43 protein-coding genes (2 of these 43 cut by a window edge) are annotated in these 57,671 nt (G+C 68.4%); 26 read left to right on the top strand and 17 right to left on the bottom strand.

Going from position 1 to position 57,671, the window contains the following annotated elements:
* The 8 genes from AC1DFU_RS02560 to AC1DFU_RS02525 form a co-directional block, all read left to right on the top strand.
* Nucleotides 1-1,041, top strand: partial view of an NAD-dependent succinate-semialdehyde dehydrogenase gene (locus AC1DFU_RS02560; protein WP_092296891.1) — the 3' portion only. The gene continues 408 nt to the left of window position 1, outside the view; the window shows 1,041 of its 1,449 coding nt (coding positions 409-1,449); its start codon lies off the left edge, out of view; it ends in the stop codon at nt 1,039-1,041.
* Between the two features lie 107 nt (nt 1,042-1,148).
* Complete coding sequence (locus tag AC1DFU_RS02555; RefSeq protein WP_477159845.1) at nt 1,149-2,360, top strand: iron-containing alcohol dehydrogenase; 1,212 nt, start codon at nt 1,149-1,151, stop codon at nt 2,358-2,360.
* Nucleotides 2,299-4,935, top strand: a complete 2,637-nt coding sequence (locus tag AC1DFU_RS02550; protein WP_477159844.1) for a type VI secretion system Vgr family protein — start codon at nt 2,299-2,301, stop codon at nt 4,933-4,935. Before AC1DFU_RS02555 ends, AC1DFU_RS02550 begins: the two co-directional genes overlap by 62 nt.
* Complete coding sequence (locus AC1DFU_RS02545; protein ID WP_441593830.1) at nt 4,932-6,893, top strand: phospholipase D-like domain-containing protein; 1,962 nt, start codon at nt 4,932-4,934, stop codon at nt 6,891-6,893. Before AC1DFU_RS02550 ends, AC1DFU_RS02545 begins: the two co-directional genes overlap by 4 nt.
* A 3-nt stretch (nt 6,894-6,896) precedes the next feature.
* Nucleotides 6,897-7,979, top strand: a complete 1,083-nt coding sequence (locus AC1DFU_RS02540; protein ID WP_477159843.1) for a tetratricopeptide repeat protein — start codon at nt 6,897-6,899, stop codon at nt 7,977-7,979.
* A 138-nt stretch (nt 7,980-8,117) separates the two neighbouring features.
* Nucleotides 8,118-8,471 carry a DUF6396 domain-containing protein gene (locus tag AC1DFU_RS02535; RefSeq protein WP_477159850.1) on the top strand — a complete coding sequence of 118 codons (354 nt, stop codon included), beginning with the start codon at nt 8,118-8,120 and terminating at the stop codon, nt 8,469-8,471.
* Entirely contained in the window at nt 8,438-8,596 is a 159-nt protein-coding gene (locus AC1DFU_RS02530) for a DUF3309 family protein (RefSeq protein ID WP_082016542.1), read from the top strand. The genes AC1DFU_RS02535 and AC1DFU_RS02530 overlap by 34 nt, the downstream gene beginning before the upstream one ends.
* A 12-nt stretch (nt 8,597-8,608) precedes the next feature.
* Nucleotides 8,609-8,797 (top strand): DUF3008 family protein, encoded by a 189-nt coding sequence (locus tag AC1DFU_RS02525; protein ID WP_092301347.1) that lies wholly within the window; start codon nt 8,609-8,611, stop codon nt 8,795-8,797.
* A gap of 87 nt (nt 8,798-8,884) precedes the next feature.
* Here the strand turns inward: AC1DFU_RS02525 and AC1DFU_RS02520 are convergent, their stop codons facing one another.
* From AC1DFU_RS02520 to AC1DFU_RS02510, 3 genes are read right to left on the bottom strand one after another with little or no spacing between them, the layout of a single operon-like run.
* On the bottom strand, nt 8,885-9,505 hold the full coding sequence (locus AC1DFU_RS02520; RefSeq protein WP_092301350.1) for a ParB-like protein: 621 nt from the start codon (nt 9,503-9,505) through the stop codon (nt 8,885-8,887).
* A 10-nt stretch (nt 9,506-9,515) separates the two neighbouring features.
* The gene (locus tag AC1DFU_RS02515) at nt 9,516-10,016 is read right to left on the bottom strand and encodes a hypothetical protein (RefSeq protein ID WP_441592567.1); all 501 of its coding nucleotides are present in this window, start codon (nt 10,014-10,016) and stop codon (nt 9,516-9,518) included.
* 50 nt (nt 10,017-10,066) lie between these two features.
* Nucleotides 10,067-10,924, bottom strand: coding sequence for an SDR family oxidoreductase (locus AC1DFU_RS02510; protein WP_092301356.1), 858 nt, complete (start codon nt 10,922-10,924; stop codon nt 10,067-10,069).
* Nucleotides 10,925-11,186: 262 nt separating this feature from the next.
* Between AC1DFU_RS02510 and AC1DFU_RS02505 the strand changes: the two genes are divergently transcribed.
* Nucleotides 11,187-11,801: a BON domain-containing protein gene (locus AC1DFU_RS02505; RefSeq protein WP_255370986.1), complete on the top strand. Its 615-nt coding sequence runs from the start codon at nt 11,187-11,189 to the stop codon at nt 11,799-11,801.
* Between the two features lie 10 nt (nt 11,802-11,811).
* Nucleotides 11,812-12,465 carry a ParB-like protein gene (locus AC1DFU_RS02500; protein WP_441592566.1) on the top strand — a complete coding sequence of 218 codons (654 nt, stop codon included), beginning with the start codon at nt 11,812-11,814 and terminating at the stop codon, nt 12,463-12,465.
* Here AC1DFU_RS02500 and AC1DFU_RS02495 read toward each other — a convergent pair whose 3' ends face one another.
* From AC1DFU_RS02495 to AC1DFU_RS02475, 5 genes are all read right to left on the bottom strand, one after another.
* Complete coding sequence (locus tag AC1DFU_RS02495; RefSeq protein ID WP_441592565.1) at nt 12,466-13,044, bottom strand: hypothetical protein; 579 nt, start codon at nt 13,042-13,044, stop codon at nt 12,466-12,468. It lies immediately after the preceding gene.
* An 88-nt stretch (nt 13,045-13,132) separates the two neighbouring features.
* A complete protein-coding gene (locus AC1DFU_RS02490) occupies nt 13,133-14,221 on the bottom strand; it encodes a DNA topoisomerase IB (protein WP_441592564.1) in 1,089 nt (362 codons plus the stop codon).
* A 138-nt stretch (nt 14,222-14,359) separates the two neighbouring features.
* Nucleotides 14,360-15,328, bottom strand: coding sequence for an alpha/beta hydrolase family protein (locus AC1DFU_RS02485; RefSeq protein WP_092301371.1), 969 nt, complete (start codon nt 15,326-15,328; stop codon nt 14,360-14,362).
* The gene (locus tag AC1DFU_RS02480) at nt 15,315-16,502 is read right to left on the bottom strand and encodes a DUF3182 family protein (protein WP_441592563.1); all 1,188 of its coding nucleotides are present in this window, start codon (nt 16,500-16,502) and stop codon (nt 15,315-15,317) included. The genes AC1DFU_RS02485 and AC1DFU_RS02480 overlap by 14 nt, the downstream gene beginning before the upstream one ends.
* A 76-nt stretch (nt 16,503-16,578) precedes the next feature.
* Nucleotides 16,579-17,079, bottom strand: a complete 501-nt coding sequence (locus AC1DFU_RS02475) for a low affinity iron permease family protein (RefSeq protein WP_255370988.1) — start codon at nt 17,077-17,079, stop codon at nt 16,579-16,581.
* A 215-nt stretch (nt 17,080-17,294) separates the two neighbouring features.
* Here AC1DFU_RS02475 and AC1DFU_RS02470 point away from each other — a divergent pair, with 215 nt between their 5' ends.
* Nucleotides 17,295-17,645 carry a BON domain-containing protein gene (locus AC1DFU_RS02470; RefSeq protein ID WP_092301376.1) on the top strand — a complete coding sequence of 117 codons (351 nt, stop codon included), beginning with the start codon at nt 17,295-17,297 and terminating at the stop codon, nt 17,643-17,645.
* 64 nt (nt 17,646-17,709) lie between these two features.
* On the opposite strand, the gene AC1DFU_RS02465 is transcribed toward AC1DFU_RS02470, so the two are convergent.
* From AC1DFU_RS02465 to AC1DFU_RS02445, 5 genes are all read right to left on the bottom strand, one after another.
* Complete coding sequence (locus AC1DFU_RS02465) at nt 17,710-18,189, bottom strand: PRC-barrel domain-containing protein (RefSeq protein WP_092301379.1); 480 nt, start codon at nt 18,187-18,189, stop codon at nt 17,710-17,712.
* A gap of 58 nt (nt 18,190-18,247) precedes the next feature.
* Complete coding sequence (locus AC1DFU_RS02460; RefSeq protein ID WP_441592562.1) at nt 18,248-18,874, bottom strand: hypothetical protein; 627 nt, start codon at nt 18,872-18,874, stop codon at nt 18,248-18,250.
* 99 nt (nt 18,875-18,973) lie between these two features.
* Nucleotides 18,974-19,378 carry a hypothetical protein gene (locus AC1DFU_RS02455; protein ID WP_255370989.1) on the bottom strand — a complete coding sequence of 135 codons (405 nt, stop codon included), beginning with the start codon at nt 19,376-19,378 and terminating at the stop codon, nt 18,974-18,976.
* A gap of 177 nt (nt 19,379-19,555) precedes the next feature.
* Complete coding sequence (locus tag AC1DFU_RS02450; RefSeq protein ID WP_255370990.1) at nt 19,556-20,365, bottom strand: sensor histidine kinase; 810 nt, start codon at nt 20,363-20,365, stop codon at nt 19,556-19,558.
* A gap of 133 nt (nt 20,366-20,498) precedes the next feature.
* Nucleotides 20,499-21,902 (bottom strand): sigma-54-dependent transcriptional regulator, encoded by a 1,404-nt coding sequence (locus tag AC1DFU_RS02445; RefSeq protein WP_092301385.1) that lies wholly within the window; start codon nt 21,900-21,902, stop codon nt 20,499-20,501.
* A 408-nt stretch (nt 21,903-22,310) separates the two neighbouring features.
* Between AC1DFU_RS02445 and AC1DFU_RS02440 the strand changes: the two genes are divergently transcribed.
* From AC1DFU_RS02440 to malQ, 6 genes are all read left to right on the top strand, one after another.
* Complete coding sequence (locus AC1DFU_RS02440) at nt 22,311-23,330, top strand: sigma-54 interaction domain-containing protein (RefSeq protein ID WP_092301388.1); 1,020 nt, start codon at nt 22,311-22,313, stop codon at nt 23,328-23,330.
* A gap of 335 nt (nt 23,331-23,665) precedes the next feature.
* On the top strand, nt 23,666-27,019 hold the full coding sequence (locus AC1DFU_RS02435; protein WP_441592561.1) for an alpha-1,4-glucan--maltose-1-phosphate maltosyltransferase: 3,354 nt from the start codon (nt 23,666-23,668) through the stop codon (nt 27,017-27,019).
* Entirely contained in the window at nt 27,016-30,411 is a 3,396-nt protein-coding gene (treS, locus tag AC1DFU_RS02430; protein ID WP_441592560.1) for a maltose alpha-D-glucosyltransferase, read from the top strand. Before AC1DFU_RS02435 ends, treS begins: the two co-directional genes overlap by 4 nt.
* Complete coding sequence (gene glgB / locus AC1DFU_RS02425; RefSeq protein WP_441592559.1) at nt 30,398-32,656, top strand: 1,4-alpha-glucan branching protein GlgB; 2,259 nt, start codon at nt 30,398-30,400, stop codon at nt 32,654-32,656. The genes treS and glgB overlap by 14 nt, the downstream gene beginning before the upstream one ends.
* 72 nt (nt 32,657-32,728) lie before the next feature.
* On the top strand, nt 32,729-34,900 hold the full coding sequence (glgX, locus tag AC1DFU_RS02420) for a glycogen debranching protein GlgX (RefSeq protein ID WP_092301400.1): 2,172 nt from the start codon (nt 32,729-32,731) through the stop codon (nt 34,898-34,900).
* The gene (gene malQ / locus AC1DFU_RS02415) at nt 34,897-37,071 is read left to right on the top strand and encodes a 4-alpha-glucanotransferase (RefSeq protein ID WP_441592558.1); all 2,175 of its coding nucleotides are present in this window, start codon (nt 34,897-34,899) and stop codon (nt 37,069-37,071) included. The genes glgX and malQ overlap by 4 nt, the downstream gene beginning before the upstream one ends.
* A 313-nt stretch (nt 37,072-37,384) precedes the next feature.
* Here the strand turns inward: malQ and AC1DFU_RS02410 are convergent, their stop codons facing one another.
* Together AC1DFU_RS02410 and AC1DFU_RS02405 are read right to left on the bottom strand one after the other, a co-directional pair.
* On the bottom strand, nt 37,385-39,328 hold the full coding sequence (locus AC1DFU_RS02410) for a hybrid sensor histidine kinase/response regulator (RefSeq protein WP_477159665.1): 1,944 nt from the start codon (nt 39,326-39,328) through the stop codon (nt 37,385-37,387).
* Nucleotides 39,329-39,584: 256 nt separating this feature from the next.
* Nucleotides 39,585-39,767, bottom strand: a complete 183-nt coding sequence (locus AC1DFU_RS02405) for a hypothetical protein (protein ID WP_092301406.1) — start codon at nt 39,765-39,767, stop codon at nt 39,585-39,587.
* Nucleotides 39,768-40,029: 262 nt separating this feature from the next.
* Here AC1DFU_RS02405 and AC1DFU_RS02400 point away from each other — a divergent pair, with 262 nt between their 5' ends.
* From AC1DFU_RS02400 to treY, 4 genes are all read left to right on the top strand, one after another.
* Nucleotides 40,030-42,555, top strand: a complete 2,526-nt coding sequence (locus AC1DFU_RS02400) for a glycogen/starch/alpha-glucan phosphorylase (RefSeq protein WP_092301409.1) — start codon at nt 40,030-40,032, stop codon at nt 42,553-42,555.
* Nucleotides 42,556-42,918: 363 nt separating this feature from the next.
* On the top strand, nt 42,919-44,523 hold the full coding sequence (gene glgA, locus AC1DFU_RS02395) for a glycogen synthase GlgA (RefSeq protein ID WP_255370993.1): 1,605 nt from the start codon (nt 42,919-42,921) through the stop codon (nt 44,521-44,523).
* A 15-nt stretch (nt 44,524-44,538) separates the two neighbouring features.
* Complete coding sequence (treZ, locus tag AC1DFU_RS02390; protein WP_441592575.1) at nt 44,539-46,482, top strand: malto-oligosyltrehalose trehalohydrolase; 1,944 nt, start codon at nt 44,539-44,541, stop codon at nt 46,480-46,482.
* Nucleotides 46,479-49,061 (top strand): malto-oligosyltrehalose synthase, encoded by a 2,583-nt coding sequence (gene treY / locus AC1DFU_RS02385; RefSeq protein ID WP_092301411.1) that lies wholly within the window; start codon nt 46,479-46,481, stop codon nt 49,059-49,061. The genes treZ and treY overlap by 4 nt, the downstream gene beginning before the upstream one ends.
* 28 nt (nt 49,062-49,089) lie before the next feature.
* Here the strand turns inward: treY and AC1DFU_RS02380 are convergent, their stop codons facing one another.
* The gene (locus AC1DFU_RS02380) at nt 49,090-50,091 is read right to left on the bottom strand and encodes an SDR family oxidoreductase (RefSeq protein ID WP_092301554.1); all 1,002 of its coding nucleotides are present in this window, start codon (nt 50,089-50,091) and stop codon (nt 49,090-49,092) included.
* A gap of 291 nt (nt 50,092-50,382) precedes the next feature.
* Here AC1DFU_RS02380 and ligD point away from each other — a divergent pair, with 291 nt between their 5' ends.
* The 5 genes from ligD (at nt 50,383) to ku (ending at nt 57,114) form a co-directional block, all read left to right on the top strand.
* Entirely contained in the window at nt 50,383-53,055 is a 2,673-nt protein-coding gene (gene ligD / locus AC1DFU_RS02375; protein WP_441592556.1) for a DNA ligase D, read from the top strand.
* A 151-nt stretch (nt 53,056-53,206) separates the two neighbouring features.
* Complete coding sequence (locus AC1DFU_RS02370) at nt 53,207-53,581, top strand: hypothetical protein (RefSeq protein ID WP_177220017.1); 375 nt, start codon at nt 53,207-53,209, stop codon at nt 53,579-53,581.
* Nucleotides 53,582-53,809: 228 nt separating this feature from the next.
* Nucleotides 53,810-55,891, top strand: a complete 2,082-nt coding sequence (locus tag AC1DFU_RS02365) for a hybrid sensor histidine kinase/response regulator (protein ID WP_441592555.1) — start codon at nt 53,810-53,812, stop codon at nt 55,889-55,891.
* Between the two features lie 14 nt (nt 55,892-55,905).
* Nucleotides 55,906-56,082 carry a hypothetical protein gene (locus tag AC1DFU_RS02360; RefSeq protein ID WP_441592554.1) on the top strand — a complete coding sequence of 59 codons (177 nt, stop codon included), beginning with the start codon at nt 55,906-55,908 and terminating at the stop codon, nt 56,080-56,082.
* 12 nt (nt 56,083-56,094) lie between these two features.
* Complete coding sequence (gene ku / locus AC1DFU_RS02355; RefSeq protein ID WP_441592553.1) at nt 56,095-57,114, top strand: non-homologous end joining protein Ku; 1,020 nt, start codon at nt 56,095-56,097, stop codon at nt 57,112-57,114.
* A 116-nt stretch (nt 57,115-57,230) separates the two neighbouring features.
* Here ku and AC1DFU_RS02350 read toward each other — a convergent pair whose 3' ends face one another.
* Nucleotides 57,231-57,671: the 3' portion of a BON domain-containing protein gene (locus AC1DFU_RS02350; RefSeq protein ID WP_092301422.1), read on the bottom strand. 54 nt of this gene lie beyond the right edge of the window; 441 of the gene's 495 nt are visible here — the last part of the coding sequence; the start codon falls outside the window, past its right edge; its stop codon occupies nt 57,231-57,233.

The following is a 57,671-nucleotide window of genomic DNA, read 5'->3' as shown; positions in this document are numbered from 1 at the left end:
GACAAGCGCCTGGTCACGCTGCGCCAGCCCGTGGGCGTCTGCGCCGCCATCACGCCGTGGAATTTCCCGGCAGCGATGATCACCCGCAAGGCAGGCCCTGCCCTGGCGGCCGGGTGCGCCATCGTCATCAAACCGGCCGAGCTGACCCCGCTGTCCGCCTTCGCGCTGGCCGAACTGGCGCACCGGGCCGGCATTCCCGCCGGCGTGCTTCAGGTGGTGACCGGCGATGCCAAGACCATCGGCGCCGTGCTGACGGGCAGCCCCATCGTGCGCAAGCTGTCGTTCACGGGGTCGACCGAGGTCGGTCGCATCCTGATGGCGCAGTCGGCGCCCACCGTGAAGCGCCTCTCGCTGGAGTTGGGCGGCAACGCGCCGTTCATCGTCTTTGACGATGCCGACGTGGACGCCGCCGTGGAAGGCGCCCTCGCCGCCAAGTACCGCAACGGCGGGCAGACCTGTGTCTGCGCCAACCGCTTCTACGTGCAGGACGGCATCTACGACGCCTTCGCCACGAAGCTGGCCGAGCGCACCGGCCAACTGCGCGTGGGCAACGGGCTGGAAGACGGCGTGACGATCGGCCCGCTGATCGAGGACGCCGCGCTGGACAAGGTGGCGTCCCTGGTGGACGACGCCCGCGCCAAGGGCGGCCACGTGCTGACCGGCGGCGCCGCGCACAAGCTGGGCGGCACGTTCTACACCCCCACCGTCATCGCCGACGCCACCGCCGACATGCGCATGGCCCGCGAGGAGATCTTCGGGCCGGTGGCGCCACTGTTCCGCTTCAAGTCCGACGCCGAGGCAGTAACTGCCGCCAACGCCACCGAATACGGGCTGGCCGCCTATTTGTATACGCGCGATATCGCGCGGGCCTGGCGCACCGCCGAAGCGCTCGAGTACGGCATGGTCGGCCTGAACACCGGCCTGATCTCGAACGAGGTGGCGCCGTTCGGCGGCATCAAGCAGTCTGGCGTGGGCCGCGAAGGGTCGCGCCACGGCATCGACGAATATCTCGAGATCAAGTACCTCTGCCTGCAGATGTGATGCAGGCGGGCGGGCCGGTGCATACTGTGCCGGTCCGCCTTATGGCACCCATTGCTGAGCAAGGGCGACCCCGATCGCCCCGCCTGCCCCGAACTCCCGGAGACAACATGAACCCGTTCCGCTTCCAGACCGTGCCGACGGTCATCGTCGAATTCGGCGCCGCGCGCCGGCTGGGCGCCCTGCTGCGCGAGTCGTTCCCGCAGGCCAGGCGCCTGTGCGTGGTGACCGACGGCTTCCTGGCCAAGAGCGGCCTGCTCGCGCCGGCGCTGGAAGACCTCGCCAAGCATGACTGGGAGGTGACCGTGATCGACGATGTCATTGCCGATCCGCCCGAGCACATCGTGCTGGACGCCACCGAGCGCGCGCGCCAGGCCGATGCCGAGGTGGTGCTGGGGCTGGGCGGCGGGTCGTCGATGGATGTGGCCAAGCTGATCGCCGTCCTCCTGCCCGCCACGCAGGCGCTCAAGGACATGTACGGCGTGAAGAAGGTCACCGGCGCCCGGCTGCCGCTGGTGCAGATGCCGACCACGGCCGGCACCGGTTCCGAAGTGACGGCGGTGTCGATCGTCACGACCGGCGAAACCACCAAGATGGGCGTGGTGGCGCCGCAGCTGTTCGCCGACCTCGCGATCCTCGACGCCGAACTGACGCTCGGCCTGCCCCGCGCGGCCACGGCCGCCACCGGCATCGACGCCATGGTGCATGCCATCGAGGCCTACACCAGCGCCCACCTCAAGAATCCGGTCTCGGACATGCTGGCCATCCGCGCGCTGGATCTGCTCTCGCGCAACCTGATGCTGGCCTGCGACAACGGCAACGATCGCAATGCCCGGGAGGCGATGCTGCTCGGCGCGATGTTCGCCGGCCAGGCCTTCGCCAACTCGCCGGTGGCCGCCGTGCACGCGCTGGCCTACCCAATCGGCGGCATTTTCCATGTGCCGCACGGCCTCTCGAACGCGCTCGTGCTGCCGCACGTGATGAAGTTCAATGCCGACGCCGCCAGCAAGCGCTACGCGGAACTGACCGACGTGGTGCTGCCCGGCACGACCGGCAGCTGCGAAACCAAGACCGCCGCGCTGATCGCCCATATCGAAGGACTGGTGCTGGCCACCGGCATCCCGCGCACGCTGCGCGAAGTCGGCGTGAAAGAAGGCGACCTGAACCGCCTGGCCAGCGACGCCATGCTGCAGACGCGCCTGCTGGTCAATAATCCGCGCGGCAGTGCCAGACACTGCGGCGGCTACGGAGCGATGACTGATGGCAGAGGGTTTCGACGCGCTCGGCGCAACGTTGAGCGGGCAGCAGCAGTACTTCCTTAAGGTTCCCGGCGCGGCCAGCGCCGGGGCATTGTCGGTGGTGTCGTTCGAGGCTGTGGAGCGGCTAGGCGAACCCTATGCCGTCACGGTTCAACTCACGCACCMTGCCGAACTGGATCGTGCCGATTATCTCGGCAAGGCGGCCAGCTTTATCATCGACCCTGGGGACGGGTCAGCGCCGCGGACCTTCGCCGGTTGCATCATGCGTTTCACCGAGACGCAGCAGACGCGGGACTTCCACGGCTACGAGTTCATCGTGGAACCGCTCGTCGCCCGGCTTCGGCTTACGCGSTCCACCCGCATCTACCAGCACCAGACCGCGCCRGAGATTATCGAGGCGATTCTGCGGCGRCATGAACTGGTCGGGCATCAGTTTTCCTTCAGGCTTCGACGCCAATATCCCCAGCACGCGTTCCGCTTCCAGTATCAGATGTCCGATTGGGAAACCATCCGTCTGCTGATGGAGCAGGAGGGGCTGTATTCCTATTTTCTTCCCGGCAAGTTCGGCGAGATGGTGGTGTTTGGCGATGACATYGACCATTACCTYTACAAGCCTGAATTGCGGGTGCCGTATCGCGAGACGGCGGGATTGGAGGCTGGTGTCGAAGCGGTCATCGGCCTTCGTACTATTGCGAAAACTGTCCCCGCATCGTTYCTYGTGGCGGACTACAACCCCGATCTGGCGTGGGAGCCSYTGAAGGGCGAAGCCAATGTTGCGMGSAARGACAAGACCACCTACGGCCAGCCGTATGTCTTCGGCACCCATCACCTGGATTTCGAAGGCGCCAAATGGGAAGCCCAGCTTCGGCATGAGGCGGCGATGGCTTCCCAGGTGGTCTATGAAGGCGAGAGCAATGTGCTGGAACTGCGTCCGGCGCGAATCCTGCGGATGGATCTTGCGCTGGCGGATGCGCCGAATGGGCAGGTCATCACCGAGGTTGTCCACACCGGCGCGCGCGATGCGGCGTATCGGAATACCTTCAAATCGATCCCRTCGGATCGGCGTTTCCGGCTGCCGCTGGACGAGGCCAACTGGCCGAAGATCCAGGGCACGCTGAGTGCGCGCATTACCTCGCCAAGCCGGTATCCATACGCTTATCTGACGCAGCAGGGCTATTACACGGTTCGCTTTGACTTCGATTTCGAGGACTGGCCCGGCGGCGGGGAATGCGTGCCGCTGCGATTGGCCAAGCCGTTTGCCGGGGCRYTRCARACAGGATTTCACTTTCCGCTGATCGACGGCACCGAAGCGGCTATCGCATTTCGGGACGGTAATCCCAATAAGCCGTATATCGCCCACGTCCACCATAACAGCCGTCAGACGGATCTGATTACCAATCAGGATCGATGGCTATCCCGCAACGTTATTCGCACGCAGAGCGACAACAAGCTCGAATTCGAGGATTGGGAGGGRCAGGAGCACGTCAAGCTGTCCACCGAGCAYTCCGGMAAATCCCAGCTGACGCTYGGCCATATGGTCGACGGGAAGTGGAAGCGGCGGGGGGAGGGGTTCGAACTCAGGACGTCTGGCTGGGGGGCCATCCGGGGCGGCAAGGGGTTGTTCATCACCGCCGATGACCAGCCAAAGGCCAGCGGACAGCAACTCGACATGGCCCCGGCTCAGCGCCTGCTCGAACAAGCGCTCCAGCAAAGCCAGGCACTGGCCGAGACCGCCAGGGCAGCACAAGCCCTCGCCGCCGACTGCGAGCGCCAGCAGGCCCTGCTCAATGACAGCCTCAAGCAACTCCGCGATGCCGGCCTGCTCGCCAGCGCGCCCGCTGGTATCGCCCTGGTGTCCGGGGCGGACCTGCAAACCAGCGCGGCAAACCATCTCATCGCCACAGCGGGCGGGAATGCGGACATCAGCGCGGTCAAGCGCTTCACCGTTGCCGCCGGCGACGCCGTGTCCCTGTTCGCGCAGAAACTCGGCATGAAACTGTTCGCGGCGGGCGGGAAGGTCGAGATTCAGGCGCAGGGCGATGAGTTGCAGTTGGCGGCGCTTAAGGACGTCACCATTAGCAGTACGGACGGGAAGCTGGTGCTGTCGGCCGCCAAGGAGGTGTGGATTGGGTCGGGCGGGTCTTACATTCGGATTACGCAGTGCGGGATCGAAAATGCAACGCCGGGAGACATCTTCGAAAAGTGCGCGGTGTGGGTTAAGCGCCCGCCCGCCTCGATGCAGATCCACGCCGAAATGGCAAACGTTCTGCCCGCACACCCGCTGACGCTGAACACCGGCGCCTCGCCGGCATCGAGAACCCGGCTGCCTGTCGGCATGCCGTACAAGCTGTTTGCCGAAGGCGTGCTGTTCCGGCAGGGCGTGATCGACGAAACAGGCGACATTCCGATCGACCATCAGATGGCCACCAAGCAGTACGAACTGCAATTGGCTGGCGGCGCGGTCCACGCCATTCCTACTACTGAGGAATATCGCGGCAACGCCGAAAACGGCGAACTTGCCGCGCGCGGCTTTCAATTCTTCGAGTCCGCACCCGGAACGCCCGAGGCGCCCGATCGCGCCGTCCATCGCCAGGTTTATGACCAACTGCTCGGCTCAACACCCGAGGATCAGGTATGAGACAACAACCCATTACCACGCCCATCGCTCTGTCGCGTACCAATCGGGCGCTCATCACGCTGCCGTGGTTCGTCCAGCGTGCCGAATATGCGCCTCAGCCGTGCACCTTTCATCCCCTCGTCAATGGCGAAGAGGCGTTCGGCGACCTCCACGACACCATTTCCGCCGCGCAGAAGACCGTCGACATTATCTGTTGGGGCTTCCAGCCATCGATGTTCTTCAAACGTGGCGCGGCGCGCGGCGCGCCCTGCATTGGCGACCTGCTCGAGGCAGCGGGAAAGCGCGGGGTAAAGGTCCGCCTGCTCAGCTGGGGCGGCGAAGCATTGGGCATTCCCGGCATGTCAGATATGGGCGACGAGCCGAACCTGCCTGACCGCATGCATCAGCATCCATGGTTCTCGCGTCCACCCAATCCCCGCGTCAATCCCAAGGAATTCAACCGGTACTGGCATTGGCGTGCAGCACGCACCTCCCCTACCGCCAAGATATTCAAAGGGCCTGTTCCATCGCAGGTCATGGAAAAGCTGCCGGGATTGCTGGGGCTGCCGAAGCTGGTCAACGTCGAATTTGTCGTGCGGGATTTTGGCCTGTCTAACCGGCTGGAAATCGCATTTCGCACGGCCTTGTGGGGGACCGACGACACGCGCTCTGCCGGCAATAAGGCCCAAGGCGGCGCCATCATGGGCGCGATCGTGCCGACGCACCACCAGAAAATGGTGCTGGTCGATTATGAATTGCCTGACCGGGCAGTTGGCTATGTCATGGGCCACAACATGCTCGACCCGTACTGGGACAAGGACGACCATAGCGCGGTGCGTCTCTCGGGCGATCAGGGCCGGAATGGCGCGACACCACGGCAGGACATTTCAAGCCGGGTCACCGGCCCGGTTCTCCGGTATCTGAACCAGAATTTCTGTGAGGCATGGGACCGCGCTACCGGCGAAGCACTGCAAACCACCCGAAAACCTGCCGCGACAGCACTCAAAATGCTGCACGACACCGGCGTCAAGGTCATGGCCCAGGTGCTGCGGACTCAGCCGGAACACGGCAAGTTCGATATCGAGAAAATGTATTTGCAGGTGGTCAACAACGCCTGCAGCTTTGTCTATATCGAGAATCAGTATTTCCGCTTTCCGCCATTGGCCGAGCAAATCAAGGCGGCCGCCGCAAAGCAGATAGCCTGGGGCCGCGACCCGGGCGAGCATGGCCCCATCCACCTGTTTGTCGTCACCAATGCGAGCGACGAGGGCATCGGCCCCGGCACGGTGAACACCTACCGGATGCTGGAGGCCCTGGGCCGCGCCGACACCATCCCCGGTGTGGCGAAACTCGAACGGCAGGACAAGCGGCGCGAGGCCTTGCAAAAGGAATATGACGAGGCGGTCCCGGCGGAGAAGCAGGCCCGTGGAGCCATGCAGGGCGCCGAGGAAATGCGCCGATACGTGGACAGCGAAGTCACCGCGAAGAAGCTGGCCGAGGCCATCGAGAACCTGAGGCGGGCACGAGAGCGACAGGCAGAACTGGTCGATCAGATGAAAGCCCCGCAGGAGGCCATCGTCCCGTCAGAAATCCCCGGCCTGAAAGTCCACATCTGCACGCTGGTCGCGCCGGATTCCCCACCCGGAAAATGGGAGCACGTGTATGTGCACTCGAAGCTGATGATTATTGACGATGTGTTCATGACGCTGGGCTCGGCGAATATCAATACCCGCAGCATGGCGGCGGATAGTGAATTGAATATCTGCCATGAGCATACGGGGGTGACGGGGCCGCTACGGAAGCGGTTGTGGGGGATACATACCGGTGGAAAAGGGGCGCAGGAAGATGTTAGGGAGGCGTTTATGAAATGGGACGGCATCGTCAGAATGAACGCCGAAAGGAGAAGAAACGGCGAGACCCCCAGTACCTCTCTGGTGGGTTTCCATCGCGATGATCCCACGCGAACCTATTTGGATTAGCGAATGCGAATACTCCTCAACTTAGTGTTGGCCACATTTGCCTTGACCGCATGTTCAAAGGAAAACCCGATGAGAACCGTTCCAGACCTTTCGCAGATCCGTGCCAACCTGGAGTTCTCTTGCGTGCATGAGGCCGCGCAGCTTCCGGCGTTGAATCCCGAGGCCGATACGCTGTTTCGATACGCAAGGTATCTGGAAAAGAAAAAAGGGCCGAAGGAATATGACGAGGTGGCGCGCTACTATCGGATCGCAGCTGCCCACGGTCACTACAAAGCCAATAACAACTTGCAGCAGTTGGTGTCACACGGATTGGCGTCTTCACCTCTCGCACAAAAGGAGAGTGTCGACCTGGCCGCGCAGTTGGTCGAAGCGGGCGTGCCGTCAGGGTACTACGACATCGGCTATTACTTGAACCTGGGCTACGGTCTCAAGCGGGACAAAGAAATGGCGCTGCGGTACTTTCGCAAAGCGGCCGACCTTGGTAATGCGAATGCTCAGACGTATGTGGCAGAGCTTCTCGCGCCGTTAGATAAAGCTCCAGATATCGCGCGGAAAATGCAGCGGTGCGCAGCCGAGCAGGGTCACGGTGAGGCGGCGGGAAGTCTGGGAATTCATCTGCAGAATAAGGGAGTCTACGCCGACGCAATTCAAACGTACCAGATGGGCGTTCGCGCGGGCAATGCGCTTTCAGCATCCTTTCTTGAGGAAGGATTTCGGGGGCCGCAGTGGCAGAAGGAACAGGAAGCCGCCGAACCACCGCCAAAGCCGTCGGATGAACTCATCCTCCGCCTGTGCAAGGCCAAGAACCTCGACCCCGCCACGGGCCTGGCCATTCCGCCCCCGCCCAAGGCGGCATTGGGCACGCAGGCGAACACCGGCACACCGTGCCCCGAATCCGGAACATGGCGCGCCACCCGGTTCAGCTTTCTACAGGACGCCACCGGGCATTTCCGTAAAGGCGAGACGATGCCCGCGCTCTACGTCCCCAACCGGCGCATCTTCGACTGGCTCGACGATTTTCTGGGCTTGCGCTATCAGGACGTGGCCGTCACCTGGAAACTGGTGGCCCACGACAAGGAAACCTGACCGACCGGCGCCCCTTGATGACCCAAAGCCGTATTGGCACAAACAACGGTAAAAGCATTTCAGAAGGGCCTAGCCGCCGGAAATTCGATAGCCGCCCTGGTGCTGGAGTACGGCTTCAAGCCGGTTCTCCCAGAGGATATGGACTATCAGTGGCAGAAGGAACAGGAAGCCGCCGAACCACCGCCAAAGCCGTCGGATGAACTCATCCTCCGCCTGTGCAAGGCCAAGAACCTCGACCCCGCCACGGGCCTGGCCATTCCGCCCCCGCCCAAGGCGGCATTGGGCACGCAGGCGAAACCACCCTATATAACCCAAAGTCGTCCAATTCCTACACCGATATCAGCCCTAGCCCGCCTTGGTTGTGCCGCCTGCTGTTCTACCCTGAATCTACAAGGCAACGCTGAGGCAAGGCTTGGGCTGCGCCTCCGGAACAACAATAGGGAAACAAGGAGCACGCCATGGGTATCGGCACCATTCTTCTCATTATTCTGATTCTGCTGCTCGTCGGCGCGCTTCCGGCGTGGCCGTATAGCACGGGCTGGGGTTATTGGCCCAGCGGCGGGCTGGGTCTTATCGTTCTCATCGTGGTCCTGCTGGTGGTATTGGGCCGAATATAAGGAGTGATTGTCATGCCAGCGAAATCGAAGGCACAGCAAATGGCCGCCGGTGCGGCGCTCTCCGCCAAGCGTGGAGACACCAAGGCTGGCGCGCTGAAAGGCGCGTCCAAGTCGATGTACAAGTCCATGAGCGAAAAGGAACTGGACAAGATGGCCAGCACCAAGCAAAAGGGCAAGCCGACGCACAAGGCCAAGAGCTGATCGCTGCCGCATCTCGCAGCTGCATCTCGCGGAACCTCGTGCCCCTGCCGGATCCTATCCGCAGGGGCACGAGGCATTTCAGGGGGGTTACTTCTTGCGCGGCACGCAGGGGCCAATCCATCCCGGGAGCCTGCGTGCCTTGCTGCTGCGCGCCAGCGGAATGGCGAGCGTCATCGCGCGGGCGAAGCCGGCGATGCTATGCATGTCTTCCTCCACATGGCGCCGGAAGAAGCCCGCCCAGCTGAAATCGCCGTAGGCATTGCCCGGTTTCTGGTAGGCGCCGGCGTTGCGCGTGAAGGCGGCCAGGCTGCGGTACGGGTCGTCGCGCATCCCCATCACCGTGGCGGGCAGCGCATCGACGTCCAGATGCTTGCCGTGCTCATCCACCGGATGCACATGCCCGAGCGCGCGCATCTTCTTCCAGAACGCGCTGGGCGACAGGTCGCTGAGATCGGCGTCGATGCAGACCGGTGCCGTGCGCCAGCCCAGTTCCAGCCACGCGCGCGCCCAATGGTGATGATCGGCGATATACAGCGCCCCACCCGGCCCGGCGATGGTCCGGATGCAGTGTTCGCGGAGGAACTTGCGCATCGCGGCCGGCTCGCGCGGCTGGGCGCTGACGTCCATCTTCTCGTGGACCTGATAGAAGCCCAGCGTCAGCTGCGTGGGGCGCAGGGTGTCCAGGTCCGCCGTGTCGGTCTTGGCCATGGCGGGCGCCTCAGCTATGGCTCGATACCTGCCGATCGACGTAATGCTCCAGTTCGCTGCCCGGATCTTCGTTGCCCGTGCTATCCACGGCGACGGCCTCCTCGGCCACCGGCCCGGCGTGCGCGGGCCGGGCCTCGCCATTGGACTGTCCGGACTGGCCGGACTGGCCGGACTGCCGGGAGGCGGCCGGCGCGGGCCAGCACTCGCCTTCCTGCGTGTCCACCAGCTTGGGCTGTCGCTTCGGATCGAAGTCGGCCCACTGGCCGCCTTCCCAGGTGCCGCTCGCCCGCTCGATGTCGCAGGCGCCGCCTTCGCGCAGCACATCGGCCACTTCCTCGCGGCGGTCGCCCTTGGCGCGGGTGGCCAGCAGCACGCCCGGCGGGCGGGCGCCGCCCGGGTTGACGGACATGATCGACACATCCCAGACCGAGAACCCGCGCGCGTACAGCTTCTGGGCGATCTCCTCGGCGTCCGGGATGGACGCGAACCGGCCGGCTACGATGGATGACATGATGGGCTCCCTTGCGATACGTCGCGATTTATCGATCGATGCGGGCGCGGTCAGCCGTTGACCACTTCCCCGCCATTGATATGCAGAATCTGGCCGGTGATGTAGCTCGCGGCGTCAGACGCCAGGAACACATAGCCGGCCGCCACCTCGAAAGGCTGGCCGGGCCGCCCCATTGGCGTCTTCTTGCCGAACTTGGCCACTTCTTCCTCAGTGAACGTGGACGGAATCAGCGGCGTCCAGATCGGCCCCGGCGCCACGCCGTTGACGCGGATGCCACGCTTGACGATCTGTAGCGCCAGCGAGCGCGTGAACGACACGATGGCCCCCTTCGTCGCCGAATAATCGAGCAGATGGCCGCTACCGCGATAGGCCGTCACCGAGGTCGTATTCAGGATCGACGCGCCCTTCTGCAGGTGCGGCAGCGCGGCGCGCGTGACGTGGAACATGGCGAAGACATTGGTGCGGAAGGTGGCTTCGAGCTGGCTCGTGTCGATGTCTTCGAGCGAATCCTGCGGATGCTGCTCGGCGGCGTTGTTGACCAGGATGTCGAGCCGGCCGAACTGCTTGATGGTCTGGGCCACCACGGCGTCGGCATGGCTGACCTCGGCCAGATCCCCGGCGATGACCAGCGCCCGGCGGCCAGCCTGCTCGATCAGGCTGGCGGTTTCCTTCGCGTCGCCGTGCTCGTCCAGATAGGCGATGGCCACGTCGGCGCCCTCGCGCGCGTAGGCCACGGCGATGGCGCGGCCGATGCCACTGTCGCCGCCGGTCACCAGCGCCACTTTGCCTTCCAGGCGCCCGCTGCCCACGTAGTCGTCGGCGCCGCTATCCGGGCGCGGTTCCATCTCGCTTTCCAGGCCCGGCTGATGTTCCTGGTGCTGGGGCGGTACCTGCTTGGGTGTAGCCATGGCAATACCTGTGAGAAGGGGATCGGAATTGGATATAGGCAAGGTCTGCGCAAATTCCATGCCGCGCGCCGTGGCCCGCCCGCAAGGGAAGATTAGGCGGCTGGCGCCCTCGCCGCGCGTAACGGTTACAACGTGTGGCAAGGATTGCACCCGGCGCCGCGCGCGGCTCGCATCGCGCACATCGCGCGGGTATGGCCCCGACCAGCCTCCGCGCGGCATGGAACTTGCGGCTTGGCGAACACCGAACCGCAAGGAGCGCGACATGTTCAATTTCCGAGGAGACCGCGGTGCCAGCCGCACGGGCCGCGCCAAGCCCGAGCCGGCCAGCCCGACGCATGAGGACTGGGGACAGGAATGGGGCGAAGACTGGCGCGGCGATACGACCTACGGCGGCGCTGGCTACTACGGCGACAGCCGCAGCGGCGGACAGTCGTTCAACAGTGCACAACGCGTGTATCCGGGCGATCCCGGCTATCGCGAACATCCCACGCGGCCGCAAACGCTCTCCGGCACCGGTGTCGGCAGCCGCCGCCCGGTGGGGCCAAAGAACTACGAACGGCCCGACGAGCGGGTGCTGGGCGATGTGTGCGACCGCCTCGCCCACCATCCCGACGTGGACGTCTCCGATGTGACCGTCGATGTCGACAAGGGGCTGGTCAAGCTCGGCGGCACGGTCGGAGACCGGCGCCAGAAATACATCGTCGAGGAGATCGCCGATGCCGTGTACGGCGTGAAGGACGTGGAAAACCAGATCCGCGTGCGCCGGCCGGGCGAGGGAGCCGACTCCGCCCAACGCGACAGCATCGGTAGCTGGGCATCCGGCTCGGAAACCGGCGAAGCCACCACCTCCCCCGAACGCACGCTGAACAAGAGCTGAGGCCACCCCCATGGCAAAACTGCTGCGCGCAGGCGCAAAGCTGATGGTGCCGATGGATCATCTGCGGCCCACGCAGATCACCATCGGCGGCTACCACGTCGCGCAGAAGATTCATGTCACGCGGCGCCTGTCGCACGCCGATCTGCCCGGCTTTCTCGACAAACACCGCGTTCACGTGGTGCTCGGCCCGGAGCACACGCTCTACGTGGTGGATCACCACCACTGGGTGCGTGCCTGGCATGAGATGGGCATGGAGATGGTGCCGGCGCACGTGCGGGAAGACCTGAGCCACCTGTCCCAGCGCAAGTTCTGGGCGTACATGGTCGAGAACCACATGGTCCACCCGTACGACGAGCAGGGCCGGCGCCAGCCCATCAAGGCGCTGCCGCCGGACATCCATGCCATGCGGGACGATCCGTATCGGAGCCTGGAGGCGTTCGTGCAGCTGGCCGGCGGCTATCGCAAGGTCAAGGCCGCCTATCCGGATTTCCGCTGGGCCGACTTCTTCCGCAAGCACATCGAAGGGCCGTTCGACACCCATCACGGCTTCGCCACCGCGCTGGCGCGCGCGGTGCAACTGGCGCTGAGCACCAAGGCGCGCGGGCTGCCCGGCTATATCGGGCCATGCCGCAAGCGCGCTGCGTCGAAGAAGAAAAAGACCTAGTCAGGCGCCGCGATCGAGCGGCGCATCAGGACGCGGCGTCTTGGCGGGCTGCGGGGCATCGCGGCGATCGTGGCCATCGCCCCGGCGTGCCATGTCGCGCGCCTGCGTCAGCACGCAGCACAGCAGGTAGTAGGCCCGCTTGAACTCGTTGGCCGCTTCGCGCGGGCAGCCGTTACCGGCCTGCCGGAAGCCCGCGTCGAGCCGGGCCTCGATGCCGCTTTCCCATTCCGCTTCCGTGAACAGATGGCGTGCACGGTTGCGCCAGAGCGCCATCGTCGACATCTGCCGACTAGCCAGCGTGGAGGGCTCCCAGCGCCCCTCGCCATTGCCGAGGTCCAGGCGCATCTCGCACAACGCCTGCATCAGCACGCGCGCCTGCCGGAGATCCCGCCCGCGTAGCGGCCGGACCGTGCCACCGCGCCCCTTGCAGGGAACCGTGGCCAGCCGTGGCATCGGCACTTCTTGATGGTTGTGGTTGTTGAGGGCTGCAACGATGGACTCCGTTTGCGGGAAGTCCTGATGCACCGTTTCCTGCTGGCTGCCGTCGATACTCAGGCAACTGAAGACTGCGTTTTCCACCTTGGCCTCTTGCTAGACTCGCTACGCTGTTGTTATTCATTGGTAGGCGTAGCGATGCAATTGCCGTGCCGGACAACGCGGGCTCACCTCATGCTGCTTTGCGAGGCGTCGCCACCGGCGCACAAGTGCTCTCCAGCAGCGCCAGCAGGCGCGCTTCGTCGGCACGCAGGCGCACGCCGGCACGCGGGGCCGGCAAGGCTTGCAAGGTGTCATCCATGAAGGCCGCGAGCACATCCGGGTGTACGTAGCATTTTCGACAGACGGCCATGGTGTTGCGCAGCCGCTGCGCCACTTCGCGGATGACCTCGGTCACGGCCTTCTTGCGCGCGGTCTCGCTGTCGGCCGTGGTCTTGCGCAGCAGCGCCAGCGCGTGGACGCTGCCGGCCCAGGTGCGGAAGTCCTTGGCCGTGAAATCGCCGCCAGTCACCTCCTGCAGATAAGCGTTGACATCGACCGAGCCGATCTCGCGGATCTCGCCCTCCGGGTCCCTGTACTTGAACAGCCGCTGCCCCGGCAGCTCCGTGCAGTTGCGGACGATGCGGGCCAGGCGGGCATCGTTGACGGACACGTCGTGGGTCACGCCGCTCTTGCCGGTGAACTGGAAGCGCAGGCGGCTTCCGCGCACGGCCACATGGCGCCGGTGCAGCGTAGTCAGCCCATAGGTGCGATTCTGGCGCGCGTAACGCGGGGTGCCGACGCGCACGAGGGTGGCATCCAGCAACGTCACCACGGCGGCAAGGATCTTCTCGCGCGGCATGCCGTTGCGCGCCAGATCACGGGCCAGCCGCCCGCGCAGGCGCGGCAGCGCATGCCCGAAGGCCATCAGGCGGGTGTACTTGTCGGTGTCGCGCAGCGCGGCCCAGTCCGGGTGATAGAGGTATTGCTTCCGGCCCCGCGCATCGCGGCCCGTGGCCTGGAGATGGCCGGTGGGGTCGGCGCAGATCCAGACCGACTCGTAGGCTGGCGGAATCGCCAGCGCCTGGATGCGCGCGAGCGTGGCCTTGTCCTCGATGCGCTTGCCCTTGGCATCGGCATAGTAGAAGCCCGTGCCCGCGCGGCGCCGGGCGATGCCGGCTTCGCCGTCGTCGGCGTGCCGCAGCCCCACGGCACGCAACGCGGCGTCGGCGGCTTGCTCGGCGGTCGCTGCGGGCGAAGGGGTGACGGACGCGGGGCTCATGTGGCTCCGCCAACGCACAAACAATGCCAGCCAGTGGCGACCGCACTTTATGCGGGTTTTGCAAGAATTTCCGGTGCGACTGGCAGAAACAACACGGCCTGCAATCGCTACAAAGCGACTCGCACGCGCTGCCCCGCGCTACTTGCGTGCCTTCGGCGCCGACGCCGCGATCACCTGCGGGTCGTTCTCGTCGTCGGCATCGCCAGCCGCCACGGCGGTCTCGTTGTCGTCCTCATCGGGCGCCAGGCCGGCATCGGCACGCGGCGGGGGCGGCTTTTGGCGCGACACCGTGTATTCGGGGGATTCGGTTGCCGTTGCCTTCTTCACGGTGGACGGTGTGCTTGGCCGGGGCGGCACCACCGCCGGGCCGGTACGCGCCTCGGTCACCATCTCGCGCAGCCATCCCACCAGCAACTTGCCATAGGCGCGCTGGCAGTCCTCTGTCGACAGACCGTGGTCGGCGCCCTTCAGTACCCGGTACGTGATCGACCAGGCCTCGCAGCAGGCGTCCACGTAGCTGAGCACCGCCGCGTGGGGCACGATGCTGTCATGCTGCGATTCCACGACCAGCACATCGCCCTTGAAATTGGTACAGGCGCGCAGGGCCCGGTTGGTATCGGGGGCTACCACCTTGCGCCGGTACGCCACGAGATCCTGGTCGTGGTGGAGCTGCCGTTTGGGCGACTCCCATCCGCTATCCATGTAGAGCGCCGGCGCGCGCAGGGCCAGCCAGCGCACCGGGCGCAGCTCGCACAGCACGGCGGCCAGGTAGCCGCCGTAACTGCTGCCCACCACGGCGATGGCGTTGCGGTCCACCTCGGGGTGCCGCACCAGCACGTCATAGGCAGCCAGGACATCGGCCAGGTTGCGCATGCGGCTGACGGTTTCGTATTGCGCGGCGGTACCGGCATGACCGGTCAGGTCGAAGGTCATGCAGACGCAGCCCAGGCCGGCCACCTCGCGCGCACGCGCCAGGTACTGCTGCTGGCTGCCGCCCCAGCCGTGCACGAACAGCACGCCGGGGAGCTTGGTGGCCGGCGTGATCAGCGTGCCGGCGATGGTACCGCCATCGGTATGGACCTGTAACGATTCCTCATGTGTGGCCATCAGAACTGGACTCCAGAATTGCGTACTTCGTCAACGGGCCGACGTTGCGGTCTTCTCCCTGGTAATAGACGTCCGCGCCGGGCGGCACGGGTACGTCGCTGCCATAGATCTCGCGCGTGCTGGCGGTGGCCCGCACGCATTGGGGATCGGCCTGGAAGGCCGCCAGCGCGGCCAGTTCGGCCCCGGTGGCGCCGCCCACGCGCCATGACTGTTCGAGCACGCCGAGCCGCTGCCGGCCGTTGTCGGTGCCCATCGCCACATCGTAGTTGCAGCGGGACACCATCGTGCCCGGAAAACACTCCACCGCCGCGGCGTGATAGGCCAGCGCGGCCTGCACGGCCTCGCGCAGGTGCGCCTCGATCGGATGCGCGCACAGGTCCTCCAGCGAGCCGCGCACCACGCGCAGCGTGGACCCGCCGTAGACCAGCTTGCCGGCGTGATTGCGGGTGAGGCCCTGGGTGCCGCAGTAGCTCGCGCGCAGGTTGCCCACCTCCAGCTGACCGACGCTGAACGTCGTCACGTCCTCGAGGTTGCGTTCGAGCACCAAGCCTTCGCACTCGATCCGCCGGGCGTCCAGCGCTTCCAGCGCGGCGTCCAGTTCGGCCGCGTTCGCCACCACCTGCTGGCCGAGTCCGCCGATGCCGCACGGCTCCTTCACACGGACCTTGCCCTCGCCCAGCATGGCCTGCCCGGCGCGCCGGGCATCCTCCACCGAGAACGCGGTGTAGCCGGGCAGGACGCAGGGCTCGATGCGCGCGCCGAAGTCATGGCTCCAGCCCTCCGGCGCCCTTGCATCGGGAGAAATCAGCCCGTGGGAGATCGCCTTGGTGCCGACGAAATCGTGCGGCACCACGCCGCCGAGCAGGTCATGCAGGCTGTCGATGCCGAGCTGGCGGGCGCTGTCGATGCCAGTCAGTGTGTCGGCCGGCACGAAGTAGAGACGGTCCGCCGCAGCGCCGTGGGTCACGGCGTCGTAGCTGCCCGCGTAGCGGAAACCCGCGAGGGCCGCCACGCGCTCGGCGATGTTCCGCAGCGTGACGCCCGGATGACTCGCCGGGTCGTCGCAATCGGCGCGCCCGTAGACAACCACGCGCACCTCGCGTGGCTGGGCCAGCGGCGCCGGCTCGTTGGATGCCGTCGTAACTGCGGGATTCGGAGTTGCCGGGGTGGCCAAAATGGTCTCCTCAGGGAACAGACGTGCCCGGAACGCACCGGGCATGCGCCGCCAAGCCGAGCCAGATCCATGCCAGCTAGGTGGCGGGCTCGGCATCGGCCGGGGCGGCATCCGCTTGACGCCGCGCGTGGCGCGCGCGCCGTTTCGCGGCATGGTTCTCGTTGGCATCGTCCAGGGAGTGGCTGCACTTCACCCCGCCCTCCTTGTCCGCCAGTTCCGCCAGATGGCGATAGAACAGCACAAGCTGGCGCAACTCGTCCTCGTCGAGTTCCTCGATCGAGATCAGATGGTTGCTCGCCGGCTTGCTCGATGCCAGCAGCTCATTCAGCTTCAGGTGCACGGCCATCGAGTCCTTGTTCTGACTCTGCTGGATCAGGAACACCATCAGGAAGGTGACGATGGTGGTGCCGGTGTTGATGATCAGCTGCCACGTCTCCGAGTAACCGAAGATCGGGCCGGTCATGGCCCAGACCACCACCACCAGCACGGCCAGCACGAAGGCTGCCGGGGAACCCGCGTGGCGCGTGGCAGCGCCGGCGAAGTGATCGAACAGATGCATCATCCGGCGCTGTTTCATGAAAGGCTCCTGCGGAACGCACGACTGTCTACATTGTAGAGAGCGGACCGCCGCCTGATCAGCCGGCGGTGTCCTACAAGGCTGTCGGCGCGTTGTGACGCGTCGTTTTTACAAGACGGCGCCGCCTTGGGCGGCGCCTGCGCTGTGGCGCCGCAGGCATGCCGATTGCGTCGCACGGTCATGCAGGACTCTTGTTACCAGCGAAAGGAAGCGCCATGCAGACGGAAACCCAGGACACCGCCCGGACCAGTCCAGACGAAGACGACGAATTGCTGCGCGAACGCGTGGGCACATGCATCGCCGAAGCGTGCGGCGGTGACATGCCCGATGGCGTGGCCGTGCACGTGGTGGACCGGCGCGTCACGCTGACGGGCCGCGTGGAGGACATCGACCTGTCGCAACGGCTGGAAAAGGCCGCCGCCACGCCGCCGGGGATTCTCGGTGTGTCGAACCAGCTCACCACGCGGGTGCCGCCGCCCCCGGAGCCGGCCGGCCAGCCGCAGGCCAGTGGCATGCGCGCGGACCCGTCAAGCAAACCCTCGGGGCAGGTGAACCACAAGGTCTGAACCCTTCCCTCCCTCACACGAAAAAACCGGCGCCCCAGGGCGCCGGTTTTCATCGGTACGGGCCTCAAGCCCACGGATCGTAGCGATCCTTCTCCCAGTACGGTGAAATGCCGTAGTACTCGTGGATCGTGGTAGCCCACTGCGAGTTCGCCATGGTCGGCCAGTGCTCCTTGTCGAAGCCCGGCGCGGCCTTGATGCGCTCGCGCTCCACACCCAGCACGAAACACTTGCGCCGCGTGTCCAGCGTCAGCGCAGACCACGGCAGCGCGTGCAGCTTCTCGCCGATGCCGAGGAAGCCGCCCATCGCCAGCACCGCATAGGCGATGCGGCCGCCGAGCACGTCGAGCATGATGTGGTCGATGGTGCCGATCTCCTCGCCCGAAGGGTCCACTACCTTGTTGCCTTCGAGGGTGTCGGACGCCATCACGAACGGTCCCGGCCCGGCGCTGTGCTGTTCCGCCCCGCCGATGATGGCCGCGCCCTTCGTTCCGGGGCCGCCGGGCGGGATGCCGGGCGGCTCTGGCGTGTTGTCGATGCGTTGCATGGCTGCTCCTTTTTGTGAAAGGGTGAAAGGCATGGTGATGGAAAAAACCGCGCGGCGCTTACTGCCGCTGCCGCGCGCGCGCTGAATCTTCCCCGGTCAACTGTCCTGCCGGCACGGGCGGTGCCAGCGGATCGAAATCTTCCCAGCGGCCATCGCGCCACTGGCCTTCGGCGCGCTCGACGTCTTCCGCGCCGCCCTGCCGCAACTCGTTGGCCACCAGCGCGGTGTTGTCGGGCGACACATGCGCGGCCAGCAGCACGCCGGCATGCCGCATGCGGACCTCGCCGGTGCGCGGATCGCGCTGGCCGTTGCGGGTCATCGACAACGCGCCCATCAACGACCCGCCATAGGCGCCCACGCCCGTGGCGATCGCCAGGATCAACACGAACACCCACGGCTCCGGCGGCGTGGCGAACCACGCGCGCACGGCGGCGGCCAGGCAGATCCCCACGGCCGCACCCAGCGCCGCGCCAATCATCAGGCCCCGCCCGGCGCCCTTGCCGGTCTGCCGGGCGGCCGGATCCACCGCCTGGTCGCCCCCGATCGGGAACGTGGCGTGCTGGCCGGCCGGGTTCACATAGAACAGGCTGAGATCCTGCTCGCTCAGCCCCTTGGCCCGCAAACGGGCCGCGGCGGTCTCTGCGTGGTCAAACGTATCGAATCGTCCTGCGATGATCGTAGACATAGGGATGCTCCGTTCAAAGCGTTGATGCGGTACAGGCGTGCCGGGGCGCACGAAGAATCACAAGCGGCCATCCAAAGGGAGGGCCGCCTGGCGTCCGAATCACTTCTTGCCCGACTTGGCCGTGCTCTTGTCCTTGTGGGCGGATTTGCCAGACTTGCCCGCCTTATCGGCCGCCTTGTCGCTGGCTCCCTTCCTTTCGGCAGCGGCCTTGCCGCTGGCGGCCTGATGCTCGCTGCCCTTCTTCAGGGTCCAATCCACATCGTCGCGCTTGGTGGTGGTCTTCTTCTCGGCATGCATTGCCGCGCTCGGAGAAATCGGGTCGCTGGCCGGGAAGGTCATGTCGAGCGAGTCGTCCACGGCGGCCTGATAGGTCTTCTTTTTCGGCTTGTCCTTCTCGTGCTTGCCATCCGCCTTCTCGGCGCCAGTGATTGCAGGCGCGGCGGGATGATTGGCAGAGGTCGGGAAGGGGCTTTGCGATCCCTTGGAAGCGTGGGCTTTGTGCATGGCATCTCTCCTGTTGGGTATCGAGTTCGGGTCCCCTCATGGCGGGGCTCCACGGATAACCATGCAAACGGTGGGCCAGCGGCCCATGGGCCATCCACGCCGCTTTGACGGGCGGCGGACGGTGCAGATTGTGCTGGATGCGGTAAAAAATGCCGGAAGGCGGGGCGGGCGCGGAGATCAGGCGGCCGGTTGGCGGGGGATGCGCACGGCGATGCAGACGCTGACATTGTCGGCGTCGCAGTTGTCATTCTCGGCGGTCAGCTGGGCGCCCTGCAGTTCCACCATGCGCCGCGTGAGCAGCAGCGCGGTGCTCTGCCGGGGCGAGTGGGCGCCGGCCTCGGCCACGCTGCGCCCGAAGAAGTCGGTCAGCACGGCCAGCCGGGAGGCCCCGCGCGAGCGGTCCAGCGGCGGGCTTTCGGAGATGCGGAATTTCACGTACTCGGCCTCGGCCACCAGGTGCACGCGCACCGATCCGCCGGTCGGCGCGCGCCAGATGCAATGGATCAGCAGATGGCGCAGCAGCGGCGCCAGCCGCAGCGCATCGCCCTGCACGCAGAAGTCCTGTCCGCCGGGGCTCTGGCATTCGATCGAGCCCAGCGTCACGCCGCGCGCTTCGGCCGCCGCCCGCTTGTCGCCCATGGCTTCCTCGGCGGCGTCGCGCAGGTCGGTGGTTTCCCACTCCGGCTTGCGCTCGTCGGCCAGCAGGCGCACGGCCTCCTCCATTTCCTCGATCAGTGCCAGCTGTTGCTGCATGCCGGAGCGGATGCCGTCGAGCGCGCGCTGCGCCGGGGGGGCGGGGGTATCGATCGAACGGTCCAGCACGTAGCCCCAGCTCTGGATCGCGTTGAGTGACGAGCGCAGGTCATGGGACGCCTGCTCGATCAGCGCGGCCACCTCGCCAATGCTGCGCACGGCCGGGAACGCGAGGTCCCCGGCGGCGGCGCCGTCGTGCGCGGGTTTTGGGGTGGGGCTGGGTGCGTCGGCCATGGCCATTTTCAGGTCTGCTCAGTCAGCGTGTGAATCGAAAGGAAGCCGCCAATCACGGTCCTCATGCAAGAACCATGCGCCGACAAGTCCGGCGCCGTGGATTCCCTGTCACGCAGCCTGCACTCGCCCGCCCTCACGAGGCGGCGGGCGGGCTGGAGTCGCCATTGCGCGACGCGCGCAGCCATTCGGGCAGCTCGCCCTTGGCCGCATAGTCTTCCAGCCGGTTGTATAAAGTCTTCAAACTGATGCCCAGAATCTCCGCCGCGTGCTTCTTCACGCCCGAGCACTGCTCCAGCGTGGCGAAGATCAGTTGGCGGTCCGCCTCGGCCAGGGACATGCCCACCGGCACCGAGACAACGGCCGTACCCGTCGAGGGCGCCGCCGCCACTTGGAGCGGAATCTGTACCTCGGTAATCACATCCTGGTCGGCCATGATGTAGGCGCGCTGCACGAAGTTGCGCAGCTCGCGCACGTTGCCAGGCCAGGCGTGCATGCGCAGGCTCTCCAGCACGCTGGCGGCAAAGCGCCGTTGCGTGCCCTGCTCGCCGTTCAGCTGTTCCAACATGGTGTTGGCGATCTGCACCACGTCGTCGCCGCGCGCGCGCAGCGGCGGCAGTTCGATCGGGAACACGTTCAGCCGGTGGTACAGGTCGGCGCGCAGCTTGCCCTCCGCCACGGCTTCCTCGGGGTTGCGGTTGGTGGCGGCCAGCACGCGCACATCGGCATGCTGTTCGCGGTTGGTGCCCACGCGCATGAAGGTGCCGGTCTCGAGCACGCGCAGCAGCTTGACCTGCAGCTCCAGCGGCATCTCGGTGATTTCGTCGAGGAACAGCGTGCCGCCGTCGGCGCGTTCGAAATAGCCCTTGTGCTGGCGGTCGGCGCCGGTGAAGCTGCCGCGCTCGTGGCCGAACATCTCGGTTTCGATCAGCGTGGGCGAGATCGCCCCGCAGTTCACGGCCAGGAAGGGCTGGCGCCGGCGCGGGGATAGTTCGTGCACGGTCTGCGCGGCCAGCTCCTTGCCGGTGCCGCTCTCGCCAATCAGCAGCACGGTGGCCTCGGTCGGGCCGACCTTGCTGAGCTGGTCATAGACCGCCTGCATGGCTTCGGAACTGCCCAGCAGCCGGCCGAAGCGGCCATAGCGGCGCAACTCGCCGCGCAGCGAATGGATCTCCGCTTTCAGCTCGCCGGTGGTGGCAATACGCTTGAGGACGGTCTGGAGCCGCGTGACGTTGATCGGCTTGACGAGGTAGTCGGTGGCGCCCAGGCGCAGCGCCTCCACGGCGCTCTCCACGCTGGCGTAGCCGGTGGTCAGGATGACTTCCACGCCGGACGAGCCGACTTCCTCGAACAGCTCCATGCCGCTGCCATCGGGCAGGCGCAGGTCGGCCAGCACCGCGTCGGGCATGCGCCAGCCTATCTGGAGGCGCGCCTCGCGCAGGTTGCCGGCGGTGGCGGAGGAAAACCCCTCGATCGCGACAATTTCTGCCAGCGCCGCGCAGGCGTTTTCGTCGTCGTCTACGATCAGGATGTGTGGCATAGGCTGCGCTGGCGTCCGTTGGCGCGGGATTCCTGTCGGAAATCGGTCCGGAGTCTGATTCTCATGAGCCCGTTGGCCTTTCGGTTCGGTGGATGCAGGGTGCTGCGGCGCTTCAGATACTACTGAGATTACGCGGCGGCAAACCGCCTGGCAAAAGTCTCGCCGTGCAACGGGCGGCACAGGGGCAACACAGGCGGCAAGATACGCTGAAGTCTAGCTACAGGCGCTTGGCCGATATGCCAGTGTCCGTCTGACACAGGTGTCGGACCTTTCCGCGACGGCGGCATGGGATGTAGCCACCCGCAGCGCGACCGGATAGCATTAAAACATCATTGACCAATCCGACGCCGTCGGCACCCTTCCCCCACTTTCCTGGGATGGCGGGCGCAGGCGGCCACACTGCCACCCGTGTCCACCACCGCGACGCTTCCATCCGCACGTTCCTCGGCGCCCCCGCCGCGCGCGCCGGGCCGCCGTGCCGCGCCCGGGCAGGTCTCCCTGCTCTGGGAGAGTACCGCGCCAGCCATGCAGCGGCTGATCGCCCAGCTCAACCGGGTGGCGGGGACGGACGTGACGATGCTGGCGGTGGGCGAGAGCGGCAGCGGCAAGGAAGTGGTGGCGCGCGCCGTGCACGAGCGCAGCAGCCGCGCCGGCGGCCCGTTCGTGGCGGTCAACTGCGGCGCCATCGCCCCCACGCTGATTGAATCCGAGCTGTTCGGCCACGAGAAAGGCGGCTTCACGGGCGCGCTGGAGCAGAAGGCCGGCTACTTCGAGCAGGCCCAGGGCGGCACGCTGTTCCTGGACGAAGTCACCGAAATGCCGGTGGAGATGCAGATCAAGCTGCTGCGCGTGCTGGAAAGCCGTAACTTCCACCGCGTGGGCGGCGACACCCTGCTGGTGAGCGACGTCCGCATCCTGGCCGCCACCAACCGCGACCCCATGGAGGCCGTCCGGGACGGCCAGTTGCGCGAAGACCTGCTGTACCGGCTGGCCGTCTTCCCGCTCCATATTCCGCCGCTGCGCGAACGCACCGAGGACATCGTCCCGCTGGCGCGCCATTTCCTGGCCGAATTCAACGCCATGGAGCAGACCGAGAAAGCATTTTCGGCCAGCACGCTCGAACGGCTAGTGCGCTATGACTGGCCCGGCAATGTGCGCGAACTGAAGAATTCCGTATATCGCGCCTATATTCTGGCCGATAAACTCGTGGAAATCGGCAATCCCAATCTCGCCAGCCAGCCGATGCGGCCGACGACCGTCGATGGCGTGGTCAGCGTACGGGTGGGGACGACACTGGCCGATACCCAGCGGGAGATTATCCTGGCCACGCTGTCGCGCTTCGACGGCGACAAGCGGCAGGCCGCCAAGGCGCTTGGCATCAGCCTGAAGACGCTCTACAACCGGCTGGATGTCTATCGCGCCGGATAATGGCGCGCCGCCTCCGCTGAAAATCGTCCCCGCCCCTTGGCGGGGATTTTTTTGCCGATTTATTCCGCACCGGCGTGCCGATTATCGCCCCCATTTATCGATAGCCTTCCGCCTCGTCGGATTTCACGAAAGCCGTATTCCTTACTTTACATCCGCCGGGCACCGTGTATTTCTTACATATGCGACCCGGACGCGCGGCCGGACCGCATCGGCCCCTGCCCTTGCTGCACCGCAGTTCCCGGCCCGCGCGCTCCCGGACCCCGCCGCGTTGGCACAGCCTTCGCGTGCCCGGTCAGAATCGGCGCGCAGCGGCGCCACGGCCAAGGACCTGTGACGTGCGAATCTGCCAACTGAACCTGACCGATTCCCGAGCGGTGGACCCGGAAGCGCTCGCGCGCACCGCCACACTCGGTTTCGACCATGTATTGCTGGCCGGCTGGGCCATTCCCCATATCCGCCCCAACATCCTGGCAGCGACCTTTGCGGCGTGCCGGTCACATGGGCTGCTTCCCCTGCTCGATCTCGCCCTCGACCGCTTTCCGGCCGAGGCGGCAGGCATGCACGATGGCTGGGTCGACCATGCCCGCCCCGGCGGCAGCCCGGATGCCACGGACAGCCACCTGCCCGGCGTGCGGCTGCGCTGGTACGACGAGGGGCTCGCCCCCGCGCTGGTGGCCTGGTGGAGCGCCCAGATCCGCGAAGCGATCGATGCCGGCGCCGCCGGCTTCTGTTGCCGCGCCCCGTCGCGCGTGCCGGGCCGGCACTGGGCGGAGATCATCGAGACCGCCGGGCGGAGCAGTACTGACAGTACTGAGAACGGCGGCGAAGATCCCGTGTTCCTGGCCTTCACCCCCGGTACCAACCCGCAACAACTGGCCGACCTTGCCACCGCGCCGTTCGACGGCGCGTTCTGCTCGCTCCCGTGGTGGGACTACCGCAGCGCGTGGCTGACCGAGGAGATGGCGCGCCTGCGCGACTTCGGCCGCGTGCTGGCCGCGCCCTCGCTGGCGCCCGACGGCACCGACGTGCTGGCCGCCCGCCGCGCGCTGTGGACCGCCGCCGCCATCGGCGACGGGCTGATGGTGCCGGCCGGCTTCGAGACCGGCGCCCATGGCAGCGCGCCCCTTGATACCGCCCCCGAGGCGCAGTCCGATGGCCATCCCGATGACATCGTCGATGCCCCCTACGACCTCACCCACGAGCTGATCCAGTGCAACGCCTGGCTGGCCGCGCGTGACCCGGCGCCGGCCGTCGCGGTCCGGCAGGTGAGCGGCCCGGACGCGCCGCTCACCGTGCTGGCCCGCCTGCCGCGCCACCTCGCCAATGGTTCGAACGGCGCCACCGGCCCCGCTGCGCTGATCGTGGTGCTGAACCCCTGCCCGATCGAGCCCGCCTCGTTCGGCGCGGACCGCGTGCTGAGCGCGCTGCCGCAGGCCGCCGCCACGTTGCAATCGGCCGATGGCGGCCCCGGCGGCACGCTGGACGCCGCCCACCAGCTCGATCCCAGCGCGACGATCACGCTGGCACCGGCCGATATCCGCCTGTATGAAGCGCTGCCGGTCAGCGCGCAGCCCCGCGCGCGCCGCAATGGCAGCGGCAATGGCAATGGCAATCACCGCAAAGCCATCGACCGCGATCTGGCCACCGCCATGCAGGCGCCGCGCGTGGCCATCGAGAACCTGGCGCCCTCCGCCGACCACGGCCGCTTCGCCGTGCGCCGCACGGTGGGCGAGCGCGTGGAGGTCACCGCCGATATCTGGATGGACGGCCACGACAAGCTCGCCGCCGCCGTGCTGTGGCGCGCGCCGGGCGAGCAGGTCTGGCGTGCCTCGCCGATGACCCCCGTCATCAACGACCGCTGGCGCGGCAGCTTCCCGATCGTGGCGCTGGGCCGCCACGAGTTCACGGTGGAAGCATGGCGCGATACCTTCGCGAGCTGGCTCGACGAGATCGGCAAGAAACGCAAGGCCGGCGTGGACGTGACGCTGGAGATCGAGGAAGGCGCCCGGCTGGTGGCCGCCACGCTGGACACCCCCGAGGGCAGCGCCATCCCCGATGCCGGCGCCCTGCTGGCCGAACTGAAGGCCGCCGCCGGGGACGACGCCCTGCGGCTCGAAATCCTGCTCTCCCCGCGCACCGAAACCGCCATGCACGCCGCCATGGACACCCCCGCCGGGCGCCCGTTCGTCAGCCGCTACCCCACGGCGATGCCGGTAGAGGCAGACCGCCTCGCCGCCCGCTTCGCGAGCTGGTACGAGTTGTTCCCGCGCTCGGAAAGCGGCGATGAAAATCGCCACGGCAACTTCGACGATGTGATCCGCCGGCTGCCGGCCATCCGTGCGATGGGCTTCGACGTGCTCTACTTTCCGCCGATCCACCCCATCGGCCAGGCGCACCGCAAGGGCCGCAACAACAGCCTCAAGGCCGAGCCGGGCGATGTGGGCAGCCCGTACGCCATCGGCAGTACCGAAGGCGGCCACGATGCCCTCCACCCGCAGCTCGGCACGTTCGAGGACTTCCAGCGCCTGCGCCGCGCCGCCGCCGACCACGGCCTGGAACTCGCGCTCGACTTCGCCATCCAGTGCTCGCCGGACCACCCGTGGCTGCGCGAGCACCCCGAGTGGTTCTCGCACCGTCCGGACGGCTCGCTGCGCTACGCCGAGAATCCGCCCAAGAAGTACGAGGACATCGTCAACGTCGATTTCTACGCGGCCCCGCCCGGCGGCGAGCATCTCTGGCAGGCGCTGCGCGACGTGGTGATGTTCTGGGCCGACCAGGGCGTGCGCATCTTCCGGGTGGATAACCCGCACACCAAGCCGCTGCCGTTCTGGGAGTGGATGATTGCCGACGTGCGCGCCAAGCACCCGGACACGCTGTTCCTGGCCGAAGCCTTCACGCGGCCCAAGATGATGGCGCGGCTGGCCAAGCTCGGGTTCTCGCAGTCGTACACCTACTTCACCTGGCGCAACACCAAGGCCGAGCTGACCGAGTACATGACCGAGCTGACGCAGAGCCCGCTGCGCGAGTTCTACCGTCCGCACTTCTTCGTCAATACGCCGGACATCAACCCGTTCTACCTGCACGACGGCGGACGCCCGGCGTTCCTGATCCGCGCGGCGCTGGCGGCGCTGCTCTCCGGGCTCTGGGGCATGTACAACGGCTTCGAGGTCTGCGAGGGCGCGCCGCTGGTGCTGAACGGCGTGGAACGCGAGGAATACCTCGACTCCGAGAAATACCAGATCCGCGTGCGCGACTGGAACCAGCCCGGCAACATCGTGGCCGAGATCTCGCGGCTGAACCAGATCCGCGCCAGCCATCCGGCCCTGCAGGATCATCTGGGCGTGCGCTTCTACCACGCCAGCGACGACGCGGTGCTGTACTTCGCCCGCTACGTCCCGGCCGAGCCCGGGGGCCCTGCAGGAGGAACCAGCAGCGGCCCCACCTTCGGCAGCGACGTGCTGCTGGCCGCCATCAGCCTGGACCCGCGCGCGCCGCGCGAATCCACGATCGAACTGCCGCTGTGGGAGTGGGGCCTGCCCGACCACGGCGCCCTGCAGGCCGAAGAGCTGATGTCCGGTCGCCGCTTCACCTGGACCGGCAAGGCCCAGCGCATCCGCCTCAATCCGCATGAACTGCCGTTCGCCCTCTGGCACGTCCGGCCCCAACAACAAACCGGAGATACGGCATGAAGCGCGCATCCGACCGCGTCAGCGCCGCCCTGCTCAACGCCGACCCGCTCTGGTACAAGGACGCGGTCATCTATCAACTGCACATCAAGTCGTTCTATGACGCCAATGGCGATGGCGTCGGCGACTTCGCGGGCCTGCTGGCCAAGCTCGACTATCTGGTCAACCTCGGCGTGGACACCATCTGGCTGCTGCCGTTCTACCCCTCGCCGCGCCGTGACGATGGCTACGACATTGCCGACTACCGCAGCGTGCACCCCGACTACGGCACGCTGACCGAGGCCCGCCGTTTCGTGGCGGCAGCCCACGCGCGCGGGCTGCGCGTGATCACCGAACTGGTGATCAACCACACGTCCGACCAGCACCCGTGGTTCCAGCGCGCGCGCAAGGCCAAGCCCGGCTCGGCCGCCCGCAACTACTACGTGTGGTCCGATAACGACCAGTCCTACGCCGGCACGCGCATCATCTTCTGCGACACCGAGAAGTCGAACTGGAGCTGGGACGCCGAGGCCGGCGCCTACTTCTGGCACCGCTTCTACTCGCACCAGCCGGACCTGAACTTCGACAACCCGCAGGTGCTCAACGAGGTGCTGAGCGTGATGCGGTTCTGGCTCGACATCGGCATCGACGGCCTGCGGCTGGACGCCGTGCCCTATCTGGTGGAGCGCGAAGGCACGACCAACGAGAACCTGCCCGAGACGCACGAGGTCATCCGCAAGATCCGCAGCCACCTGGACGAGCGCTACGCCGGCCGCCTGCTGCTGGCCGAGGCCAATATGTGGCCGGAAGACGCCCAGCAGTACTTTGGCGGCGCCAGCGGCGGCGGCACGGCCGACACCACCGGCGCGGCCAGCCCGGACGGCGGCGTGGTCGGCGACGAATGCCACATGGCCTTCCACTTCCCGCTGATGCCGCGCATGTACATGGCCATCGCCCGGGAAGACCGCTTCCCGATCACCGACATCATGCGGCAGACCCCTGAGGTGCCGCCGAACTGCCAGTGGGCGATCTTCCTGCGCAACCACGACGAACTGACGCTGGAGATGGTCACCAGCAGCGAGCGGGACTACCTGTGGGAGGTCTACGCCTCCGACCGCCGCGCGCGCATCAACCTCGGCATCCGCCGCCGGCTGGCGCCGCTGATGGAGCGCGACCGCCGCCGCATCGAGCTGATGAACAGCCTGCTGTTCTCGATGCCCGGCACGCCGGTGATCTACTACGGCGACGAGATCGGCATGGGCGACAACATCCACCTCGGCGACCGCGATGGCGTGCGCACGCCGATGCAGTGGTCGCCGGACCGCAATGGCGGCTTCTCCCACGCCGACCCCGAGCGGCTGGTGCTGCCGCCGCTGCAGGGGCCGCTGTACGGCTACGAGGCCGTCAACGTCGAAGCCCAGAACCGCGACCCGCACTCGCTGCTGAACTGGATGCGCCGCATGCTGGCCCTGCGCCGGCAGCATCACGCCTTCGGGCGCGGCACGCTGCGCTTCCTGTTCCCCGGCAACCGCAAGGTGCTGGCCTATCTGCGCGAGTTCGATGGCGAGCACATCCTGTGCGTGGCCAACCTGTCCCGCGCGCCGCAGGCCGTGGAGCTGGACCTCTCGCAGTTCCAGGGCCGCGTGCCGGTGGAGATGCTTGGCGCCACGCCCTTCCCGGCCATCGGCCAGCTGACCTACCTGCTCACGCTGCCGCCGTATGGTTTCTACTGGTTTGTGTTGAGCGAGGACGCCCAGCCGCCTTCCTGGCACGTGGACGCCCCCGAGCAAATGGCCGATCAAATCACCCTGGTACTCCAGAACAACGCCGGACGCTCGGAACTGACCGAGTCCGCCCGCCGCGCGCTGACCACCGAAGTCCTGCCGATCTACCTCGCCCGCCGGCGCTGGTTCGCCTCCAAGGCGGACCGCATCGAGCGCGTGACCGTGACCTACGCATGGCCGATCGCCCGCGTCGGCAATAACGAGGAGGTCTTCCATTGCGAGGTCGAGGTGGCCCTGCCGGGCCGCACCGAGTGCTACCAGCTACCGGTGGCGCTGCTGTGGGACCGCGAGAACACCGAAGGCATGCCGCAACTGATGCACGGCCTGTCCATGGCGCGCGTGCGCCGGGGCAGCCGCGTGGGCGTGGCCACCGATGGCTTCGTGGTGGAGGCCTACGCCCGCGCCGTGGTCAAGGCCATGCGCGACGGCACCGAGGCACCGACCACGCACGGCGTGATCCGCTTCCTGCCCGAGCCAGGGCTGGCCGGGGTGACGCTGGAAGACCAGCCCGTGCAGTGGATGTCCGCCGAACAGTCCAACAGCTCGCTCGCTTACGGCAACAACGGCGTGCTCAAGCTGGTGCGCCGGGTGGCGGGCGGCATCCATCCGGAAGCCGAGATGACGCGCTACCTGACCAGCCAAGGCTACGCACACTCCGCGCCGCTGCTGGGCGAGGTGGTGCGCACCGGCGCCGATGGCACGCCGCACACGCTGATGCTGCTGCAGGGCTACATCCTCAATCAGGGCGATGGCTGGGACTGGACGCTCGACTACCTGAGCCGCCTGATCGACGACGCCATGCCGTCCGAAGACGCCGACGGCGAGTTCGTCGAAGCCATGGCCGGCTATTCGACCATGGTCGGCACGCTGGGCCGCCGTCTGGCCGAGTTGCACGCGGTGCTGGCCCGGCCCAGCGACGAGGCCGCCTTCTCGCCCGAACCCGCCACCGAGGCGCAGGCCGGCGAATGGGCCGAGGAAGCGCTGAAGTCCCTCAACGAGGCGCTCGATCTGCTTGAAGCCCGCCGCCAGAACGCCACCGGCGCCTTCGCCACCGATATCGAGACGCTGGTCGCCGCGCGCGGCAAGCTGCCCAAGCTGGTGGCACGCCTGGCGCAGGCCGCCCCGGGCAGCCTCCAGACCCGCATCCACGGCGATTTCCACTTCGGGCAGGTGCTGATCGCCCAGAGCGACACCTATATCGTCGATTTCGAAGGCGAACCGCGCCAGCCGCTGGCCTTCCGCCGGCGCAAGACCTCGCCGCTGCGCGATGTGGCGGGGCTGCTGCGCTCGCTCGACTATGCGGCGGCCACGGTCGGCACGGACCGGCAGGAGCGCACCCACGCCACGCTGCCGCCCGCGCTGGCGGAGCGCCGCGCCGCGCTGCTGGAGCGCTTCCGCAGCGCCGCCAGCCAGGCCTTCCTGAACTGCTACCAGCAGTCGATGCAGGCCGCGCCGCAGCAATGGGCCGAGCCGGGACAGATGGCGCAATTGCTCGACCTGTTCCTGCTTGAGCGCGCCGCCTATGAAGTGGGCTATGAGGCCGCCAACCGCGTGGCATGGATCGACCTGCCCACGAGCGGGCTGGCCCGGCTCGTCCGCAAGCTGCTGGGAGCCAACGATGGCACGAACTAATAGCGCCACGATGGAACGCACCCCAACGCTGCCCGATGCCGTGATCGACGCGCTGCTGCAGGGCCGGCTGGCCGACCCGTTCGGCGTGCTCGGCCCCCACCGGGACGACCACGGCGTGGTGGTGCGCGCCATCGCGCCGGGCGCCGAATCGGTCTCGCTGGCCGACCGGGCGGGCAAACCTATCGCGCCGATGACCGCGCTGCACCCCGGCGGCGTGTTCGCCGGCCGCCTGCCCGGCACGGAGGCGCCACAACCGGGCGACTACCGCCTGCTGATCCGCTGGCCGGACGGCAACGAGCAATGCAGCGCCGACCCCTACGCCTTCGGCCTGCTGCTGGGCGATCTGGATCTGCACCTGCTCAACGAAGGCCGCCACCTCGAACTCGGCCAGTGCCTCGGCGCGCAATGCCTGACCGTCGATGGCGAAGCCGGCGTGCGCTTCGCGGTGTGGGCGCCCAACGCCCAGCGCGTATCGGTCATCGCCGACTTCAACGGCTGGAACCCGGTGCGCCACCCCATGCGCCTGCGCCACGGCGCCGGCATCTGGGAAGTGTTCATCCCGGAGGCGCTCGGCGCCCACGGCGGCAGCCGCTACAAGTACGACATCATCGGCGCGCAGGGCCACGCCCTGCCGGACAAGGCCGACCCGGTGGCGCTGGCCACCGAGCCGCCGCCCGCCACGGCGTCCGTGGTGGCCTGCCGCGGCCACGGCGCCCCGCCATTCCAGTGGAACGACCAGGCGTGGATGGAGAAGCGCGCCAGCGCCGATCCGTATGCCACGCCGATGTCCGTCTACGAACTCCACGCGATGTCCTGGCAGCGCGCCGCCAACGACACCGCGCACGGCTGGGAAATCCTGGCCGACCGGCTGGTGCCCTATATCCGCGACCTTGGCTTCACGCATATCGAGCTGCTGCCGATCACCGAACACCCGTTCGGCGGCTCCTGGGGCTACCAGCCGCTGTCGCTGTTCGCGCCCACCTCGCGACTCGGCCCGCCGGACCAGTTCGCCGCCTTCGTCGATCGCTGCCATCAGGCCGACATCGGCGTGATCCTCGACTGGGTGCCCGCGCACTTCCCCACCGACCCGCACGGGCTGGCCGAGTTCGACGGCACGGCGCTCTATGAGCACCAGGACCCGCGCGAGGGCTTCCATCAGGACTGGAACACGCTGATCTACAACCTCGGCCGCAACGAGGTGCGCGGCTTCCTGCTGGCGGGGGCGGTGCACTGGCTCGAACAGTTCCATGCCGATGCGCTGCGCGTGGACGCCGTGGCGTCCATGCTCTACCGCGACTACAGCCGCGAGCCGGGCCAGTGGGTGCCCAACCGCTTCGGCGGGCGCGAGAACCTGGAGGCCGTGGCCTTCCTGCGCGACCTGAACACCATCGTCCACGAGCGCTGCCCCGGCGCGCTGACCATCGCCGAGGAATCCACGGCGTGGCCCGGCGTGACGGCCAGCGTGGCGTCCGGCGGGCTCGGCTTCGACTTCAAGTGGAATATGGGCTGGATGCACGACTCGCTGCGCTACCTGAGCCAGAACCCGATCCACCGCCCCTGGCATCACAACGAGCTGACCTTCGGGCTGGTCTACGCATGGTCGGAAGCCTTCGTGCTGCCGCTTTCGCACGATGAAGTGGTACACGGCAAGGGGTCGATGATCGGCAAGGCGCCCGGGGACGACTGGCAGCGCTTTGCCAACCTGCGCGCCTACTACGGCTTCATGTGGACGCATCCCGGCAAGAAGCTGCTGTTCATGGGCGGCGAATTCGCCCAATGGCGCGAGTGGAACCACGACGAGGAACTCGACTGGCCGCTGCTGGACCAGCCGCTACACCGTGGCGTGCACTCGCTGGTGCGCGACCTGAACCGGCTGTACCGCGAGCTGCCGGCCCTCCACGCCATGGATCACCGGCCCGAAGGCTTCCAGTGGATTGTCGGCGACGATCACCAGAACAGCGTCTTCGCCTACCTGCGCCGCGCCGCGCCAGACAGCCAGGAGGTGGCGCTGGTGGTCGTCAACATGACCCCGGTGCCGCGCGAGGGCTACCGCCTCGGCGTGCCGTTCGCGGGCGACTGGGAGGAATGCCTGAATACCGATGCCGGCTACTACGGCGGCAGCAACCTCGGTAATGGCGGCCGGGTGGAGGCGTCCCACGCGGCGTCCCACGGCCAGCCGGCCTCGGTCACGCTGACCCTGCCGCCGCTGGCTACGCTGGTCCTGCGCTACCGCCCGCCCCGTTGACACCCCGCTGACACCCTCTGAAAGCTGTCATCACGAGCCACCCAGAATAACCAGAAGAAAGGAGCCATGCACATGGCGATTGCCACGATCGACCGTCTGCTGCCCGGCAAGCCCTACCCCCTTGGCGCGCATTGGGACGGCCTGGGCGTCAACTTCGCAGTCTTCTCCGCCAATGCCACGCGCATCGAGCTGTGCCTGTTCTCCGCCAACGGCCGCAGGGAGATCCACCGCCTGCCGCTGCCCGAATGCACCGACGAGGTCTGGCACGGCTACCTGCCGCTGGCCCAGCCCGGCGCGCTGTACGGCTACCGCGCCTACGGCCCCTACGAGCCGACCCGGGGCCACCGCTTCAACCCCCACAAGCTGCTGCTGGACCCCTACGCGCGGCTGCTGAACGGCCCGGCGCGCTGGTCGGACGCGCTGTTCGGCTACCGGCTCAACAGCCCGCGCGCGGACCTCACGCCCGACCGCCGCGACAGCGCGCCGATGATGCCGAAGGCCGTGGTCGTCGACGAAAGCTTCCACTGGGGCGAAGACCGCCGGCTGGACCGCCCGTGGCCGGAAACCTCGATCTACGAGGTGCACGTGCGCGGCGCCTCCATGCAGCGCGAAGACCTGCTGCCGCACCATCGCGGCACCTTCGCCGCGCTGGCCGATCCGCGTTTCGTCGATCACCTGCACCGGCTCGGCGTGACGGCGGTGGAGCTGCTGCCGATCCACGCCTTCCTGCAGGACCGCTTCCTCGTGGAGCGCGGCCTGCGCAACTACTGGGGCTACAACACGCTGGCGTTCTTCGCGCCGGAGCCGCTCTACCTGTCCGCCAACGAGCTGCACGAGGCCAAGGTGGCCATCCGCCGGCTCCACGCGGCCGGCATCGAGGTCATTCTCGACGTGGTCTACAACCACACCTGCGAAGGCAACGAGCTGGGGCCGACCATGTCCTGGCGCGGGCTGGACAACGCCAGCTACTACCGGCTGATTCCGGGCGACGAGCGCCACTACATCAACGACACCGGCTGCGGCAATACGCTGAACCTGTCGCACCCGCGCGTGCTGCAGATGGTGATGGACTCGCTGCGCTACTGGGTGGAGGCCTTCCACGTGGATGGCTTCCGCTTCGACCTCGGCAGCACGCTGGGCCGCGAGGCCACCGGCTTCGACCCCGGCGCGGGCTTCTTCGACGCCCTCCTCCAGGACCCGGTGCTGTCGCGCGTGAAGCTGATCTCGGAGCCGTGGGACCTCGGCCCCGGCGGCTATCAGGTAGGCAACCATCCGCCCGGCTTTGCCGAATGGAACGACAAGTTCCGCGACAACGTGCGCCGCTTCTGGCGTGGCGATGCCGGCCAGCGCGGCGAACTGGCCGCGCGGCTCACCGGCTCGGCGGACCTGTTCGACCGCCGCCACCGCAAGCCGTGGGCCAGCGTCAACTTCATCACCGCGCACGATGGCTTCACGCTGGCCGACCTCGTCAGCTACAGCAGCAAGCACAACGAGGCCAACGGCGAGGACAACCGCGACGGCAACGACGACAACGCCAGCGCCAACTGGAGCCCGGACGGCAGCGTGGAAGGCCCCACCGACGACGAGCAGATCCTCGAAACCCGTGGCCGCGTGGCCCGGGCGATGATGGCCACGCTGCTGCTCTCCCAGGGCACGCCGATGCTCACCGCCGGCGACGAATGGGGCCGCAGCCAGCAGGGCAACAACAACGCCTACTGCCAGGACAGCCCGCTCTCGTGGCTGAACTGGGAGGACGCCGCCAACCCCGCCAACGCGCCGATGATGGCCTGCGTGAGCCAGTTGCTGGCGCTGCGCCGACAGGTACCGATGCTGACCGAGAACCGCTTCGTGCACGGCCGCTCGCGCCCGGCGCCCGGCGTGCCGGACATCGCATGGTTCGGGGCCGATGGCAACGAGCTGTCGCCCGAGCAGTGGGCCAATGGCGAAGATCGCACACTGGCGCTGCGCCGCGCCACGCCCGGCAACGGCGAGGACGAGGTGGCGGTGATGCTGCTGTGCCTGAACGCCGGCAACGACGACGTCACCTTCCGCGCGCCGGCCCCAGGCGAGGACTGGCGCGTGCTGTTCGACAGCGCCGCGCCGGATGCCGGCGAAAGCCCGCTTGCGAACGGCGACGACGGCCAGCCCGGCTACACCGTGGTGGCCCACAGCGTGGCGCTACTGCTGGCCAGCGTGCCAAGGGTTCGCAATGAAGACGTCCGCAAAGAGGAACCCCCGCGATGAGCCACGACACCGACGCCCTGCAGCGACTGGCCGAACGCGCCGGCCTGCAGACCCAGTGGCGCGATGCCTGGGGCCGGCCCCAGGCCCTTACCGAGGACGCCCTGCACGCGGTGCTGGCCGCGCTCGACCTGCCCTGCGACACGCCCGGCGCCTGTGAATCCTCGCTCGCGCGGCTCGCCGCCGACGACGCATCCCACCCGCTGCCGCCGCTGCTCACGGCTGATCAGAGCCAGCCCGTGACCGTGCGGTGGGCGCACACGCTGGCGCAGCGCCCCTATCGGCTCGAACTGGAGGATGGCCGCGTGATCGAGGGCATCGCCCAGCGCAATGCGGACGGGTTGATGGAGATCCCGCCGGTAACGGACTGGGGCTACCACCGCCTGCTGCTGGGCGATCTGGCCACCACGCTGGCCGTGGCGCCACCGCGCTGCTACGGCGTGGCCGATGCACTGTCTGCCAACCCATCCGCCAACCCGCGCGCGGTACATGCGAGCAAGCCGTGGGGGCTCTCCGTGCAGCTCTACGGCCTGCGCCGGGGGGCGCCCACCGGGCTGGGCGATCTCACCACGCTGGCCCTGACCTGCGAGGCGGCCGCGCGCGAAGGCGCCGACGCCGTCGCCATCAACCCGCTCCACGCCGGCTTTGCAGCGCTGCCGGCGCGCTACAGCCCCTACGCGCCGTCGAGCCGGATCTTCCACAACGCGCTCTACGCCGACCCCGCCGCCGTGTTCGGGCAGGACGCGGTCGATCAGGGCATCGCGGCGTTGAACATCGGCCACCGGCTGGCCGCCGCCGAGGCGCGCGACGAAATCGACTGGCCCACGCTGTCCGTGGCACGCCATGCGCTGCTGCGCTGGCTGTGGGACCGCCATGACACCCTGCTCAGCACGGACGCCCAACAGGCCTTCGCCACCTTCCGCGCGCGCGGCGGCAGCGGGCTGCTGGCCCACGCCTGCTTCGAGGCCATCCAGGCCAGCCTGCTGGCGCAGGCGAGCAATGACGGGGACGACGCGCGGCGACAAGCGGCATCCGACTGGCGCCAATGGCCGGTCACCCTGCGCTCGCCGGACAGTTCGGCGGTGGCCGCCTTCGAGACCCAGTTTCCGCAGGAGATCGGCTATCACGCCTTCCTGCAATGGCTGGCCGCGCACGGGCTGGACACCGCGCAGCACCGCGCGCGCGCCGCCGGCATGGCCGTAGGACTGATCGCCGACCTCGCCGTGGGCACCGATCCCGGCGGCAGCCACGCGTGGATGCGCCAGACCGAGATCCTCAACGGCTTCCACGCCGGCGCGCCGCCAGACGTCTACAACCCGCTCGGGCAGGACTGGGGCGTGGCGGTGTTCTCGCCGCGCGGGCTGCGCCGCAACGGCTACGCCGCCTTTATCGAGATGCTGCGCGCCAACCTCGCCCATGCCGGCGGGCTGCGCATCGACCACGTGCTGGGGCTGGCGCGGATGTGGCTGGTGCCGGCCGGCGCGCCGGCCACGGCGGGCGCCTACCTGACCTATCCGCTGGACGACCTGTTGCGGCTGGTGGCGATCGAGTCGTGGCGGCAGCGGGCCATCATCATCGGCGAGAACCTCGGCACGGTGCCGGAGACGCTCAACACGGCACTGGCCGCGCGCGGCGTGATGGGCATCGACGTGCTGTGGTTCGAACGCCAGCCGGCGGACGAGGATGCTGCCGAAGACACCGACACCCCCGCCCCGTTCCTGCCGCCCGAGCAATGGCCCGCGCAGGCGGTAGCCACCACCACCACGCACGACCTGCCGACCATCGCCGGCTGGTGGGCCGGCCACGACATCGCCTGGCGCGCGCGGCTGCATCAACTGGGCGAGGGGGAGACCGAAGCCGGCCTGATGGCGATGCGCGCCGCCGAGCGCACGGCGCTGTGGCAGGCCATGTGCGCGGGCGGGGTGGTCGATGGTGCCGAGCCCGACGCGGCGTCCGCCCCCGTGGAAGCGGTGCTGCGCTGGCTGTCCCGCGCGCGGACCCCGCTACGGCTGGTGCCCGTGGAAGACCTGCTGGGCGCCGCCGAGCAGCCCAACCTGCCCGGCACGGTGACCGGGCACCCCAACTGGCAGCGCCGGCTCGACGCCGATGTGCGCGAGCTCTTCGATCATGCGGACGTGCGCGTGCGCGTGGCGGCGGTGCGGGGGGATGGTTGAGATGGGCGTGGTCGGTAGGGGGGCGCCGTCCCTCTCCCCCGCCCCTCTCCCGGAGGGAGAGGGGAGAAAACCCTCGGYGGTCTCCCCTATCGCCCTCGGAGAGGGGAGAAAACCCTCGGYGGTCTCCCCTATCGCCCTCGGAGAGGGGAGAAAACCCTCGGTGGTCTCCCCTCTCCCCCTCGGAGAGGGGAGAAAACCCTCGGCGGTCTCCCCTATCGCCCTCGGAGAGGGGAGAAAACCCTCGGTGGTCTCCCCTCTCCCCCTGGGAGAGGGGCCGGGGGAGAGGGGCGGCGCATCAAGCCACCCACCACGCTCACCCCGCCCCATCCCCCGCCAGCGCCCGGCACAGTGTCTCGATCGACAGCGGCTTGACGAGGTGCTCATCGAAGCCGGCCGCCAGCGTGCGCTTGCGGTCGTCCGACGTGCCGTGCCCGGTCAGGGCGAAGATGCGCGGGCCGGTGCCATCGGCATTGGCGGTGTTGGCCGGATCGGGCCGCAGCACCGCCAGCACCTCGAAGCCGTTCATGTCCGGCATCTCCAGGTCGAGCAGCACCACGTCCGGGGCGAAGTCGCGCACCAGTTCCAGCGCCTGCATGCCGCTGTAGGCCGGCCGGGCGTCGTGGCCGAGCACGGTCAGCAGTTCGGCCATGCTGTCGGCGGAGTCGGCGCTGTCATCCACGATCAGGATGCGCAGCCCGGTGCAATCGGTGGCGGTTGCGCGCGGCACGGTGGCGCCGTCCATTTCCACCTCCGGCAGGATCACGGTGAAGGTGCTGCCGCGCCCCGGCCCGCCGCTGCTGGCCTGGATGGCGCCGCCATGCGCTTCCACCACGGCGCGCGCCAGCGCCAGGCCGATGCCGAGCCCGCCGCGCTCGCCATCGTCGCCCTCCTGCGCGAACAGGTTGAAGATGCGGTCGAGCGCCTCCGGCGCGATGCCCTTGCCCGAGTCGCCAATCGCCGTGATCACGTTGCCACCCTCGGTGGTCATGTGGATCGAGACGGCGCCGCCACGCGGCGTGTACTTGGTGGCGTTGCTCAGCAGGTTCGAGAGCACCTGCCCCAGCCGCCCGGCGTCGGCATTGACGAAGACCGGGCCGGCGGGCAGCGTGAGCGAGAGGCTCTGCCCCGCCGCGTCCAGCGCGGGCCGGATGGCCTCCACGGCCGACGTGACGATGTCGTTGACCATCGTCGGCACCGGCTGCACCTTGAGCTTGCCCGTGGTGACGCGGCCCACGTCCATCAAATCGGCGACCAGCCGCGTCAGCAGTTGCAGCTGGCGGCCGATGATTTCGGCGCAGTGGCGGATGCGCGTGTCCGTCGAGGGCGTCAGGCGGATCACGTCCACGGCGTTGCGGATGGGCGCCAGCGGATTGCGCAGCTCGTGGGCCAGGATGGCGAGGAAGGCCTGCACGCGCCGGCCGGCGCCCTCCAGTTCCTCGAGCCGGGCCATGTCAGACATATCGCGCGCGGTCCACAGGATGCCGACCGGGCAGCCGCCGGCGTCGCGCAGCAGCGCCTGCCGGATATGGCAGCGCACCAGCATGCCGTCCTGCCGCTGCAGGCGCGCCTCGCCGGTCCACTGGCCGTTGGTGCGCACCTCGCCCAGCGTGGCGAGGTCATGGCCGCTGGCCACGTCCTGGCGGGAATACAGCAGCGAGACCGGCCGGCCCACCGCCGCCTCCGGGCTGTAGCCGAACAGCGCCGTCGCGCCAGCATTCCAGACGCGGATCTCGCCATCGAACCCGAGTTCGCAGACTGCCTGCTCGTGCAGCGTGTCGAGCAGTTGCTGGTGGCGCGCCTCCACCTCCCGGGCGCGTTCCTCGGCGGCGTAGCGGATGGTGATGTCGCGATAGACCACCGCGAAGCCGTCCGGGGCGCCATCGGCGTCATTGATGGCCTGGATCACCACGGCGGCGTAGAACGCGGTGCCGTCGCGGCGCACGCGCCAGCCGCGTTCCTCGGCCCGGCCCAGCGTGCGGGCGGTGTCCAGCAGGCGCGCGGGCTCGCCGGACTGGATCGATTCGGGGGTGTGGAAGCGGGCGAGCTGGCAGCCGGTCACCTCGTCGGCGGTGTAGAGCAAGGCACGTTCGGCGGCCTCGGACCACGTGCGCACGCAGCCCTCGGGCGTGAGGTCGAAGATGGCGACGTCATCCAGCGCGGCGAGCCAGGCACTCGCGCGCGGAGCAAGGGGCGCCGTGTCATGCATGGCGCCTGCGGCGGCACGGGCCCCCTCACCCATGGATGCGAGGCCCGGCATCTGCCGATCCGGCATAGGAACTCCCTCTCTTATGGCGCAGTCGCGGCTATTCTTGGAAGCCAACCTGGAGGGACCGGGGGATGGCGGTTATCCCGGCCCGTAGGTGGGAGCACGATTTGGGAGCACGACTCCCGCCGGCGTGAGCACCGGCGCTTTCATCATAGACGGTGCTCACGCCCGCGCCATGGACGAGGTGAGGGCGCCGCCGGGGGTGAACCAGACGGCGCCGCCGGGGGTCTGTCGATAATGAACCGTTTCAGTAATTCTCGACGGGCGGCTCGTCCGATTCGCTGTTGTGCCGCTTCACGGAAGGCGGCACCGGATGCTTGTCGGGCAGGTTGCGCGCGGGCTGGTCTCCCTTCTCCTTGTTGTGGTCGGGACACTGGTCGGGCCGGCGGTCTGGCCGGCGCGCGGGATCATGCGGAATATGGTTCGACATGCTGGGGGCCTCGTCGTCGCAGGGAATGGGTGGAACACCCATGGGTAGGACACCCACAGGTAGACACCCCCGACAAGGCAGCAGTTTCCATACCAGCCAGCTTTTTCAGCCTTTCAGGAGCCAAGTGATGAACGAAGCATCCCGGCTGCGGCCAGCCCCTTCCGGCCCTTCTGGTCCCGCTGGTCCCGCTGGTCCCTCTGGTCCCGCTGGTCCCTCTGGTCCCTCTCCCGCGGCCGAACACTCGGACGACACCCGGACGTCGATGTCCAGCGCCACCATCCGGCGGGCCTTTCTCGATCACGTGTTCTACACCCAGGGCATGGTGCCCAGCCACGCCAGCGGCAACGACCTCTACCAGGCGCTCGCCCACACCGTGCGCGACCGCCTGGTGCAGCGCTGGATCAGCACCGCCGAGGCCTACCAGAGCCAGCCGTCGCGCACGGTGGCCTACCTGTCCGCCGAATTCCTGATGGGGCCGCACCTCGGCAACAACCTCGTCAACCTCGGCATCGCGGACGAAGTGCGCGCCGCCATGGCCGCGCTCAACCTGGACCTCGACCATATCCTCGCGCAGGAGGAGGAGCCCGGCCTCGGCAACGGCGGCCTGGGGCGACTGGCGGCCTGCTTCATGGATTCGCTCGCCACGCTGGAGATTCCGGCGCTGGGCTACGGCATCCGCTACGAGTACGGCATCTTCCACCAGAGCATCATCGACGGCATGCAGGTGGAGAGCACCGACACGTGGCTGCGCAACGGCAATCCGTGGGAGATCCAGCGCTCCGAATGGGCGGTGGAGGTGCGGCTGGGCGGCCATACCGAGCACTACACCGACGACCGGGGCCGCTACCGCGTGCGCTGGGTGCCGGCCAAGATGGTGGTGGGGGTGCCGTTCGACTCGCCGATCCTCGGCTACCGCGTCAACACGGTCAACACGCTGCGGCTGTGGCGCGCGGAAGCCACCGAGGCGTTCGACTTCCACACCTTCAACCGGGGCGATTATCTCGGCGCGGTGAACAAGAAAGTGACGTCGGAGAACCTCACCAAGGTGCTCTACCCCAACGACGAGACCCAGCAGGGCAAGGAGTTGCGGCTGGAGCAGCAGTACTTCTTCGTGTCCTGCTCGCTGCAGGACATGCTGCGCCTGCTGGCCACGCAGGGCCTGCCGGTCACGCGCTTCCACGAGAAGTTCACGGTGCAGCTCAACGACACCCACCCGGCGGTCGGCATTGCCGAGCTGATGCGGCTGCTGATCGACGACCATGACCTGGCCTGGGACGAAGCCTGGCACATCACCCGCCGCGCCTTCGCCTACACCAACCACACCCTGCTGCCGGAGGCGCTCGAGCAATGGCCGCTGCCGCTGTTCCAGCGCATCCTGCCGCGCCACCTGGAAATCATCTACGAGATCAACGCGCGCTTCCTGGACGAGGTACGCATCCGCTTCTATGGCGACGAATCGCGGCTGGCGCGGCTCTCCCTGATCAGCGAGCACGGCGAGCGGCACGTGCGCATGGCCCATCTGGCGTGCGTCGGCAGTCACACCATCAACGGGGTGGCGGAGTTGCACTCCCGGCTGATGCGCGAGGACGTGCTCAAGGATCTCTACGAGATGTGGCCGGAGAAGTTCACCAGCATCACCAACGGCGTCACGCCGCGCCGCTGGCTGGCGCTGGCCAATCCCCGGCTGACGCGGCTGGTCAGCGAAGCCATCGGCGACGGCTGGATCAAGGACCTCGACCAGATCCAGGCGCTGGAGCCGTACGCCGACGACCCCGCCTTCCGGGAACGCTGGCAGGCCGTGCGGCGCGAGAACAAGCAGGACCTGGCTCGCCTCGTGCGCGACACCACCGGCGTGGTGGTGGACCCGGACTCGATGTTCGACGTGATGGTCAAGCGCATCCACGAGTACAAGCGCCAGCACCTGGCCGTGCTCCATATCATCGCGCTCTACCACCGCATCAAGTCCGATCCGCACGCGGACGTGCAGCCGCGCACCTTCCTGTTCGCCGGCAAGGCCGCGCCCGGCTACCACTACGCCAAGCTGATGATCCGCTTCGTCACCTCGGTGGCGGGCGTGGTCAACCGCGACCCGCAGGTGCGAGACCGCCTCAAGGTGGTGTTCCTGCCCAACTTCAACGTCACCCACGGCCAGAAGATCTACCCCGCCGCCGACCTCTCCGAGCAGATCTCGCTGGCCGGCAAGGAGGCCTCCGGCACCGGCAACATGAAGTTCGCGATGAACGGCGCCATCACCATCGGCACCATGGATGGCGCCAATATCGAGCTGCGCGACGCCATCGGCGCCGACAACTTCTTCCCGTTCGGCCTCAACGCGTCCGAGGTCTACGCGCTCAAGGCCGCCGGCTACCACCCCTCCACCTACTACGACAGCAGCCCCGAGCTGCGCGCGGTGGTGGACCTGATCCAGCACGGCTTCTTCTCGAAGGGCGACGCCGCCGTGTTCCGCCCGCTGTTCGACGGCCTGCTCCAGCACGACCCCTACCTGCTGATGGCCGACTTCGCCTCCTACCTGCACTGCCAGCAGCAGGTCTCGGCCGCCTACGTCGACAACGAGCGCTGGCAACGCATGTCCGTGCTCTCCAGCGCGCGCTCGGGGCGGTTCTCGTCCGACCGGGCGATCGAGCAGTACTGCCAGCGCGTCTGGCGCGCACGGGCGGTGCCGGTGTGCCTGCTGCACCGGTCCAGCGGGCAGGTGCAAGGCGCCCGTCTTGCGGAGGCCGAAGGCATCGACACCTTCAGCGAGCGCTGCGGGGGCAGTGGATCGTAAATGTTGTCGATGGCTCTGCGACGGCAGCAGGCGCGGTAGTTTCTACAACCGGGCGGGCACCTTATACACAACCCCGCCCTGCCGGGCCGCCGCCGTCCCCACCAGCCACGACGCGGCGCGCCCGTCACGCAGTGCAGCATGCTGGCACGGAGTTCGCATTGCTGAAGCCGCGCGATTTTCTGCGCCCCTTCGCACCCCGGGTTGTTCGCTCGCCATCCGCCGCCTTCCGGCCCCAGCGGATCGGCGCCCCCGTGCGCGGTGGCGCAATGCGCAGGCAAGCCAAGAAGAACGAACCCGGCGCGATGGCGGCAGGCAAGCCGCCCGCGCGTTCGTTTCCAACCGACCTGGAAGCGGAGTCTCATCTTGAACGCGAACATCCTGTTTGTGGCGGCAGAGGCGCACCCCCTGGCAAAGACCGGCGGGCTGGCGGATGTGGTGGGCGGACTGGCGCAGGCGCTGCATCAGCGCGGCGCCGATGTCACGATCCTGATGCCCGGTTATCCCCGGGCCATGGCGGCGGCGAAGCAGTTGCGCAGCCTCGGCGCGATCCGGCTGCCGATGGCGCTGCCGCCCGGCCACAGCCCGGCGCGGCTGCTGGAAGGCCAGACGCCCGATAGCGGCGTGCGCGTGGTGCTGCTGGACTGCCCCTCGCTCTATGACCGGCCCGGCTCGCTCTATGTAGACGCCACCGGGCGCGACTTCTGCGACAACGCCCAGCGCTTCGCCGCACTGGCCCACGCCGCCACGCTCATCGCCGCCGGCGAGACCCCGCTGCCGGCGCCGCAACTGGTCCACGCGCACGACTGGCATGCGGCGCTCACGCCACTGCTGATGCGCGCGCGCGGCCTGCCGGTGCCCACCGTGGCCACCATCCACAACCTCGCCTTCCAGGGCGTGTTTCCGATGGAGCGCGCCGCCGCGCTGGGCCTGCCGCCGGCCTGCCTGACGCCGGATGGCATCGAGTTCTGGGGCAAGGTCAATTTCCTGAAGGCCGGTATCCGCTACGCGGACCGCGTGACCACGGTGAGCCACACCTATGCGCGCGAGATCCTCACCGAACCCTTCGGCCATGGGCTGGACGGCCTGCTGCGCCACCGCGCCGAGGTGCTCGGCGCCATTCCCAATGGCGTGGACACGGACGCGTGGTCGCCCCGCGCCGACCGCCTGCTGCCGCAGCGCTACGACGCCCGCGACCTCGCCGGCAAGCGCGCCTGCAAGGCCGCGCTGCAGGCGCGCCACGGCCTGGCGCAGGCGCCGGACCGGCCCCTGATCGCCATGGGCAGCCGGCTCACCCACCAGAAAATGGCCGATGTGGCCGTGCTGGCGATGGAGGCGGCGCTGCGCCGCCATGACCATGTGCAGTTCGCGGTGCTCGGCTGCGGCGATCCGGCGCTGGAGGCGGCCTACCGCGCGCTCGGCGCCCGCCACCCGGACCGCGTGGGCATCTCCATCGGCTATCGCGAGGAAGACGCCCACCTGCTCCACGCCGGCGCGGACGCCCTGCTGCACGGCAGCCGCTTCGAGCCATTCGGCCTGACCCCGGTCTACGCCATGCGCTACGGCACAGTGCCCATCGTCTCCCGCGTGGGCGGCATGGCTGACACCGTGCGCGATGTGGGCGAGGATGCCTTGCCTGCTCCCCGCGCCACCGGCATCGTCTTCGATGGCGATTCGGTCGAAACGATGGGCGCCGCCATCACGCGCGCACTAGACTGGTTCCACCGCCCCCGCCACTGGCGCGCGATGCAGCGTGCCGGCATGCAGACGGAGTTCGGCTGGGAAGGTCCGGCGCAACAGTATCTGGCGATGTACCGCGCGCTGGCGCCGGCCCTCGCCCATGTTCCCGCCGCAGTACCCGCCCCGCTGCCGGATGCCGTGGCGGCCCCCGCCGCGCGTCCGTCGCGCGCCCCTCGTCCCGCCCTGCCCACGCCCGCCGTGGAACCGGTCACACCGGGCCTGCCGGCCTGAAGGTAGCGCACCATGATGTATGCCATGCCCGCGCCCGGTACCGGCGCCAGGCCCGTGCCCCCGGTTCCGCAATGGCAGACGCTCGGCGCGGACACGCGCCTGCTGCCATGTGACGATGAAAGCGCCGAATCCTACCGCTTCGGCCCGGTGCGGCTGGCCGATGGCCGCGTGCGCTTCCGCCTCTGGGCGCCGGACGCCGCCGCGGAGGACCAGCCCGTGCGGCTCGAAGTGGCCGGCATGGCGCCGGTGATGATGGCGCCCACCGAGCACGGCTGGTTCGAAGCCGTGACCGCCTGCTGCGACGGCGCGCGCTACTGGTTCCGGCTCGACGACGGCACCATCGTGCCGGACCCCGCCTCCCGGCTTCAGGCCGAGGACGTGCACGGCGCCAGCGTGCTGTGCCAGCCGGCCGAGCCGTTCGCGTGGCACCACACCGAATGGCGCGGGCGCCCCTGGCACGAGGCCGTGATCTATGAAATGCACGTGGGGCTGGCCGGCGGCTACGCCGGCGCCACCGCGCAACTGCACCGGCTGGCCGCGCTGGGCTTCACCGCCATCGAACTGATGCCGCTGGCCGAGTTTCCCGGCGCGCGCAACTGGGGCTATGACGGCGTGCTGCCGTTCGCGCCCGAGCGCAGCTATGGCACGCCGGACGACCTGCGCACGCTGGTCGACACCGCGCACGGGCTGGGCATGATGGTGCTGCTCGATGTGGTCTACAACCACTTCGGCCCCGAGGGCAACTATCTGCACCGCTACGCCAGCGGCTTTTTCCGCGACGACCGCCAGACCCCGTGGGGGCCGGCCATCGATTTCCGGCGCCCCGAGGTGCGGCGCTTCTTTGGCGAGAGCGCGCGCTACTGGCTGGAATCGTTCCGCTTCGACGGCCTGCGGCTGGACGCCGTGCACGCCATCGAGGACGAAGGCTGGCTGCCGCAACTGGCGCACGACCTGCGCCATTGCCTGCCGGGCCGCCATCTGCATCTGGTGCTGGAGAACGACCACAACGACGCCGCACTGCTGGCCGCCGGCTACGACGCCCAGTGGAACGACGACGCCCACCACGCGCTGCACGTGCTGCTGACCGGCGAGCATGACGGCTACTACAGGGAGTACCACGCCGGCCTGCCCGAGACCGTGGCTGCCGACGCAAGTACGGCGCCCATCCACCACCTCGCCCGGGTGCTGGCCGAAGGCTTCGCGTGGCAGGGCGAGGTATCGCCCCATCGCTCCGGCGACGAGAACGGCCCGCTGCAGGGCCGCGAGGTGCGGCGCGGCCAGCCCAGCGCCCAACTGCCGCCCACAGCCTTCGTCACCTTCCTTCAGAACCACGACCAGACCGGCAACCGCGCCTTCGGCGAGCGGCTGGCCAGCCTGGCGGAGCCGGACGCGCTGCGCGCCGCCGTGGCGCTGCAACTGCTCTGCCCGCAGATCCCGCTCGTCTTCATGGGCGAGGAGCACGGCGCGCGCTCGCCGTTCCTGTACTTCACCGATCACCCGCCCGAACTGGCGCAGGCCGTGCGCGATGGCCGCCGGCGCGAGTTCGCGGCGTCCGAAGCCTTCCGCGACGACACCCGCTCGGCGCAGATCGCCGATCCCAACGCGCCGGAGACCTTCGAGGCGTCCCGCCCGATCTGTGACGACACCGACGGCTATTGCCGCGCGTGGCACCACTACTACGGCGAGTTGCTGTCGATCCGCCGCAACGAGCTGATGCCGCGCCTGCGCAACGCCCGCGCCGAGGGCGTGACCGTGCTGGGCGAGAAGGCCCTCGTGGCGCGCTGGCGGTTGGGCGACGGCAGCTGGCTGTCGATCTGGCTCAATCTGGGCGAGGAACCCGTGGTGGTCGACTGTGACGGCGGCGCGATGATCCACGCCAGCCAGCCCGGCGCCATCGCCACGCTGGCCGCCGGCACGCTCCCCGAACACTGCTGCGTGACCTGCCTGCAACATCCATGAGCGACCTCGACCACGCCGGGGTGCCGCGCGCCACCGCGCGCCTCCAGCTGCACGCCGGGTTCACCTTTGCCGATGCCGAGGCGCTGGTGCCCTATTACGCCGGGCTGGGCGTCAGCCACCTTTACCTGTCGCCGGTCACCACCGCGCGCCCCGGCTCCACGCACGGCTACGACGTCACCGACTTCACGCAGGTCAACCCGGAACTGGGCGGCGAAGATGGCCTGCTGGCGCTGGCCACGCGCGCCCGCGCGGCGGGGCTGGGCCTGGTGGTGGACATCGTGCCCAACCACATGGCGGCCGATGCCACGCACAACGGCTGGTGGCGCGACGTGCTCGCACACGGCCAGCGCAGCGCCCATGCGCAGGTCTTCGACATCGACTGGCAGCCCGCCGACCCCGCGCTGCAGGGCAAGGTGCTGCTGCCGATCCTCGGCGATCCGTACTGGGACACGCTGACCTCCGGCGCGCTCAAGCTGGAGCGCCCGCCCGGCGGCCCGGCCACGCTGCGCTATGGCGACCACAGCCTGCCGCTGGCCGAGCCCATGCTCGACATGGCCGCGCCGGGCACCCCGGAAGCCCTGCACGCGCTGCTGGAGCGCCAGCACTACCGGCTGGCGTGGTGGCGCACTGGCGCCGCCGAACTGACCTGGCGGCGCTTTTTCGAGATCACCGAGCTGGTTGGCGTGAGGGAGGAAAACGCGGACGTGTTCGAGGCCGTCCACGCGCTGGCCTTCCGCCTCTATGCCGAAGGCTGGGTGGACGGGCTGCGCGTCGATCATGTCGATGGGCTGGCCGACCCCGCTGGCTACTGCCGGCAGCTTCGCGCCCGGCTGGACATGCTGCGCCCCGGCCGCCCCGCCGAGGGGGCCCGCGCGCACCCGTGGATCGTGGTGGAGAAGATCCTGGGCGAGGACGAACCGCTGCCGGCCGACTGGGGCGTGGACGGCACCACCGGCTACGACTTCATGGACGAGGTTTCCGCCGTACTCCACGACGCCAGCGGCGAAGGCGCGCTGAACATGCTCTGGATGCGCATCAGCGGCGACAGCCGGCCCTACCCCGACTATGTGAAGTCGGCCCGCCACCGCGTGATCGCCCGGCATCTCGTGGCCGAGATCGACGCGGTCTGCACCCGCCTGCACGCGCTGGCGCGGTCGGTGCCGGCCACGCGCGACCTCACCGCCCACGCGCTGCGCCACGCGCTGACCGCTTTCCTCGCGGCGGTGCCGGTTTATCGGAGCTACTACACCGGCGTGGCCGGCGAGCCAGCCTTCGACGACGCGATGGTCGCCAGCGCCGCCGGGCAGGCGCGCACCCACCTCGCCCCGGACGAGGCGGCGGCGCTCGACTTCCTCCTGGGCTGCCTGCAAAGCGATGCCGCAGCCGACACTCCGGCCGGCGCCATCCGCACCCGGCTGCAACAGGTCATGCCAGCGCTGGCGGCCAAATCCACGGAGGACACCGCCTTCTATCGCTACGGCCGGCTGCTGTCCCGTAACGAAGTCGGCAGTTTTCCCGGCACGCTGGCGCTGGCGCCGGAACGGTTCCACGCGCGCATGGCGCACCGGCAGGCGCACTGGCCGCACGCCATGCTGGCGGTGGCCACGCACGACCACAAGCGCGGCGAGGATGCCCGCATGCGGCTGGCGGTACTGAGCGAGGTCGCCGAGCCATGGGCCGAGGCCGTGGCCGGCTGGGAAGCGCAGATCGGGCCGCTGCTGGTGGCCTCCCCCAAGGGGCCGGATGGCACCGATCGGGCAATGCTTTACCAGACGCTGCTGGGCGCCTGGCCGGCGGAGGCCGGCGCGCTGGCGAGCGAGGACGCCCAGCGCGATTTCATCGAGCGGATTCTGGCGTGGCAGCGCAAGGCCATCCGCGAAGCCAAGCGCCACGGGAGCTGGACCCATCCCGACGAGGCCTACGAGGCAGCCTGCGAAGCGTTCCTCGCCGCGTTGGGGTCCGGTGGCGAAGACAGCGTGCTGGAGCAGATCGGCCGCTTCGCGGACCGGATCGGCCCGGCCGCCGCGCTCAACAGCCTCGCCCAGACCCTGCTCGCGCTGACGGCGCCCGGCGTGCCGGACCGCTATCAGGGCAACGAGGGCTGGGACTTCAGCCTCGTCGATCCGGACAACCGGCGCCCGCCGGACTACGCGCAGCTTCAGGCGCGGTTGGACTGCCGGGCTGGCTGGGCCCAGTGGCTGGCGCGCTGGCGCGACGGCCGCATCAAGCAGCAGGTGATCCGATCGGTGCTGGCGTACCGGGCCGAACAGCCGGCGCTGTTCAGCCGGGGCGAATACACGGCGCGGGCGGCGATCGGCAAGCTGGCGCCGCAGGTGCTGGCGTTCTCGCGCCGCTGCGGGCCGGTGGAAGCGATGGTCATCGTGACGCGGCTGGCCGCCGCCCATGTGGACCCGGCGCTACCCCGCATTCCGCCCCATTGCTGGGGCGACACCGCGCTGCATGCCGAGGGGGATTGGGTCGATGTGCTGACCGGCCACGCGGTGCCGTCCCACGCGGGCTATGTGCGCGTGAAGGACGCGCTGGCCAGCCTGCCGGTGGCGCTGCTGGTGCGGGCTTGAATCGACAACCGGCCCGCACCCTCTCACCCTAGCGCCGCCTCAGTTGCACCAGCCCCGCCATCGTCGCCGCCGCGCCCACCATCAGCGCCGTCGTCAGCAGCGGATGCCGGGCCGACGTCGTGTACGGGCAGGACTGGATCGCCTTGCGGTTGCCAGTGCGCTCCCGCAGGCAGTTGCCAGCCTCGTAGAGCGTGTTGTCCTCGCGCGGGCCGGCCGGGTCGCGCGTCTGCTGGGCGCGGCCCATGAAGCGACTCATAAAGCGGTCGAACGCGTGCGGCGCGTGGTAGGCGGCGGCCGAGAACGCCTTGGCGGAGGCGCCCACGAACATGTCCCGGCGCGGGTGCGCGGCGGCGAACAGGATCGCGTCGGCGGCCATCGCGGGGTCATAGAGCGGCGCCGCCAGTTTCGGCTCCACATGCAGGAAGTTCTTGGCGTGGCTGACCATGGGCGTCTCCAGCCCGGCCGGTTTGATCAGCGTTACCGAGATCGGTGCCTTCTCCTGCTCCAGTTCCAGCCGCAGGGTGTCCGTGAAGCCCTTGATGGCGTGCTGGGACGCCGCGTAGGCGCCCTGCAGCGGCATGGCGCAGTCGGAGGCCTCGCTACCCATGTTGATGATCGCCCCGCCATGCTGGCGCAGGTGCGTGGCGGCGGCCAGCGAGCCGTGCACCACGCCCCAGTAGTTGGTGTCGAACAGGCGGCGCTGGTCTTCCAGCGGCACGTCGTCATGGCGGCCGAAGATGGTCACGCCGGCATTGTTGACCCAGGTGTCGAAGCCGCCGAAGCGCTCGATGGCCGCCTCGGCCAGCCTGGCCACGTCGTCCTGGTTGCCCACGTCGGTCCTGACGGTGATGACCTCGGTCCCGGTTTCGCGCAACTCCTCGGCCAGCTTGTGCAGCACGTCCTCGCTGCGCGCCGCCAGCACGAGCCGGGCGCCGGCGGCGGCCGCCTTGCGCGCCGTGATCAGGCCTACGCCGCTGGTGGCACCCGTCAGCACGATGACCTGCGAGCCAATTGGTTTCAGGGGTCTCATTTCCGTGTCGTCCTCTGCCAGGCCCGGTTCGGATGGGATGCGGCGCGCGGGCATCCGGGCTGCTGCGGGCGCACTGTTGACGCTGACGACACTGTGGCGTGTCTCCCCTGTCGAGTCCGCAAGTCCCGTTCCCGGCTGGCGGCGGCGACACGCCGATGTGCGGCGCAGCATCGGCTGTCAGGAATTACAACAACGGGTAAGTGGCGGCGTGTAGGACGGCTCCCGCTTTCGCAAGCGGCGTGTGCTGCATAAGCTGAAAGCCGCAGCCCCGCCGCCTCCGAAGGACAGATCATGGCTCAACCTAACCGTGCCACCCGTGCCGCCGACCCCGCTCCGGACGCCGCCGAACCGCTCGGCAAGTACCGGGGCAAGCGCGACTTCGCGGCCACGCCGGAGCCCAGCGGGGGCAAGGCAGCCAAGGGAACCAAGACCGCCCGCAAGCGCGCGGCGCCGGCGCTGTCCTTCGTGATCCAGAAACACGCCGCGCGGCGGCTCCATTACGACTTCCGGCTCGAACTGGACGGCACGCTGAAGAGCTGGGCCGTGCCCAAGGGGCCGAGCTACGACCCGGCCGACAAGCGCATGGCCGTGCACGTGGAGGACCACCCCCTCGACTACGCCAACTTCGAAGGCGTGATTCCGGCCGGGCACTACGGCGCCGGCACGGTCATCGTGTGGGACCGGGGCACCTGGGTGCCCGATGGCGACCCGGCGGCCGGCTATCGGGACGGCAAGCTCAAGTTCGAACTGCGCGGGGAGAAGCTGCAGGGCCACTGGACCCTCGTGCGCATGGGCGGCAAGCGCCAGCGCGACGACCAACGCGACAACGGCTGGCTGCTGATCAAGGAGCGCGACGAGTACGCGCAGGCCGCGTCGGCCTTCAATGTGGTGGACGCCATGCCGGACAGCGTGCTGGCCGGCACGGCCAAGGCGGCGAAGAAGGCTGCAAAGAAGGCACCGGCCAAATCGGCCAAGTCAGCAGCCACCAAGAAGGCCAAGGCCCGCGACCTCCCCGCCCTGCCCGAGGGCGCCAAGAAAGCCAAGCTGCCACTGGCGCTGGCACCCCAGCTCGCCACGCTGGTGGAGAAGGCACCGGCCGACAGCAGCCAGTGGCAGTACGAGATCAAGTTCGATGGCTACCGCGTGCTGGCCCGGGTCGATGGCGACGACGTGCGCCTGTTCACCCGCCAGGGCAACGACTGGACTTCCAAGCTGCGCGCCCTCGCGGCGGAGATCCGCACGCTGGGCCTGCCCGACGGCTGGCTGGACGGCGAGATCGTGGTGGTGGACGCGCAGGGCATCACCGACTTCCAGGCGCTGCAGAACGCGTTCGAGACCTCGCGCGCGGACGCCATCCAGTTCTACGCTTTCGACCTCCCCTACTACGCCGGCCACGACCTGCGCGCCGTGCCGCTGGACCAGCGCCGGCTGCTGCTGCGCCGGCTGTTCGAGGCCAACACCGCGCCCCGGCTCCATTTCAGCGAGAGCTTCGAGGCCAGCCCGGACGAGATGCTCGCCGCCGCCTGCCGCATGAAGCTGGAAGGCGTGATCGGCAAGCGCAACGACGCGCCCTACGTCAGCACGCGCGCCAACACGTGGATCAAGCTCAAATGCACGCTGCGGCAGGAGTTCGTGATCGGCGGCTTTACCGACCCGAAGGGCAGCCGCAGCGGGCTGGGCTCCCTGCTGCTGGGCGTGCACGACGCGCAGGGCAAGCTGCGCTACGCCGGCAACGTCGGCACGGGGTTCGACACGGCGATGCTCGGCACGCTGCGCAAGCAGCTCGACCCCCTGGTCACGGACGCCCCGCCGTTCGACGACCTGCCGCGCGGCATTCGCGGCCACTGGGTCAAGCCGAAGCTGGTGGCGGAGGTGTCCTTCGGCGCGTGGACCAAGGAGGGCCGCGTGCGGCATTCGGTGTTCCACGGCCTGCGCACGGACAAGCCGGCCGGCGCGGTGTCGGTGGAGAAGCCGGCGGCGGCGGCGAAGTCGGGCAAGTCGGGCACGTCGGCCAAGGCGGCCAAGTCGGCAGCAAAGAAAGCCCCGGCCAGGAAAGCCCCGGCCAAGGAGACCATCGGCAAGATCGTCGTCAGCCATGCGGACCGGGTGATCGACACCTCCACCGGGCTGACCAAGGGCGACCTCGTGCGCTATTACGCCAGCGCCGCCGGGCTGATGCTGCCCTACCTCAAGGGTCGGCCGATTGCGCTGGTGCGCGCCCCGTCCGGCGTGGATGGCGAACAGTTCTTCCAGCGCCACGGCGACACCCTCAAGATCGACGGCGTGAAGCCGCTCGACCCCAAGCTTTGGCCCGGCCATCCGCCGCTGCTGGAGATCGCCACGGAGGCGGCCATCGTGGCGGTGGCGCAGCTCAACGTGGTGGAGTTCCACACCTGGAACGCGGTGGCGCGCAGCCTCGACAGGCCGAACCGGGTCATTTTCGACATCGACCCCGGCGAGGGGGTGAAGTGGCCGGCCATCCGGGAGGCCGCCACGCTGACCAAGGGGCTGCTGGACGAACTGGGGCTGCAAAGCTTCCTGAAGACCAGCGGCGGCAAGGGCCTGCACGTGGTGGTGCCGCTGGCGCCGCGTGCCGGCTGGGGCTGGGACCCCGTGCGGGACTTCGCCCAGGCGGTGGTGCAGCACATGGCGACCATGATTCCCGACCGCTTCGTGGCCAAGAGCGGGCCGCGCAACCGGGTTGGCAAGATTTTCATCGATTACCTGCGCAACGGTGTCGGGGCTACCACGGCCGCCGCGTTCTCGGCACGCGCGCGGCCCGGGCTGGGCGTGTCCGTGCCGGTGGCCTGGGAGGAACTGGCCGACCTGACCTCGGCGGCGCACTGGACCATCGCCAACGTGGGCCCGCGCCTGGAGGAAATGGCCCGGCACGACCCGTGGGCTGGGCACGACGCCGTACGCCAGACGCTGACCCAGGCCAGCAAGCGGCTGGCCGGCTCCTGAGCCCGGCAGGACCACCCCGAAGGCCGTCCGGCACTGGCCCGGGCGGCCTGTCCGGCTCCGTCTGTCAGCGCCTCGGCATGCGCGGCACGCTTCTTGCCACTCCCATCGGAAAACCCCCGCCCACGCCGGCACATAAGACGAGGCAAATCCGATGAAACATCTCCCTGACCCATGGTTCTCGAACGACTTCTGGCAACGCGCGGTCCTGGGCGGGCTGACGCTCGCACTGGCCGTCCTGCTGGCCTCCACCGCCGAGGCCAAGCTGCCTCCGCCCACACCTGAACAGCAGCAGGCAGCCGAGGCCAAGAAGGTCAAGGAAGCCGAGGAAGCCAAGGTGCAGGCGGCTCAACTGGCGGCGGTGCAGGACAAACTGGCAGCCCGCTTCGGCAAGGGCCCTAGCCCCAGCGGTCAGACCTCGGAGAGCAAGGTGCCGCAAAAGTCCGTAGAGGCGCCGGGCTCGGCAGGCCCGCAAGGCGGGACGTCGCCCAGCGCGGAAGCCCACAGCGGCGAGGCGCAGCGCAAATAACAGCCCATCACAGCAAAGAGCACGTGAATTTATCGCCACTTTTCAAGCCTGAACTTCGCATGTCGAAACTACAACGGAACCGGGCGGTATGCAGGTAATTATTACAATACGATCCTTATTCCCGACACCTGACGCCGCCCTGCCGGCACGTCCGGCCGGCCTTGCCACGCGTGGCGCACTCCGGGCATCCGTCTTCACTATCGCGGCCGATCCTGCCGCCTGCCAGCCATGAACGCCTCGACCGCCCATCCCAGCCGGCGCCCGCTGATTCTCAACGTGGAAGACCGCGAGGGGCCGCGCTACGTCAAGAGCCGGATCCTCCACCGGGCCGACTTCTCGGTGCTGGAGGCGTCGAACGGCCAGGCTGCGCTGTCGCTGGTCCGCCAGCACACCCCGGATCTCGTGCTGCTCGGCACCCAGTTGCCCGACGTGGACGGACTGGAAGTCTGCCGCCTGATCAAGAATGATCCGCAGAGCGCGCGCACCCTGGTGCTGCTGACGTCACCCGGCATGTCCGATTCCCACCGGCGCGTACAGGCGCTCAACGGCGGCGCCGACAGCTTCCTGATCGAGCCAGTGGAGTCGGAGGAACTGGTCTCCAGCATCAACGCCCTGCTGCGCATGCGCGGGGCTGAGGATGCCTTCCGCCGCACCTCGCAGGCGCTGCACGAAAACGAAGACCTGTTCCGCCAACTGGCGGAGGCGCTGGCCGATGTGGTCTGGATTCTCGACCCGACCACCCGACGCTTCCTGTTCGTCAGCCCCTCGTTCGAATCGCTCTGGGGCCGCCCGACCCAGGCGGTGCTGCAAGACCCGCACCGCTGGCTCGAATGGGTGCTGCCCGAGGAACGCTCGCGCATGGAAGCCGAATGGCAGAGCATGCTGCGCGATGGCCTGCTCGACACCGAATTCCAGCTCGAACGCCCCAACGGCGAGATCCGCGAAGTCCATATGCGCGCCTTCCCCGTGCGCGGGGCGGATGGCCGCTGCCTGCGCGTGGCGGGCATCTGCCAGGACGTGACGCGCCACAAGCGCGCCGAGCGCACGCTGCATAACGAGGAACGCCGCAAGGACGAATTCCTCGCCATGCTGGCCCACGAACTGCGCAACCCGCTGGCGCCGATGCGCAGCGCGGTGGACCTGCTCCAGCAGTTCTCCCCAAGCCGCGAGGACATGTTCCGCGCGCGCGACATCATCGGCCGGCAGTTGCATCACATGACCCGGCTGGTCGATGAACTGCTCGACGTGTCCCGCTTCAACCAGGGCAAGATCACCCTGCGGCGGGACCTCGTGGAGTTGCGCGGCGCGCTGAACACGGCCGTGGAGACGGTGCGCCCACTGCTGGAGGAACGCCAGCACACGCTGCGGCTGTCGCTGCCCGAGCAGCCGCTGCCGATTCGCGGCGACATGGTCCGCCTGACCCAGATCTTCGCCAACCTGCTGCACAACGCCGCCAAGTACACGCCCGAGGGCGGCACGCTGGCCGTGGAGGCCGCCGCAGCCGATGGCCGGGTGATCGTGCGCGTGAGCGACAACGGCGCCGGGCTCTCCCAGGCGCTGCAACGGCAGTTGTTCGATCCGCTGGCACCGGAGTCCGGCAATCCGCTGGAAGCATTGCCGGCCCCGGAGGCCAAGTCGGTCGCAACGGCCAACGTCGCGGCCAGCCGGGCTCCGCGCCTGGCCGCGCTGCATGCCGAGCACGACGACCGGGACGGCGACGCGCCCCGGCCGGCCGATATCGCCACGGACCCCGATACCTTTGCCGCGCGCGAAGGCGCCGGCATCGGCCTGACGCTGGTGCAGAAGCTGGTCACGCTGCACGGCGGCCGGGTCAGCGCCGAGAGCCCGGGCCGGAACCTGGGCAGCACCTTCGTTGTGGAACTGCCCGTGGAACCGTGGCAGAACTGGCATCCGCCGACCGGGAAATCGCGCCCGCAGCCGGGCACCGCGCACACCATCATGCTCGTCGATGACAACGTCGATGCGCTGGAGGCCATGACCCTGACGCTGGAGACGCTCGGCCACACCGTGGTCACGGCGCCCGATGGCCAGAGCGCCGTGGCGTGCGCAGCCAGCGTGCGGCCGGACGTGGTGCTGCTGGACCTCGGCATGCCGACCATGGATGGCTTCGAGACCGCGCGCCGGCTGCGCGAGATTCCCGAGCTGCGCCACGCGCGCATCGTGGCGCTGACCGGTTTCGGCCAGCCCGACGACCGCCGGCGCACGCGCGCGGCGGGGTTCGACCTGCATCTGGTCAAACCCGCCGACCTCGGTGCCCTGACCCGCATGCTCGATGAACTAGACGCCTGACCCCGAGGAGCCTCATGCTGCATCAGCCCCTGCCCCTGCCCCCGCCCCTGCACCTGCACATCACGCCCGAACCCGACATCGTGCCCCCGCCGCCCGAGGCCCCGCCGCCGGAGCCGCCGCCGGGTCCGCCCGAGCCGGTCAGCGATCCGCCCCCGGGCGATCTCCCGCCCCCGCCGCCGCAGCGCGCGTAGGGGCCACGGGCCATGTCCCGCGTCATCTGGAAAGGGGCCATCAGCTTTGGCCTCGTCAATATCCCCGTCGCGCTGAAGACCGCCTCGCGCAGCCATACGCTCGACCTCGACCTGCTGGACCAGCGCGACATGGCGCCGGTGGGCTACCAGCGCATCAACAAGCACACCGGCAAGGTCATCGACAGCGAGCACATCGTCAAGGGCTACCAGTACGAGAAGGACGAGTACGTGGTGCTCAGCGACGAGGACTTCCGGCAGGCCAACGTCGAGGCCACGCAGACCGTCGACATCGTCAGCTTCGTGCAAGCGGACAGCATTCCGCCCTACTACTTCGACACCCCCTACTACCTGGAGCCGGACAAGCGCGGCGAGCGCGGCTACGCGCTGCTGCACGAGACCCTGCGCAAGACCGGCCGCGCCGCGCTGGCGCTGGTGGTACTGCGCAACCGCCAGCACCTGGCGGCGCTGCTGGTGGTGGGCAAGGCGCTGGTGCTGAATACGATGCGCTTTGCGGACGAGGTGGTGCCGATCGAGGATCTCAGCCTGCCTTCTGGTGGCAAGGGCAAGGCGGCGACCCCGCGCGAGGTGGCCATGGCCACCAGGCTGGTGAAGGACATGAGCGAGGACTGGAAGCCGGAGCAGTACCGCGACACCTATCGCGAAGACCTGATGGCGCGCATCCACGCCAAGATCAAGGCCGGCAAGACGCACCTGCTGACGCCGGCGTCCGAGGAAGCGGCGCCCAGCGGCAAGGGCGCGAAGGTCATCGACATGATGGCGCTGCTCAAGCAGAGCATCGGCCATCGGGGCAAGGCACCGGCCAGGCCGGCCAGCCGCAATGCCGATCTTCTGGATGACGAGGAAGAGGAAAAGCCGGCGACGAAGAAGGCTGCGGGGAAGGCGACGGCGAAGAAGGCATCGACAAAGGCATCGACAAAGACATCGACAAAGGAAGCGGCGACCAGGAAAGCCGCGCCGAAGAAGACCGCAGCCAGGAAGGCCGCCCCCGCCAAAAAGCGCAAAGCGGCTTGACCGAAGTCAAAGCCGCAAGACGAGCCGCAAAAAGAGCCGCGGTACGTGGGATGACCGCGGCTCCGCGCAGAGGGCGACGACGAGGTCGCCGCGCATAAAAAACTAGCGCGTGTGCATTAACGCGACGATACCTTCAGGTTGTCGCGCACCGAATTCACACCTTCCACCGAGCGCACCGTTTCCAGCGCCATCTCGTGCTGGTCCTTGGTCGGCACCGTGCCGGTCAGGGCCACCACGCGGTCCTTGGTCTTCACGTGGATGCCGGTGGACTTGAGGTCCTTGGTCGCCAGCAGCTTCGTCTTGACCTTGGTGGTCAACGCGCTGTCGGTGACAACCTGCTTGGAGTTATCCACGCCCTTGTCCACGCTGGCGTCCATCTTGGCGTCAGTGGTCGCGGCGGGACGCTTTTCCTTGTCACCTTCGGTATGGCCAGGCATGCCCGACGCATTGTTTGCCGGCGGGGCCGCGCTGTTATCGCTGCGGACACTGGTGTCGGCCACCTTGATGAAGCCGCCACCCCCCATGTCCAGGGCATGCGCGCCACCCGCAGCGGCGAG

The sequence above is a fragment of the Cupriavidus sp. 10L45 genome, from assembly GCF_056395225.1.
This window is presented reverse-complemented; position numbering and strand designations above follow the sequence as displayed.

Bases quoted from the DNA above. Each gene is read 5' to 3' on its own strand.
- AC1DFU_RS02555 (WP_477159845.1), top strand. From the start codon at position 1,149: ATGAACCCGTTCCGCTTCCAGACCGTGCCGACGGTCATCGTCGAATTC.
- AC1DFU_RS02545 (WP_441593830.1), top strand. From the start codon at position 4,932: ATGAGACAACAACCCATTACCACGCCCATCGCTCTGTCGCGTACCAAT.
- AC1DFU_RS02540 (WP_477159843.1), top strand. From the start codon at position 6,897: ATGCGAATACTCCTCAACTTAGTGTTGGCCACATTTGCCTTGACCGCA.
- AC1DFU_RS02535 (WP_477159850.1), top strand. From the start codon at position 8,118: ATGGACTATCAGTGGCAGAAGGAACAGGAAGCCGCCGAACCACCGCCA.
- AC1DFU_RS02530 (WP_082016542.1), top strand. From the start codon at position 8,438: ATGGGTATCGGCACCATTCTTCTCATTATTCTGATTCTGCTGCTCGTC.
- AC1DFU_RS02525 (WP_092301347.1), top strand. From the start codon at position 8,609: ATGCCAGCGAAATCGAAGGCACAGCAAATGGCCGCCGGTGCGGCGCTC.
- AC1DFU_RS02520 (WP_092301350.1), bottom strand. From the start codon at position 9,505: ATGGCCAAGACCGACACGGCGGACCTGGACACCCTGCGCCCCACGCAG.
- AC1DFU_RS02515 (WP_441592567.1), bottom strand. From the start codon at position 10,016: ATGTCATCCATCGTAGCCGGCCGGTTCGCGTCCATCCCGGACGCCGAG.
- AC1DFU_RS02510 (WP_092301356.1), bottom strand. From the start codon at position 10,924: ATGGCTACACCCAAGCAGGTACCGCCCCAGCACCAGGAACATCAGCCG.
- AC1DFU_RS02505 (WP_255370986.1), top strand. From the start codon at position 11,187: ATGTTCAATTTCCGAGGAGACCGCGGTGCCAGCCGCACGGGCCGCGCC.
- AC1DFU_RS02500 (WP_441592566.1), top strand. From the start codon at position 11,812: ATGGCAAAACTGCTGCGCGCAGGCGCAAAGCTGATGGTGCCGATGGAT.
- AC1DFU_RS02490 (WP_441592564.1), bottom strand. From the start codon at position 14,221: ATGAGCCCCGCGTCCGTCACCCCTTCGCCCGCAGCGACCGCCGAGCAA.
- AC1DFU_RS02485 (WP_092301371.1), bottom strand. From the start codon at position 15,328: ATGGCCACACATGAGGAATCGTTACAGGTCCATACCGATGGCGGTACC.
- AC1DFU_RS02475 (WP_255370988.1), bottom strand. From the start codon at position 17,079: ATGAAACAGCGCCGGATGATGCATCTGTTCGATCACTTCGCCGGCGCT.
- AC1DFU_RS02470 (WP_092301376.1), top strand. From the start codon at position 17,295: ATGCAGACGGAAACCCAGGACACCGCCCGGACCAGTCCAGACGAAGAC.
- AC1DFU_RS02465 (WP_092301379.1), bottom strand. From the start codon at position 18,189: ATGCAACGCATCGACAACACGCCAGAGCCGCCCGGCATCCCGCCCGGC.
- AC1DFU_RS02460 (WP_441592562.1), bottom strand. From the start codon at position 18,874: ATGTCTACGATCATCGCAGGACGATTCGATACGTTTGACCACGCAGAG.
- AC1DFU_RS02455 (WP_255370989.1), bottom strand. From the start codon at position 19,378: ATGCACAAAGCCCACGCTTCCAAGGGATCGCAAAGCCCCTTCCCGACC.
- AC1DFU_RS02450 (WP_255370990.1), bottom strand. From the start codon at position 20,365: ATGGCCGACGCACCCAGCCCCACCCCAAAACCCGCGCACGACGGCGCC.
- AC1DFU_RS02445 (WP_092301385.1), bottom strand. From the start codon at position 21,902: ATGCCACACATCCTGATCGTAGACGACGACGAAAACGCCTGCGCGGCG.
- treS (WP_441592560.1), top strand. From the start codon at position 27,016: ATGAAGCGCGCATCCGACCGCGTCAGCGCCGCCCTGCTCAACGCCGAC.
- glgB (WP_441592559.1), top strand. From the start codon at position 30,398: ATGGCACGAACTAATAGCGCCACGATGGAACGCACCCCAACGCTGCCC.
- glgX (WP_092301400.1), top strand. From the start codon at position 32,729: ATGGCGATTGCCACGATCGACCGTCTGCTGCCCGGCAAGCCCTACCCC.
- malQ (WP_441592558.1), top strand. From the start codon at position 34,897: ATGAGCCACGACACCGACGCCCTGCAGCGACTGGCCGAACGCGCCGGC.
- AC1DFU_RS02410 (WP_477159665.1), bottom strand. From the start codon at position 39,328: ATGCCGGGCCTCGCATCCATGGGTGAGGGGGCCCGTGCCGCCGCAGGC.
- AC1DFU_RS02405 (WP_092301406.1), bottom strand. From the start codon at position 39,767: ATGTCGAACCATATTCCGCATGATCCCGCGCGCCGGCCAGACCGCCGG.
- AC1DFU_RS02400 (WP_092301409.1), top strand. From the start codon at position 40,030: ATGTCCAGCGCCACCATCCGGCGGGCCTTTCTCGATCACGTGTTCTAC.
- treZ (WP_441592575.1), top strand. From the start codon at position 44,539: ATGTATGCCATGCCCGCGCCCGGTACCGGCGCCAGGCCCGTGCCCCCG.
- treY (WP_092301411.1), top strand. From the start codon at position 46,479: ATGAGCGACCTCGACCACGCCGGGGTGCCGCGCGCCACCGCGCGCCTC.
- AC1DFU_RS02380 (WP_092301554.1), bottom strand. From the start codon at position 50,091: ATGAGACCCCTGAAACCAATTGGCTCGCAGGTCATCGTGCTGACGGGT.
- ligD (WP_441592556.1), top strand. From the start codon at position 50,383: ATGGCTCAACCTAACCGTGCCACCCGTGCCGCCGACCCCGCTCCGGAC.
- AC1DFU_RS02370 (WP_177220017.1), top strand. From the start codon at position 53,207: ATGAAACATCTCCCTGACCCATGGTTCTCGAACGACTTCTGGCAACGC.
- AC1DFU_RS02365 (WP_441592555.1), top strand. From the start codon at position 53,810: ATGAACGCCTCGACCGCCCATCCCAGCCGGCGCCCGCTGATTCTCAAC.
- AC1DFU_RS02360 (WP_441592554.1), top strand. From the start codon at position 55,906: ATGCTGCATCAGCCCCTGCCCCTGCCCCCGCCCCTGCACCTGCACATC.
- ku (WP_441592553.1), top strand. From the start codon at position 56,095: ATGTCCCGCGTCATCTGGAAAGGGGCCATCAGCTTTGGCCTCGTCAAT.